This window comes from Variovorax sp. KBW07, from assembly GCF_003852515.1.
Taxonomy (GTDB): Bacteria; Pseudomonadota; Gammaproteobacteria; order Burkholderiales; family Burkholderiaceae_C; genus Variovorax.
In genome coordinates this window covers 1-56,841 of record NZ_QAJK01000164.1, presented here as the reverse complement: position 1 = coordinate 56,841, position 56,841 = coordinate 1, and the positions used below count along the sequence as shown (strand labels likewise).

The window sequence follows — 56,841 nt, the reverse complement described above, 5'->3', positions numbered from 1 at the left end:
GCCTCGCCCAGCCGCACCACGTCACCGATGCACACCACCGATTCGTCCCAGCCGGTGGTGGAGATGTTTTCGCCGAACGCGCCGGCGTGGCCCAGAAGATCGGTACGGCGGCTCCATGACGCCCAGCTTGCGTAGTGCTCGCGGGGGTAGTGGTGCACCGCCTTCTCGACACCGCCGTGTATGCGAAGGTCGGCCTGCGCATCGCCTTCCACGCCGGTGGGCGACAGCCACAGCGCCTGCTCCCTGGGCGACTTGCAGATGCCGCTCGGCGAGCGGCCATCGGGCAGCAAGGCCACCTGGCCCACGAGCAGCGAATCGATGGTGACGGCGCCGGGCAGCTGCGTCATTCGAGCTGGCCGAGCCAGGCCGTGAGCACGGCTGCGGCGGACGCGCGCGTTGCAGTTCCCCGTGCGGCGCTTTGGGCACGCAGCGCGGGGATGTCGACGCCAGCCTGGGCCAGTTCGCAGCTGTGGCCGATCAGCCATGGCTCGATGCGCGCAGGGTCCGCCTCGGGGTGGAACTGCAGGGCCAGCGCGTTGCGGCCATGGCTGAACGCCTGGTGCGGCGTGCCCGCCGTGCGCGCGAGCAACTCGCCGCCGGGCGGAATGTCGAAGGTGTCGCCGTGCCAGTGCAGCACCGGCACGCCGGCCAGCGGCGCAAGGCACGAGGCCTTGCCGGCGTCGCTCAGCTCGACCGGCGCCCAGCCGATTTCCTTGGCCGAAGAAGAAGGGTAGACGCGGGCGCCGAGCGCGCTGGCCATGAGCTGCGCGCCAAGGCACAACCCCAATGTCGGACGCCGCAGGGCGAGCCGCTCGCGCAGGCCGGCGAGTTCATCGTGGAGCAAGGGGTACAGGTGGGTGTCGTATGCGGCGATGGGCCCGCCGAGCACGACCACCAGCTCGGCGCCGCGCCATTCATCGACAGCCAGCGGCGCGATGCCTGCCTGGCGGTAGTCGATCTCGTAGCCGGCATGCACCAGCACCTCGGCGAACAGGCCGAGGTCTTCGAAAGCCAGGTGCTGCAGGGCAATGCATTTCTTCTTCATGGCGTCGGTCTTGGGTAGAGGAAACAAGTGTCTTCGCGCGAGATGCAAAGCCGGGATCAATCCGTCCACGGAAGATACCTTTTCGTCCAGCCGACGCCTCCTTCGGTGGATACCGTTTTGAAGCCGCTCCTGCTACCCTGCGGCGGGGGAACCGCGCGCGCGTCCAAAAAAACATGACGCCTTGAAGGCCAGCGCAACGACGGCACAGGAGACGAGGCAATGAAAAAGCAGTCCGGAGGATGGGTCGCCAGGTGCGCGGCACTGTTGGCGCTGATGGCGTGCTGCACCGCGGCCACCGCGTTCCAGCTGGCGCCGATGGGGTCCGCGTTCGAAGCTCGCCTGACCAACGAGACCAGCAGCAGCCTTGCCAACGTGGCGGGGCAGTTGGGTGTATTGCTGAAGGGGCCGGTCCACGAAGAGATCACGCAACTGGCGTTCGACCGCCCGGCCGACCAGGGCGGGCTTGCCGACGACATGTCTTGCAGCGGCGCCGACAAGCCCTTTGCCAACGCCTTCGTGATCTACGGCGTGCGCTGGAACGACTTGCCGCCTTTTCAGCTCTCGCCCGAGGAAGGCAATTGCACCTGGTTCGGAAAGTCGTGCAGGCTCGACCAGACGATCCGCTTTTCGACGCAGCCCGTGTGCTGGTACTGCCTGTTCAAGGACGCCGAGAAAAAGTCGCAGACCCGACAGATCACCGGCTGCAGGAAGGGCGAGAACACGGTGCACGGCAACGTGATGACGCGCTCGCATTTCGGCGACCTGCAGTTTTTGCATGGCATGGCCAGCGAAGAGAAAACGGCGCCGCAGGCCACGCGCGCAAGCGTGCTGGGCTGGCTGGAATTTGCGTGGAAAGTTTCGTCCAGCGAAGTGAAGCCGGGGCAGTTCCTGCGAGACATCGACATTCCCACGATCAACGAACACTTCGGTTGCACCCAATGGCGCGTGTCGGACCTGTACCTTCTGGGGCGGCAGGACGACAAGAGCGGGCTGCTTCGCAATCTGCGGGACATCGCGTTCGGCTCGGTGCTGCACACGGTGCAAGACTCGTTCGCGGCCGGCCACGCCTCGCGCGAAGCGCGGGCCACCGGCGAGATGTGCGCGGACACCGGCATCGAGCGTCCGCCCCGGGTGCTCGAGTTCCACACCTATGGCGCGCAAGACGGCGCGCTTCACGACGACGGGGACAGCCGCTCCGCAATGACGGGCGGGAGCTCGGCGGACCGTTGGCCGCTGGCGGTGGAAGCCACGCGCAACCTGGTGTCGTACAGGGGAAGCAAGTGGAGCGAAGTCTCGCCCTACATGCAATGCCTGTTCGAGCTGTCGCCGGATGCGAGCCGGTCGTCACCCGGCGAGAAGTTCAGGCGGGTGACCGGAGCTAACTGACGGCCGGTTTCTCGCGGGCCAGCACCTGCCCGGCACGCGCACCAGTCGACGCACCCGCGCGCCAGGTCGGCACGCCGTTGACGATCACCGTCTCAATGCCTTCGGCCGCCTGTTCGGGCTCGGCGTAGGTGGCGGCATCGCGCACGGTGGCGGCGTCGAAGGCGACGATGTCCGCATGCTGCCCCACGGCCAGCGTGCCGCGCCCGTGCAGGCCGAAGTTGCGCGCCGTGAGGCCGGTCATCTTCCAGACGGCGGTCTCCAGCGGAAACAGGCCGACGTCGCGGCTGTAGTGGCCCAGCACGCGCGGGAAGGTGCCCCACAGGCGCGGGTGCGGGCTGGGGCCGGTGGGCAGGCCGTCGGAGCCGATCATGGTGTCGTCGAAAGCCATCACGCGCTGCACGTCGTGCTCGTCCATCAGGAAGGTGATGGCGCTGCCGGGCTGCAGGCGGCGCGCGGCCTCTTCGCGCGGCACGCCCCAGTCGCGCGCGATGTCGTCCAGGTCGCGGCCCGCGCATTCGGGGTGCGGGGTGCTGGAGGCAATCAGCACGCGGCCGTCGAGCATGCCGCGGTCGGTGCGGATCATGGTGGAGCCGGCGTCGTAGGGGTAGCAGTCGAGCGCGACGCACTGGTGGCGCATGGCTTCGCGGATGCGTGGCAGGGTCTGGGCGGTGCGGCCGAAATTGGCCCGGCCCTGCACCTTGTGGTGCGAGATGACGACCGGCACGCCAAGCGCTCGGCCGATGGCGAAGGTTTCTTCGAGCGCCTCCATGACCTGGCCCGATTCGTCGCGCATGTGCGTCGCGAAGCGCGCCCCGTGCGCGGCCAGGTCGCGGCCCACGGCAATGATCTCTTCGGTGGGCGCATGCGCGGCGGGCGGATAGAAGGTGCCTGCCGACAGGCCCAGGGCACCGGCCTCCAGCGCCTCTTGCAGCAGTTCGCGCATGACGGCGATCTCGTCCTTGCCTGCGCCGCGTTGCAGGTCGTCCATGGCCCACACGCGCAGGTTGGTGTGGCCTACGAAGGCGGCGGCATTCACTGCCGGCGGAGCGTCGCGCAGTGCCTGAAGGTAGTCGCCGAAGCGTGCAAAACGCGAACGGTCGGCGTCGTCCATCAGGCCCATGGGCATCGGCAATGCGACGCCCGCGCGCAGCGGCGCGGCGCTCATGCCGCAGTTGCCGGTGACGACCGTGGTCACGCCCTGCGACACCTTGAAGCGCATGTCGGGCTGCAGCAGCAGTGCCTGGTCGTCGTGCGTGTGGGCGTCGATGAAGCCCGGCGCGACGATGCGCCCCGTGGCGTCGATCTCTTGCGCCGCGTGCGCATGCGACAGGTCGCCGATGGCGGCGATGCGGCCGCCCCGCACGCCGACGTCGGCGCGAAAGCGCGGTGCGCGCGTGCCGTCGATCACGGTGCCGCCGCGCAGCAGCAGGTCGAAGGGGAGGGTGGCGCCGGTCTCTGTCGCTTGGATGTCGGTTGCGCTTTTGTCGGTATCGGTCATGGGGTCAGCGTTGTTTCTTGCGACGCACCACGGCCAGCATCAGCAGGCCCGAGAGTACGTAGAGGGTCAGTACGAAATAGATGGCCGGCACCGGGCTGCCGGCGCGGGCGTTGATGAAGCCGATGACCGGCGGGCTCATCGCGCCGCCAAGGATCGCCAGGCTGTTGATGAAAGCGATGCCGGTGGCCGCGACGGGCTTGGAGAGGTACTCGGTCACGACGGTGATGAACAGCGGCGTGGCCGCCGCGAGGCCGACCACCGCAATGCACAACCCCAGCATCGACAGCGCCAGCTGGCTCTGCGCCTGCACGGTGATCCACAGGCCGAAGGCGGCAAGAAAGCTCGAGGCTGCATAGTGCCAGCGCCGCTCGCCGCGCCGGTCGGAGCTGCGGCCGATGAGGATCATTCCGACCACGCCCAGCACCTGCGGCACGGCGGCATAGAGGCCGATCTGCACCAGGTCGGTCACGCCCCAGCCCTTGATGAGCGTGGGCATCCAGAACACCAGCGCGTAGTTGGCCCCGATGAGCAGGAAGTCGACCAGCGCCAGCGCATACACGCGCGGGTCTTTCAGCAGCGCCCGCATGTTGCCGTGGCCGCCCTGGGCCACGCTGGGGTCGGCGGCCAGTTGCTGGCGCAGCAGCGCCTTTTCATCGGCCGAGAGCCAATGGGCTTTCTCGGGGCTGTCCTGCAGCCAGAGCCACGCGACCATGCCCAGCACCGAGGCCGGCAGCCCCTGCACCAAGAACAGCCACTGCCAGCCTGCCCAGCCCTGCATGCCGTCGAAGTGCTTCATGATGAAGCCCGACATCGGCCCGGCGATGACACCCGCGGCAACGGCCGCCGCCATGAAGATCGCCACCACCTGCCCGCGCCGCGCCGGCGGATACCACTGCGTCAGGTAATACACCACGCCCGGCAGGAAGCCGGCCTCGAACACGCCGAGCAGAAAGCGCAGCGTGTAGAACTGCAGGGGCGTTTGCACGAACATCATGCCGGCGGCCACCAGCCCCCAGCAGAACATGATGCGCAGCAGCGTGGCGCGCGCGCCGATGCGCTTGAGCAGCAGGCTGCTGGGCACTTCGAACAGGAAGTAGCCGATGAAGAAGATGCCGGCGCCCAGGCCGTACACCTCGTCGCCGAAGGGCAGCGTCTGCTTCATCTGCAACTGCGCGTAGCCCAGGTTCACGCGGTCGATGTAGGCCACCATGTAGCAGATCATCAGCAGGGGCAGCATGCGCCAGTCGAGGCGGCGGAACAGGCGCCGTGCCGCGTCGGGGTCGGCCGCTTCCGAAAGCGGCAGGGGCAGGGTCTGGAGCGAGGCGGGTGGGTTCATGCGAGGTGGCGGTGGTGAACGGCCGTGAGGAGCCGCGTGCGGCCGTGTCCGGCGGGATGGGTGCGGGAATTGTCAAAGCGGCATGCCCCCTCCGCAATTTCGCGACCGTCGAAATGTGGCGCGAAGCGACGCCAGCATCGCGCCAGGTCGCGCCACCCGGCCCTGCTACGCTCCGGCGCCATGAACGAGTATTTCCCCGGCAACCTCAAGCTGCTGTGCAGCCACTACCGCTCGATCGCCGATGTCTGCCGACGGCTCGAGATCAACCGTGCGCAGTTCAACAAGTACCTGGGCGGGCAGTCGGTACCGACGGCGCACAACCTCAAGCGCATCTGCGACTTCTTCGGTGTCGACGAGCTGGAAATTGCCCAGCCCGCGCAAGCCTTCGCGCAGTTGATCGGCGTGCGCCGGAGCGGCGGCGCCCCGGCGCAGGCGGCACCGCCACCGCTTGCGCACTTCGAGCACCTGCGCGCGCAGTCTTCGGCGTCGCGGCTGGCGCGCCACGTCGGCTACTACTTCGAGTACTACCACTCGATGTCTTCACCGGGCCACATCCTTCGCTCGCTGGTGCACCTGCGCGAAGACGCCGGCTACTTCAGCTACGAGCGCACCGAGCGGCTGCAACTGTCGGATGCGCCGGCCGAGCACGTGCGCTGCCGCTACATCGGCACCGCGTTCGACCTGCAGGGCAAGCTGTTCCTGGTGGACTACGAGTCGCTCACCTCCAACGAGATTTCGCAGACCGTGCTCACGCCCAGCTTCAAGAACCGCGTGACGCGGCTCAACGGGCTCAAGCTCGGCGTGTCTTCGAACGACCAGCGCGCGGCCTGCTGCAGCCGCGTGGTGTGGGACTACCTGGGCACCGAGATCCGACGCGTGAGCTGCTACCGCCAGCTGGGCCTGTTCGCGCCGGACGATCCGGGCATCGGCGCGGACATCCGCGAGCAGCTGCAGGCGGTGAGGCTGGAGCAGGGGCTGTTCCAGCTGCGCTGAAGCAGGCAAGGACAAGCGCGGGCCAGGCCGCGCGCGCATCAGGTCGCGGCAACGGCGTGAGCAAGTCGCGCCGCAAGCGCGCGGGTCGCGAAATTGCCTCGGAGTGGGGCCGGCTTCGAGAATTCCGGCCATGACTCATTCCTGCGCCACGGGCGACGCTGCGGCGGGCCCCACCGACATTTCGCTCGCCGACTACCGGGCCCGCCCGACCATCGGCATCCTCACCGGCTCGGGCCCCGAAGCCGGCATCGACCTGTGGACCAAGCTGCTGCAAGAAAACCGCCGGCGCCTCGGCACGGCCTTTCGCGGCGACATCGATGCGCCCGCCGTCCACGTGGTGTCCGACCCCGAGCTGGGCCTGTCGATGGAACTCGAACGCACCGAGGCCCAGGTGTGGGCCGCGCTCAAGGCCGACGCGCAGGCGCTGGACGGCCGCGCGGCGGTGTACGCCATCGCCTGCAACACGCTCAATCTCTTTGCCGACCGCCTGCATGCGCTGGGGCTGCGCGCGCAGTTGCTGTCTTTCACCGATGTCGTGGGCGACCACCTGGCGCGCAGCGGTGCGCCGCGCGTGTGCCTGCTGGGCGCGCGGCCGGTGGCCGAACTGGGCGAGTGGTCGCCGTACCGCACGCTGCGCGAGCGTTTCGACTTCGAGCCGCTGGGCGACGCGGCCACCGAAGAACTGCACCAGCTCATCTACGACATCAAGTGGCGCGGTGCCGCGCACCCGGGCTTGCGCGAGCGCTTTGCCGCGCTGGTGGCGGGCATCGAATCGCCCTGCGTGCTGCTGGCCTGCACGGAGCTGCCGCTGGTGGCCGACCTGCCGGGCGATGGGCGCCTGGTCGACGTGACCCAGCTCGTGGCCGAGGCCCTGCTCGACCGCACGGGCGTGCGCGCCGCTTCGTCGCCATGAACGCCGCGCCGCACATCGGCGTGCTCTATACCGGCGGCACCATCGGCATGCAGCCGCGCGGGGGAACGCTGGCGCCCTCGGCCGGCATCGTCGGCAGCCTGCAAGCCACGCTGCAGGCCATGCATGGCGAAGAAGGCCCCCGGTGGCGCATCGCCACGCTGGCGCAACCCATCGACAGCGCGGACGCCACCACAGCCACATGGCATGCGATGGCCGACGCGATTTTGGCGCTCGCCGATGCGGGCTGCGACGGCGTGCTGGTGCTGCACGGCACCGACACCATGGCCTACAGCGCCGCGGCGATGGCCTTCCTTCTGCACGGGCTTGCTGTGCCGGTGGTGTTCACGGGCAGCATGCTGCCGGCGGTGGAAACCGGCAGCGACGCCTGGCCGAACGTGCGCGGCGCCGTCGCCGCCTTGCGCGCGCCAGGTGCCGCGGGCGTGCACCTGCATTTCGCGGGGCGCACGCTGAGCGCGGTGCGCTGCAGCAAGCGGCGCAGCGATGGCTTCGACGCTTTTGCAGAGCGCGCCGGGCCCGCCGCCAGCCGCTCTTTGGACAGCGTTGCCGCGCCTTGGAACCCGCGTCATGCCTGGACGCCGCGGCGCGTCGCGTTGCTCACGCTGCACCCGGGCTTTGCGCCTGAACTGCTCGACGCGCTGCGGCTGGCGGGCGTTGCCGGCTGCGTGCTGTCTTGCTACGGCAGCGGCACCGCGCCCACCGGCGATGCCGCCTTCGTGGCCGCGCTGGGCCGTGCGCACGCGGCCGGCATGGTGCTGCTCGCAGTCAGCCAGTGCCCGGAAGGCCAGGCAAGGCTCGGCACCTACGAGGCCGGCCAGCGGCTGCGCGATGCCGGCGTGATCGACGGGGGCGGCATGACGGCCGAGGCGGCGCTGGGCAAGCTCCATGCGCTGCTGGCAGCGGGGCTGCCGGCACGGGAGTGCGCGCACTGGTTGCAACGGAACCTCTGCGGCGAACTGTAGAATCCGCCTGCGTTGCACCGGGAACGGCCACTGCGTGGCCGGAGCCAGCCTTACATCGGCGCCAGCTGCGCCTTCTTCATCATCGTTTCGGTCAGCGCGATCTCCTGCACGAAGCCCCTGGCGTATTCCGCCGGGCTCGACGGGCTGACACTGCCGCCCGAGGCTTCGATCACCGCGCGCACCGCGGGCTTCTTCATGGCCTGCTCGAACGCCGCCTGGATCTTCGCGACGATGGCATCGGGCGTGCGTGCCGGCACCGAGACGCCTCCCCACGAAGTGAGCGACACGCCCGGCACGCCGGCCTCGGCCAGTGTCGGCAGTTCGGGCAGGGCCACATTGCGCTGGTTGCCGGCCACGGCCAGTGCCTTCAGCCTGCCGGCCTGCACGTGTGGAAAGGCCACGCTGAAGATCGGCATGGCAAAGCCCACCTGCTTGCCGAGCACCGCATTCACCATTTCCGTCGCGCCCTTGTAGGGCACGTGCGTCGCCTGCACGCCGGCCGCGCTGAGGAACAGCTCGACCCCCAGGTGCGATGGCGTTCCCACGCCGCCCGAGGCGTAGTCCAGCTTGCCGGGGTTGGCGCGTGCGCGCGCCAACAGCTCGCGCACGGTGTCGATGCCCGAAGAGGGATGAACGATCAGCAGAATGTCCGACGTCGTGAGCCGCGTGATGTGGTGGAAGTCTTTCACCGCGTCGTAGCCCGGGTTGGCGTACATGCGCATGTTGGCCGCCATCGGCGAGGCCGAGTAGATCCAGGTGTAGCCATCGGCGGGCGCATGCGCGACCAGCCGGGCGCCGATGTTGCCGGCGGCGCCGGCGCGGTTCTCGATCACCACGGGCTGGCCGAGCAGCGGGCTCACGGCCTCCGCCAGCGTGCGCGCCGTGATGTCGGGACCGGTGCCCGCAAGGTAGGGCAGCACCCATTTGATGGGGCGGCTGGGCCAGTCGCTGTCGGCGGCCAGCGCGGGCCATGCGGCGGGCCACAGCGAGGCGGCCAGCGCCTGGCACAGCCGGCGCCGCGAGGCGGTGAAGTCGGGGTTCATGGTTCTTGTCTCGGGTCTTGTTGTAGATGAATGTGTGTGGGCGTCAGGGCGTCAGGGCGTCAGGGCGTCAGGACATCAAGGCGCCGGATCCCCCAGCAGTTCGCGCGCGATGGTGTTGCGCTGGATCTCGCTGGTGCCGGTGAGCACGCGGTACATGCGCAGCATGCGGAACAAAAACTCCACGCGGCGGCCCTGCACGATGCCTTCGCCGCCATGGATCTGCACTGCCGAATCGGCGATGCGAAAAGCCGACTCGGAGCAGAACAGCTTGGCCATCGAGGCCTCGGCGCGCGCCTCGCCGCCGGCATCGATCTGGCGCGCGGTGGCAATCATCAGGCCGCGCGCGGCGGCCAGTTCGGTCGCCATGTTGGCCAGCATGTGCTGGATGGCCTGGAACTGCGCGATGGCGCGGCCGAACTGGCGGCGACCCTTGGCGTAGTCGATGGCATCGTTCAGCGCCACGCGCGCCAGGCCCACCATGGCCGGGCAGTGCAGCAGCCGGTTCACCGTGATGCGCCCGAGCGCCAGCGCCAGGCCGCGCCCCGGCTCGCCGATCATGTTGCGCGCGGGAACGCGGCAGCCTTCGAGCACGATGTCGCCCGTGTGCGACTGGCCCGCCATGGTCTTGTAGCCCGATTCCACCCGCGCACCGGGCTGGTTCAGGTCGACGAAGAAGGCCGAGATTTCGCGCTGGGCGGGGTCTTCGGCGGTCGAGGCCATGACGAGCGCGAAGTCCGCGAACGGCGAGCCCGAAATGAAGCGCTTGCGCCCGGTGAGCACGTAGTCATCGCCTTGGCGCTCGGCGCGCGTTTGCACAGCGCCGGCGTCGGAGCCGGCCTCGGCCTCGGTCAATGCAAAGCAGATTGCCTTGTCGGCGTTCGCCACGGGCACGATGAACTGTTCGAGCTGCCACGGCGTGGCCTGCCGCGCCAGCGCGCCCACCCGGGGCGGGCCGCTCAGTTCGCCGAACACGTGCGGCGCGAGCGGCGAGCCGCTGGCGTAGATGGCTTCCTTGATCAGCACATGGTCGAGCACGGACAGGCCCAGCCCGCCCATCGCCTTGGGCAGCGTGATGCCGTAGAAGCCGAGTTCGTTCGAGCGCCGCCAGATGCGCCGCAAGGTTTCGCGGTCGGGGCTGCGCTCGTGGCCGATGCCGTGCTCGGCAACGATGGCGGCCAGCTCGCCGTGAATGAAATGCTGGATGCGCCCGATCAGTTCCCCGGCCTGCGCCGAGCCTTCGAAGTGCGCGCCGGTGCTGTGGGTGTTCTTGGTGCCATGGGCAACTGCGTCGTTCATGCGTGTTCCTCAGTTGACGCGCCGTGCGCGGTCGGCCCAGTAGGGCGCCTGGATGGTCTTGCGGGCGACCTTGCCGTTGGCGTTCTTGGGCAGCGCGCTCACGAACTCGATCCTTCGCGGCAGCTTGAATCCGCCGAGCCGGCTGGCGCAGAAGGCGTCGATTGCCGCGCTGTCGATGGCCTCGCCGGGCTTGAGCACGATGTGCGCGGCCACGGCCTCGCCCCACTTGTCGTCGGGCACCGCGAACACGCAGGCGTCGGCCACGGCGGCATGCTGGTAGAGCACCGCTTCCACCTCCGACGGATAGACGTTGAAGCCGCCGGTGATCACCATGTCTTTCTTGCGGTCGACGATGTAGATGAAGCCGTCGTCGTCGGCGCGTGCGAGGTCGCCCGTGTGGTAGCTGCCGTTCTTCAGCACCTCGGCCGTGAGGTCTGGCGCGCGCCAGTAGCCCGCGAAGACGTCGGGGCCGCTGACCACGATCTCGCCGATCTCGCCCACGGCAACGGGTTGCCCTTCGTCGTCGACGATCTCCACGCGCGACTCCAGGAAGGGGCGACCGCAAGACGCCAGCCGCTCGGGCCGGGCGGCACGCGCGTGCAGGTGGTCTTCCACCGTGAGCCCGCAGACGCCGGAGGTGGTTTCGCCGGCGCCGTAGCCCTGCGAGAGCACCGGCCCGAAGACATCCATCGCCTGCAGGATGCGCGCGGGCGCCATCGGGGCCGCGCCGTAGCCGAGCCGCCTCAGGTCGGGCAGGGGCAGGTACTGGCCCTGGAGTTGCGCGAGCAGCATGTTGATCATGGTCGGCACCATGAAGGTGTGGGCCACGCGGTCGGCACGCATCTCGGCCAGAAAGCGGTCGGGCTCGAAGCGGTCGAACAGGCGGATGGTGGCGCCGCTGCACAGCGCCGGCACCAGCTGCATGCCCGAGGCGTGCGTGATGGGGCCGACAAGGCCCAGCAGTTCGCCGGGCCGCATGCCGTCGGAGCGCATGAGGAACTTGCGCAACTGCGCCAGCCGGTTGCCGAAGGTCTGCATCGCCGCCTTCAGCACGCCGCTCGATCCCGAGGTGTAGTGCAGCACGGCCAGCTCGTCAGACTGCACGCGGGCCGCTTCGAGCGTGTCGCTGGCGGCGGCCAGCGCGGCTTCGTAGCTGTGCGCGCCGCCTTCTGGCTGGTCGACCAGCAGCAGCCGGGGCGGCGCCGTCTGCAGCAGCGGCAGGAAGGCTTCGGCGCGGTCCGCCGTCGTCACGATCAGCTCGGCCTCGCTGTTGGCGATCACGCCCGCCACCTCGACCGGCGACAGCCGCGCGTTGATGGGCGCCTTGACCAGCGCCGCCTTGTAGCAGGCGAGTTCGAGCTCGACCACCTCGATGCAGTTCGGCAGGCAGACGCCCACCCGCGCGCCGCGCGCCAGCCCGTGGGCGGACAGCAAGGCATTCGCGAGACGGTTGGAGCGGCGCTCGAGCTCTTCGTAGGTGATCGAACGCGTCGGGCTCTTGATGGCGATCTGCCGTGCGTAGGCGCGGGATGCGCGAGAGACGAGGGCGCCGACGTTGGCGACCTCGAAGGATGGGGAATTCAAAAGGCTATCTCCTGTGCGCCACTTACACGTGCGAATGTGCGAATGTGCGAGTGGACTGGCGCCACTATCGCGGCGCGAGGGCCGAAGGAGGAAATACCGTTTGCTGATGCGCAGCCATCACAATTTCTGATGGCCTGCTGCAATAGCGGTGCTGCCGGTGATGCCCGTGCCGGTGGGCGCGATGTTTCAGGACAGCTCGGCGTCCCAGAGGCCTTCGCTGACCATGCGGCCGATTTCTTCGCGCAGCACGTCGATCACCGCCTGCACCACCGGGTCGGGCGGGCGATTTCCGAGCGTGGCCAGCGTGTAGCTGCGAAGCAGCTGCGGCTGCGTCACGCGCGCGCAGATCCAGCGTTCGTCCGCCAGCGCCGAATCGTCGAGCGCACAGGCCGGCGTGAAGGTAAAGCCCGCGCCCGCCTGGTAGAGCGAGCGGATCACGCGGGCCGAGTCGTGCTCGTAGGCCACGTTCAGTTCCACGCCCAGGTCCGATGCGGCCTGCTCGACCGCCTGCCGGATGCTGAAGCGCCGCGATTGCAGCACCAGCGGCAATTGCGCCGCGCGCGCGAAGGTTATTTCGTCGCGGCCGCGGCGCTGTCCGGCCTTGGGCGCAGCGCGCCGTCGCTTCTTCTTCAGCAAAGGCGCCGCGATGCCGTTCACGTCGAAGCCGCAAAGAAAGATCGACTCGCGCACCAGCGGTTCGCACACCAGGCCTTCGAGCGAAGGCGTGTCGACCATGATGCCCACGTCGGCCCGGCGGTCGAGCATGGTCTTCTTCACCATCAGGCTCAGGTCGTCCAGCACGAAGACGCGCACGAAGGGGTGGCGCTGCTTGAGTTGCTTCAGCACCGAGCCGAGCAGCAGCGACGAAAGCAGCGAAGGAATGGCCAGGGTGACCGAGCCTTCCAGCCCCTGGGCGGGGCGCTGGAAGCGCTCGCGCAGCGCCGCGGCATCGGACAGCAGCCGCCGGGCATCCTGGTAGAGCTGCATGCCGGCCGGCGTCGGCGTGACGCCGGCGTGCGAGCGCTCGAACAGCTGGGCGCCGAGTTCGTTCTCGAGTTTCTTGATCTGCGCCGTGAGCGCCGGCTGGGCCACGTAGAGCAGGGTGGCGGCCCGCGAGAGGCTGCCGGCCTCGAGCACGGTGATGAAGTAGCGAAGTGCGCGAAGGTCCACAGGCCGAACTATGTCATAGCGGCAGCCACGGAAAAACCCGGGGCGTCAGTGAACGAAGCCGCCCTTCACGAAACGCACGGGCTCGGCGTCCATGCGGGCGATGAGCGCGCCCAGCCCGTCTTGCTGCGGCAGCGGCTGTTGGACGGAACGGGGCGGCTGGTCGGTGCGGCACAACAGGTCGTCGTCGTTCCATGCGTCCTTGCCCGGCTCGCCGCGTGCCCGCAGCCAGCCGTTGCGGTCGACGAGGAATTGCGTGCCCGCCAGTTGCGTGGTGGCGGCCACGAGCGAGAAGGCGGCCCATGCGTTGGGCGAGTCGGCCACGCAGTTGGCGCTTGTTGGCGCGCTGGTCGCAGTCGCAGTGGGTGAAGGTCTCAGAAGCACCGTCACCAGCCGCGGGTCTTCCAGCGGCGGGGCCGTGTCGGCTGCGGCGCCTTCAGCCACGATGCGCACGCGCTGTCCGCGCCAGCTGCTGAGCATGCGCACGGGCCTGCCTTCGCAGCGCACCGCGATGTCGGGCGGGCCGATGGGTTGTGCCCACAGGCCCGCCGCGCGCAGGCTCTCGCCGGCGCCCTGGGCCTTCATGAAATCGATGAGCGCCCAGGCATCGTCGTCGGACAGCAGCTTGCCGAAGCCCGGCATCGTGGCCGCGCCGTGCCGGTCGCGGGTGCCGTTCATCACGTGCCAGAGCAGGTCGCCATCGGCGCGCCGCCAGAGCAGCGGCCCGCTGAGGTTGGGCGGCCATACCGGTTGCGTGGCCGCGAGCGGGCCTTGTCCGCGCCCATCGGTGCCGTGGCAGGCCAGGCAATGCGTCGCGTACAACGCCCGGCCCTGCGCGATGGCGTCGGCGGTGAAGCCGACGGGGCGTTGCTGAAAGCTCGTGGGGTAGGCGGGCACCAGCACCACGTTGGCTTCGGGCCAGGGGGCGAGCACGACCAGCAGCGTGGCGAGCGCGATTCCCCAAATGCGCCAGGTACGCCGGCGGCGCCAGAGCAACGCGACCACGAACACCACCAGCGCGGCCGTGATGACGACCAGGGTCAGGCCCAGCCGGCGCGCCTGGCCCAGGTCGATCAGCAGGTTTTCGCCTGAGAGCTTGCGTGCCCACGGCCAGGCCGGCTGGCCGTGCGCCTGTTGCACAAGGCCGAGCGCGTCCAGCACGCGCAGCAGCTGCAGTTGGGCACCCTGGAGCAGGCCGATCAGCAGGTTGAGCCAATCGGCCTCGGGCGTGCTGTTCATGTCACCAGGTGGCGTCCAGCCCCAGGTGTCGCAATGCTTCATGGCGAAGCTCCGCGAGCCGTGCGTGTCCGCGGTGCCGCGGGTACGGCAGGTCGACCACGATCTCCGCCGCGATGCGTGCCGGCCGGTCGCTCAGCACGATCACGCGGTTGGCTAGGAACAGCGCCTCTTCCACGTCGTGCGTGACCAGCAGCGCCGAGAAGCCCGCGCGCTGCCACAGGTTGACCAGCTCGCTCTGCATCGCGATGCGCGTGAGCGAATCGAGCTTGCCGAGCGGTTCGTCGAGCACCAGCAACTGCGGGTCGTTGACCAGCGCGCGCGCCAATGCCACGCGCTGCGCCATGCCGCCCGAGAGCTGGTGCGGAAAGGCCTTCGCGAAGTCGCTCAGGCCCACCAGCTTGAGCGCCTCGTCGACACGGCCGCGCTGCGCCTTGAGCATGCCGCGCGCCTGCAGGCCCAGCGCCACGTTGTCCCACACGCTGCGCCAGGGGTAGAGCGTCGGGTCCTGGAACACGACGATGCGCGATGGGTCGGGCCGCGTGATCGGCACATCGTCTTGAGTGATGCGGCCGGCCGTGGCGGGTTCGAGCCCGGCCACCAGCCGCAGCAGTGTCGACTTGCCGCAGCCGCTCGGGCCCAGCAACGCGACGAACTCACCGGGCTTCACCGTGAGGTCGATGTCGTCGAGCACCTGCAGCGGACCTGCCGGCACGTCGAACCAGTGGCTCACGCCGCGGATGTCGATGTGCGCGCCGGTGGCCCGCGAAGTGGCAGACGGCGATGGCGATGGCGATGGCGATGGCGATGGCGATGGCGATGGCGCGGGGGAGAGCACGGTGTCTACCATTTGACGGTTCCCTTCTGCCACGACAGCACGCGGTCGCGCACCTTGAAAAGCAGCGTGATCAGCCCGGAGCACAGCACCGCCATGACGAACAGCGCCGCATACATGTTTGCGTACGAGGCCCAGCCCTGCGCCCACTGCAGGTACCAGCCGAGCCCGGCCTTCACGCCCATCATCTCGGCCGTGATCAGCACCGAGAACGAGGCTCCGAGGCCCATGAACAGGCCCACGAACACCTGCGGCAGCGCAGCGGGAATCGCCACGCGCAGCACCAGGAAGCGCTCCGAAGCCCCGAGCGTGCGCGCCACGTCGTAGTAGCTCTTGTTGACCGATGCCACGCCCGACCAGGTGAGCACCGCCACCGGGAAGAAGGTGGCCAGGGCCACCAGGAACACGGCCGCAACGTAGCTGGAGGGCGCGAAGAAGAAGGCCAGCGGCAGCAGCGCCGAGGCCGGCACCGGCCCCAGGAAGCGCAGCAGCGGATGCACCCAGTAGCCCGCGATGCGCGACCAGCCGATGGACACGCCCGTGACAAAGCCGACCAGCGCGCCGATCACGAAGCCGTTGGCCAGCAAGCGCAGCGAGTACGCGGTCGACAAGCCCAGCCGGCGCCAGTCTTCATACGCCACGTCGATCAGGCTCTGCGGCGGCGCGAAGAAGGGGGAGGGCAGCACCGCGAGCTTGGCGGTGCCAATTTCCCACAGCGCGAGTACCACGGCACCGGCCACCAGCCATTGGCCCGCCGGACGCAGCGCGCCGCCGATGCGGCCGGCGCGCGGGCCCAGCAACACGACGGCCAGCAGCAGCGCCGACACCACCAGCGTGGCAATGCCGAACTCCTGCGTGAAGGCCCAGTCGCTGAAGCCGATCTCCTTGTTGGGCCAGAGCAGCGTGAGAAGGCCCAGCGCTAGCCAGGCCGCCGCGGCAAGAAGGCCGGTGCGCCAGAAGCCCGTGGCGGGTGCTTCGCGCAGAGAGGCCGGGACGGCGCTTGCGCTTGGGCTCGCACTTGCCTGCGGCGTGGGCGCACGGGGCGCGCGTTGCGCGGTGGGTGCGCCCTGGCGGCCCAGCGGCGAATCGAGGAGCTGGTCGGCGGTGGTCATGCGAGCACGTCCAGCGACACGTGGTTGGCGAACTTCACCACGTCGGTGCTCTTCTTCAGGATGCCGGCGTTGCGGAAGTCGCTGGCAAAGGCCTCGACCTCATTGCGCAGGGCCTTGCCGGCCGGGTGGTGCTTGTAGCTGAGCTCGGCCAACAGCTTCTGCAGGTCTTCCACCGCCACCTTGGGGGCGTACTTCGAATAGATCTTCGCGGCCTCGTTCGGGTTTTCCGAAACGTAGTCGGAGGCCTGTGCCAGCGCGCGCACCACCGCCGCCGCGCGGGCCTTGTCGTTGCGCGCAAACTCGCCGCGCGCGCCGACGATGCAGCACAGGCGTTCGGCGTACTCGCCCTTGGCGCTGTTCGCGATCTCCGTGAAGACGCCGGGGTTGCGCTTCTCGATCAAGAACACGTTCGGGTCGCCGTCGGCAATGGCCTGGATCTCGCCTTTCTTCACCGCGATGTCGAGCAGGTCGGCCGGGTACACGCGCCACTCCACTTCCTTCTCGATGTCGATGCCTTTCTTGGCCAGGTGAATCGCATAGAACTGCTTGGCGGGGCTGTTCAGGTCCGACACGCCGATGGTCTTGCCCTTGAGGCTTCCCAGCTCGGCGGTCACGCCGGCCGCCTTGGCGCCGACCAGCCGCAGGCAGCCGCCGTGGATGCTGCCCACCACCTTGACGTCGAAGCCGGCTTCGAGCGGCTTCACCCAGCGGTGGATCAACCCGACGCCCACGTCGGCCTTGCCCGTGGCGAGCGCCTCGAGCATCTGGTCGGAAGAGCCGGCCCAGTTGAGCAGTTCGACGTCGAGCCCGTTCTTCTCGAAGATGCCGCGCTCCAGCGCCACGGGCACGGGTGCCAGGCAGAAGCCGGCCTGGCTCCATGCAAACGTGAGCTTGCGCGGTTGCGACCACGCATTGGCTGCCAGCAAGCTGGCCGAGCCGACCAGCGCGGCTGCGGCGCCGGCCTGCAGCACGCTGCGGCGCGATGCCGGAAATGGGTCGAGGGGAACAGTCATCGGGCTTCTCCGCCGAAAGATAAAGACGGTGAGTGTTGGCGCGCGGTGGGGTGGCTGCCAAAGAATGAATCCGGCTATGGATATGCGGTGAAGGGCTTTGCTGTTCCACTGGCGTTCGCGGAAAAAAGATGTCCTTTTTGATGGACATTCTTTGAGTATGGTCACAAAATGTGGCGTATGAAGGACAAAATCCGCCTGCCTGTCGAGCTGGGTCTGGCCATCCAACGCGCACGAAAAGAAGGCCGCCTGAAGGCGACGGACATTGCCGCGCGCTCGGGCCGCGCGCGCAACGTGCTCTATCGCCTGGAACGGGGGGAGGACATCACCCTTGCTTCGCTTTTCGACATCCTGCGCGCCATGGATCTCACGATCCGCCTGGAGAGCCTCGGCATGCCGACGCTGGAGGAGGTCACGGAGCGCTTCGGACAGGATGACGACGATGCTTCCTGAAAAAATCAGGCAGCTCGATGTCGAGATCGCCGGCGCGCCGGCCGGACAACTGCTCAAGCACTCGGTCTACGAGTTCCGGTATCTCGACGCCCGTGTGGAGCAGCCTTCGGTCGCGTTGCTGATGCCACCGGTCCGGCCGACCTACCAGGACGGCGACCTCTTCGCCGTGATGGACCAGAACCTGCCCGAGGGCGACCTGTACCTGCGTCTGCGAGAGATGTTCCCCAAGCAGCAACTCACGCCGATGCACCTGCTCGCGGTGGCGGGTTCCAACGGCATCGGGCGCCTGGGTTTTCGGCTGCCGGGGGCGCAGCCGGTTGCGGCGCCCCGGATCATCGAGCGCAAGACCTTGCTCGGCACCCGCTACACGCCCGAGGTGTTCGACGAACTGGTGCGCGCCTACCTGAGCACCGGCGCCGGCATTGCCGGCATGCAGCCCAAGATCATGGTGCCGGACCGGGTCAGCATTCCGGTGCCCACGATCATCGTGAAGGCCGCAGCGCCGTCCTATCCGGATCTGTCGGCCAACGAGTTCATGTGCCTGACGGCCGCCGGCCATGCAGGCATCGAGACGCCCACATTCGACCTCTCGGACGACGGGCATCTGCTGCTGGTCGACCGGTTCGATATCGGGGCGGACGGGGCGCGCATCGGATTCGAGGACATGGCGGCGCTGATGAGTCTTCGGGTGCGGGACATCCAGTCCGATCGTAAGTACCAGGGGAGCTATCAGCGCATCGCCGAGCTGATGCAGTACCTGCAGATGCCCAGCGATAACCTCGAGCGCTTCTTCGAGCAGGTGGCGTTCAGCATCATGCTGCGCAATGGCGACGGCCACCTCAAGAACTACGGTGTGCTCTACACCTCGGCCGCCGATTGCCGCCTTGCGCCGATGTTCGACGTGGTGACAACTGCGCTCTACCGGTACACACGCTATGAAGGCGGCCCCGAGCTCGAGGACCGCACCATGGCGCTCAAGCTCTTCGCCGGCAAGGGCCACACGAAGGCCTACCCGACGACCGAGGAGTTGCTGCTGTTCGGCAGCAAGGTCTGCGGGGTCGCAAAGCCGAAGCTCGTTCTCGCGCGAATCGCAGAAGGGATGCGCAAGACGCTGCGAAAGGCGGCGCGTGACCCACGCATCCCGAAAGACCTGCTTGAAAAGATGCGAGACATCTGGACCGACGGGATGACCCACGCCAAGGCGAGGTAGCTCCCCGACACCGTGCGCCTTGGCCAGCATGCCGCTGGGGCGCCAAAGAAAACTCCTTGTGCCTTGCCAGCGCGGCGTCGAGTTGCGCGATCGCTTCCTTTGACGGTTGAAGAGATGGCACGCCCCTTCCCCGGGCTCCATCCAAACAAGTTCAAAAATAAATAGTTGACACTTAAACTATTCGAGCTTAAATTTACGTCGCCGCGAAAGTTTTGTGTGCGGCTTTCAGTGGCATCACCTTCTACGCACTCGTTCAACCAGCGTGCCAAGGCGCGCATCAGGAGTCGCAAATGTCCGTGTCCAAGATCGCAAAACTCTTCGCCGTCACTCTCAGCGCCGCCGCCGTCGTCACGGCCGGTGCCGCCTCCGCCGCTGCGCCGGCAAAGCCCAGCGTCGTGCTCGTGCACGGCGGCTTCGTCGATGGGTCCGGCTGGGAAGGCGTCCACAAGATCCTCACGAAGCAGGGGTACGAGGTTTCCATCGTGCAGAACCCGACCATTTCGCTGGCCGACGACGTTGCCGTCACCAAGCGCGTGATTGCGGCGCAGAAGGGGCCGGTGGTTCTGGTCGGCCACTCCTACGGCGGTGTCGTCGTTTCCGAGGCGGGCAACGACGAGAAGGTGGCGGGCCTGGTCTACATCGCCGCCTTCGCTCCCGACAAGGGCGAGTCGGTCGATTCGCTGATCAAGAACCCGCCGCCCGGCGCGCCGGTGCCCCCGATCCTTGCGCCGGTCGACGGCTTCCTGATGCTCGACAAGCCCAAGTTCGCCGCCTCTTTCGCTGCCGACGTGAAGCCCGAAACGGCCGCCTTCATGGCCAATTCGCAAGTGCCGTGGGGCGTCGCCGCGCTGGGCGGCGCGGTGAGCGAGCCCGCGTGGAAGTCGAAGCCCAGCTGGTACCTCGTGGCCAAGGACGACAAGATGATTCCGCCGCCGGCGCAGCGCAACATGTCCAAGCGCGCGGGGGCGGTGGTCACTGAAGTGCCGGGCAGCCACGCGGTGTATGTGTCGAACCCCAGGGCCGTTGCGGCGCTGATCAGGCAGGCGGCCGACAAGGTGGCGGTTGCCGCGGCGGCCAGGTAATGCGCACCGGTCGGCGGGGCCGATGCATCGGCCCCGCTGCCACCGGGCATGTAAGCGAGTGAAGAAGAAGAACGCAATCAGAAGCTGTGAGAGATGCCGAACTGCACCCCGCGCGCCGGACGGCCCGGTGTGCTGGCCGGCGCCGAGTCGCTCACGACGTAGGCCGCGTTGCCGCGATTGCGAATCAGCGAGTAGGTGCCGTACAGCGCGGTGCGCTTGCTGAGGTAGTGCACGTAGCCGATGGCGTACTGGGTTGCATCGTCGTCGTCCAGGCCCGGCCCCGAACGGTTGGAGCGCGCCACCGAGGCCTTGATCACGCCGGGACCGACCGGCACGCTCACCCCCAGCATCGTGTTGACCTGCTTGTCGCCCTCGGCCTTCTGCCGGTAGTAGTTGGCGTAGAGCTTGGCGAGTCCGAAGTCGTAGGTGCCGCCGATGCTCGCCACGCGGTAGTCGTTGGGGCCGACCGGGGTGACTCCGTAGGCAACCGCCACATCGGCCGTGCCGTTGGTCCAGCCCAGGCGTCCGCCGCGGTAGCGGGCGCCGTCGTCGCCTTCGGGCAGCGCGTACATCGCCTGTCCATAGAAACCGCCCAGGCCCTTGGGCAGGAAGTAGCCCACGGAGTTGTTGGCGCGTGTCAGCGTGCGTGCACCGACCAGGCCGAAGGGCCAGCCCTCGATGATGTTGGCCGAGCCGCCGACACCCACGGTGCCGAAGGGCGAGAACTGCGAGATGTTCCAGAAGGTAGGCGTGTAGTCGCGACCGAGCCGCAGTTCGCCGAAGCTGTTGTGCGAGATGCTCATGGTGGAGCGGCGATGAAAACCGACGCCCTGTATCTCGCCGGTGTCGGGCAGCAGTGCCATCTCGAGCCAGAAGCTCGCGGCCAGCCCGCCACCCAGGTCTTCCGTGCCCCGAAAGCCGAGGCGGCTGGGAAAGATGTTGCCACCCTGGTCCATCGACTTGACCGAGCGCCCATCGCTCCTGGTGTAGGTGATGTTCATGTCCAGCGTGCCGAACAGTTGCACGCTCGATTGCGCCGTGGCGCTCGCGCTGGCGGCGAAGCAGAGCGCGCCGGTCACGGCGTGCGACAGCCGGCGGCGAAATGGCAGAGTGTGTTTTTTCATGCGTGTCTCCTCGTTGTAAAAAATGGCATGCGGCGGCGCACGGCACCTGTGTTGCAGGTGCCGCGTCGTGGCGCGAAAAACGGAAAGCGGAAAGCGGGGGAAGAAATGAAACGGGGCGCGGCGCGTAGCCGGGCCCGGGGCACCGTCAGTCGATGCGGATGTTCTTGGCCTTGATCAGGCGGCCCATGGCCTGGGCTTCGCGGTCGACGGCGGCCGCGGCTTCGGCGGGCGTGCTGCCGATGGGGTCGAGGCCCGCTTCATTGATGAGCCTGACCATCTCGGGCGAGTGCGTGATGGCGACGATTTCTTTGTTCAAGCGCGCCACCACCGCCGGCGGCGTCTTGGCGGGCACCCAGAAGCCCAGCCAGGTGAACACCTCGACGCCCGGGTAGGTTTCAGACAGCGTGGGCACGTCGGGCATGGCCGGGCTGCGCTTGCTGCCGGTATAGGCCAGGGCCTTGAGCCGCCCCGACTTGATGTTGGCCAGCGCCGAGACCGGTGGCTCGAAGCCCAGTTGCACCTGGCCGCCGAGCAGGTCCGGCGCCGCGCTCTGCTTGTAGGGCACGTGCAGCAGTTCGATGCCCGCGGCTTCCTGGAACAGCTCGAAGCCCAGGTGCGAGGTGGTGCCGGAGCCGTACGAGGCAAACGAGATCTTGCCCGGCTCGCGCTTGGCCAGCGCCACCAGCTCGGGAATGTTCTTCGCCGACACGGCGCTGTTGGCCACGATGAACGAGCCGCCCTTGAGCGCCTGTGTCACGGGCACCAGGTCGTGCTTCGCATCGTAGGGCATCTTCGAGAGCAGGAACGGCGTCATGGTGAACGGGTTGCTGGTCGAGAACAAAATCGTGTAGCCGTCGGGCGTCGCCTTGGCCACCGCATCGGTGCCGATGGAGGCCAGCGCGCCGGGCCGGTTCTCGACCACCACCGGCGTCTGCAGCGCGCGGCCGAGCCGGTCCGCATAGGCGCGCGCGAAGATGTCGGAGCCGACACCCACGGGCGTGGGCGTGATGATCTTGATGGGCCGCGACGGCCAGGGCGCGCCCTGGCCCCAGGCCGATGCAATGGGTGCGAGTGCGCTCGACGAGGCCAGCACGGCGAGCAGCGAGTGAATGAGCTTCTTCATGGTTTGTCTGTCTCCAGGATCTTGTAGTTGCAACCGCACGCAGGGCTCAGGGCAAAGGCGGCAAAGGCGGCAAGGGTGGATACGGCGTGCCGTCCAGTCCCGGCACCGTGACCCGTGCCGGGTCGTTGCCATTCGCCTGCAGCTGCTCGACGGCGTAGTCGGTCACGCAGCCCGAGAGCAGTTGGCGCGGGTCTTCGAGCACCACGCGCAGCCGCGTGTTCAGCGCGCGCCAGTCGTTCGGTCCGGCAATGGCCGGCATTTCGCCGACCGCGCGGGTGTTGGCATCGAGCACGGGGCGCACGGTCGACGAGGGCTCGTAGCGCGGATAGCCGTCGTACATCAGCGAACCCAGTTCGCTGACGGCGCGCGTGTGAGCCCACAGCTGGCGCATCGGCGTCTCGAAGGCACGCACGGCGGCAACGTCTGCGCCGGGCTGGAACTCGCCGCCGACGTGCGGCGCAATGAAGAGCCGGTCGAGCGAGAGGGTGTGGCGCGAGGCGCCGAGGATCATGGCGCACACCGAGTTGGTGGTCCAGGTCACGCCCGCGGTCGGCCGGCCCTGCCGGCCCACGACCAGCGCCATGGCGCGCGACCAGTCGATGGCATGGCGGTCGAGCCAGCCGATCACGCGGTGGCTGATGTCCATGCCGACCAGGAAGAAGGTCGCGATCATCACTGCATTCATCGGCACGGTGGCGCCGACGGCGGAGCCCGTGCCTTCGAGGTAGTGCGTGCGCATGTCCTCGGCGGTGAAGAGCGCGGGTTGCGCCAGCACGCGCTGCAGGTAGCGCTCGGTCAGCACGCACGAGTAGTCGACCAGCTCGGCGATCTTCTGTTCGCGGCCGCTGTAGGCCGGCACGGCGATGGTGTCGCGCCACAGGGCGACCGAGTTGGCGCCGCGCGCAATGCGCGTGGCGGCCAGCAGGCGCTCGGCCTCCTTGCGCCACAGCGGGCCTTCGGGATCGACCATGCGCATCTTGAGAATCGACGCCACGGCGGGCCCGTGGTGCGAGATGCCGGCAAGCTCCTTGAAGCCGCGCGTGGACAGCCGGAAGCCTTCGACCTCGGGGTCGCGGCCGTTGCCGGGGAACAGCACCACGTCGGCGCTGGTGGCCACGATGAGCGGGTCGCCGGCCGTTGCAGCGCCGGTCAGCGCGGCCAGGTTCGCGCCGATGCCTTGCGGTCCGCCCGTGTAGGTCTCGAAGAGCCGCAGCAGCTCGGGACTCTGGTGCGGGTTGAATGGCGCGTTCATGCGGGCTCCTTGTCTTCTGCTGCTGTTGCCGCAGCTGTCGCAGCTTCCAGGTCGAGCCGATAGACGCGGCTCGGCGTGCGAAACCGCACCTCGCCGCTGAGGCTGTTCGTGACCACCATGTAGCGCTGGCCTTCCGCCTCGAAGCAGGTTGCGTCGGTGCCGCCCGAGGTCGGAAATTCAGCCACGGGCACCATGAGCCCCTCGTGCATGCGCAAGATCGTCGATTGCAGCCGCGGGATCGGCGCCTCGCGCGTGCCATGCAGGAAGTTGATCTGCACCAGCCGTCCGCCGTCCGGCGTCGGTATCCAGTCGAACTCGCGGCCGCCGGGACCGCTGAGCACCTGGTACGGCTCGAAGCGGCCGTTGGTCCAGCGGTGCAGCACGGTTTCTTCGTGCAGGCAGGCGAATGCAAGCCAGGTGGCGCCCGCCGTCTCGAAGCAGCGGAAGGCGCGTCCGCTCTTGCCGTCGAACGCCTGGAACGGCTCGAAGGTTTCGCCGTTCCAGCGCAGCAGTTGCGAAGGCACCGCATGGTCGGCATAGGCCAGCAGCTTGTGTCCTTCGACCTCGAAGAAGGCCCAGTTGTAGCCCCAGCCCGAACGCACGGTCTGGTGCTTGGCGAAGCGCTCGCCGTCCCATTCGAAGATGCACGATTCGTCGCCCGGCGCCAGCGGTGTGTCGCCATGGGTCACGCCTTGCGCAAGCGCCAGGAAATGCCGTGGCCCGATCTCGAAATGAACCCACTGCTTGGCCGCCGAGGTCGGCACGCGCTGGAAGACCTCGAAGCGGCCGTCCACCAACTCGAAGATGGTCGAGTGCGTGTCCAGCGAATACGGGCCCGAGCCGGTGCGCAGGCTGGCGGTGGCAAGGAAGGCGCGCGTGCCGATGCGGAAGAACTCGGCGTCTTCGCCACCCGGCACCGGAAGGCGCGTGTGTTCGACGAAGCGGCCGCCTTCCCAGCGGTAGACCAGCGCTTCCACGTCGCTGTTGCCCAGCGTCATCTGCGCGGGCTGGCCGGCAATGTCCTGGGCCAGTTGCGGCACCACGAGGTAGCGCGTGCCCTCGTGTTCGAAGACCTCCGCGGCGCGCGCGCCCGAGGTGTCGAGCTCCTGGAGGCAATGCACGAGGGCGCCGCTTTCGATGTCGGGGCTGGTGTTGGTATTGGTCATGGTTCAGAAGCCGAACAGGCGCGTGGGGTTGTCGGCCAGCACCTTGCGGCGCGCGGCGGCATCGGGAATCCAGTCGCCCAGCAGGTTCAGCAGTTCGCCGGTGTCGCGTCCGCCTTCGGGAATGTGCGGCCAGTCGCTGCCCCAGATGACGCGCTCGGGCACCGCATCGACGATGGCCTGCGCGAGCGGCCGCAGCCGCGCGTAGTTGCCGTCCTTCGCGAGCCGGTACGGGCCCGAGAGCTTGAACCAGCCCCGGCCATCGGCAACGGCGCGCAGCAGGCGGTCGAAGTCGGCGCGGGTCAGGCCGTCGCTTTCCAGCATGTAGCCCATGTGGTCGATCACGAAATCGGTCTCCAGGTCGGGCAGCACCGGAATCAGGTCGCGCACCACCCAGCCGGGTGTGTAGAACTGGACGTGCCAGCCGAGCGGCCGGATGCGCCGGATGCTGCGCTCGATGTAGCCGCGCAGCTCGGCCACGGGGAGCTTTGCGCGCAGGAAAAGGTCCAGGCGCAGCGCCCGCACGCGGCGCGCATGCATGGCGCGCAAGGCTTCTTCGGGCACGTCGTCGTCGACCATGGCCACGCCGCGCGCGCGGTCGCCGGCGGCGTCGAGCGCATCGAGCATGCAGCGGTTGTCGGTGCCGTAGAAGCTGGGCTGGACGATCGCGAAGCGCTCGATGCCGAGCACGCCGAGCGCGCCTTGAAGCTGCTCGAGGTTGCCGTCGGGCAGCGTGTAGTGCGGCTGGTCGACGCGCGGGTAGCGCCCGGCGGGCCCGAAGACGTGCACGTGCGCATCGCAGGCCCCGGCGGGAACCTCGAAGGCCGCGCGGGTCAGGGTCTGCGCGTCGCGCATGGGCTTGGAGGTCAGTATCTCGTGGGTCATGGTCGAACGGTGGCGAGAGAAGAAAGAGAAGAGGGCGAGCAAGACGGAACGACGGACGCATGCGCCGTCAGCGCGCCGCGCACCCGCTCCTGCATCGCGGCGAGCAATACGTCGGTGTCGATCCCGGTCATGAGGAAGGGCGCCGCGCCGCGCGCCAGCAGCTCGGTGTTCAGCGCCGCATCGGCAATGCCGCCGATCGACAGCGGCTTGCCGGCACGCGCGCAGGCCGCGAGCGCGCTGTCAAGCGCCTGCCGCACCAGCGGATGGCGGTAGTCGCCGGGCACGCCCAGCTCGGCGCTCAGGTCGTTGCAGCCGATGCTCACCAGGTCGACGCCGGGCACCCGCGCAATCGCCTCGGCGTTCTCGATGCCCAGCGGGCTTTCGATCAGCACGTTGACGACCACGGTGTCGTTGGCCAGGCGGTAGGTCTCGGCGGCGGCAAGGCGCCGGTAGCCGAACTGCGGCAGCGCGGCAATGGCCGAGCGATGGCCGTGCGGCGGAAAGCGGCAGGCCGAAGCCAGGTCGGCGGCCTGCGCGGCGGTTTCGACGCGCGGAAAGATGAGGCCCGAGGCACCCGCGTCGAGCAGCCGGCCGATGGCGCCGTATTCGCGCTCCGGCACGCGCACCAGCGCCATCAGGCCGAGGTCGTGCGCGGCGGCGCAAATGGCGCCCGCCGCGTCGAGCGGAATGGTGCTGTGCTCCAGGTCGATCCAGATGGCGTGGTTGCCGGCGGCCTTGGCCAGCCGGGCCACATCGGGCGTGCGCGCCATGCGGATGCCGAAGGCCGTCAGCGGCTCGCCACGGGCCAGCCCCTGCATGAGCGGGTGGCCCTGGAAGGGGGGCGATGCAGGGTGCTCCTGCGGCTTGTCTCTGCTTGTCATGCAGGCATCGTAGGCAAGCTGGCTTATATTTGGAAATACTGTTTATTGTGTGTTTTCCATACTCGGTAGATATCATGGAATTGCGCCATCTCCGCTACTTCGTCGCGGTTGCCGAAGAGCTCAACTTCACCCGTGCCGCACAGCGGCTGCACATGGCGCAGCCACCGCTGAGCGTGCAGATCCAGGCGCTCGAAGAAGAGCTCAAGGTGCGGCTGCTCGAGCGCGACAAGCGTCGCGTTTTCCTCACGCAGGCGGGCCGCCACTTCCTGGAACGGGCGCGCGGCATCCTGCAAGCGGTGGAGTCGGCCAAGGGCGAGGCGCAGAGCGCGGCCTCGGGCGAGGTCGGGAGCATCGCGCTGGGCTACACGGCGTCTTCGATGCTGTCGCCGGCGCTGCCCGCCGCCATTCTTCGCTTCCGGCGCCTGAACACGCGGGTGGTGCTCACGCTGAAGGAAATGACTTCGCTGGACCAGCTCGATGCCGTGCACGGTCGCGGGCTCGACGTCGCGGTACTGCGCCGGCCGAATGTGGAGATTCCCACCGGCCTGATCGTGGAAGAGTGGTACCAGTCGCCACTGACGGCCATCGTGCCGCGCGATCACCCGCTCAGCGGCAAGCCGCTGCGCATTGCCGACCTGCGCGACGAACCCCTGGTGATGTACCCGCGCAATGCGGGCATCGGCCTGTACTGGAAAGTGCAGGACCTGTGCGCCAAGGCCGGCTTCCGGCCACGCATGGTGCAGGAGGCGCGCGAGGCATCGACCATCGCGGGGCTGGTGGCGGCGGGTGTCGGCATTGCGCTGGTCCCGAGCGACACGCGCTGCATCCAGCTGGACGGGGTCGTCTACCAGACGGTGCTCGACAAGGAGGCGGTGTCGAGCCTGTACCTGGCGCACCGGCAGTCGGACCCGAACCCCTATGTCGGATTGATCTTGAAGGAGCTTCGCGCGGCGCTGAAGCGCAAGCCGGCGCGACGCGCGAAGCGGCAAGACGCGTAGTTCAAAAAAGGGGGCCGTCATTGGACTTTAGTCCAATGCGCCGCGCAAAAGCGATGCGTAGGATCGCGCGGCCGTGCACCCGCCGCGGCACCGCCGTGCCTCGTCAGGCCACAAGAAAAAAGCAGGAGAAAACCCCATGAACCGCGTCTATCGCCTTGTCTTCAACCGGGCGCGGGGCATGCTGCAAGCGGTCCCGGAAATCGCGCAGGCGTCTGGCGGCAGCGTGTCCGGCACGGCGCGGGGCGCCAGGCGCCGCCTTGTGGCGCGCCGTGGGCGCATCGCGGCGATGAGGGCGGCCGTTCTGGCGCTGGCCATCACGATGCCCGCGGGCGCCGTCCTCGCACAGACGCGGCCCTCGGGGGGATCGATCTTCACCGGCAACGGCAGCATCAACATGCCGTCCGCCGGTGTTTTGTCCGTGGTCCAGACTTCACCGTTCCTGGGCATGAGTTGGGGAAGCTTCGATGTAGGTGCGGGCGGACAGGTGAGCTTCGATCAGCCGCTCGCCTCGTCGACCGCCCTCAATGAGATCGCCAGCGGGTTGCTCACCGGCATCGACGGGAGCATCAGGTCGAACGGGAGGGTTTTCATCACCAATCCCGACGGCATCGTCGCACGCTCGGGCGCAACGCTCGCGACGGGGTCGCTGTTGCTGACGTCGCTGGGCATCACGCGTGTCGGCATCAGCGACAACTATCGGCTGGAGAGCGGCAATGCGCCACTGGCAATCATCTTCAACAGCGGAGAAATCACGGCGGCCTCCGGCGGCTCGGTGGCTCTTGTCGGTCGCGCCGTGCGGAACGGCAACCGCATCGTCGCGGCCGGGGGGCGCATCGAGCTGACCGCGGCCAGCCGTGCGGAACTCGTTGCCGACAGCCTGGGACGGGCGGTGGTCACGATTGCAGCCAATGGCGCGCTCCAGGGCAGCCAGGACGCCACCTTGCCCGCCGTCGAGAACACCGGAACACTGCAAGCCGACGACGGCATGATCGTGCTGCAGGCGCAAGCCGCACCGGGGGTGTTCGCTCGACTGGTCGGCAACAGCGGCACGGTCCAGGCCCGATCGACCAGTGCAAACACCATCGGCAGCGTGACGCTGAGCGCAAGCGGTGGCGCTGTCGTCACGAGCGCAACGAGCGTGATCGACGTGAGCGGAGTCCGGGGAGGGCAAGTCGCCCTGTACTCCAACACCGGGGTGTCGGTCGGCGGATCGATCAATGCAACGGGCACCACATCGGGCGGAGCCATCAGCATGGAAGGCGGCCCGATCGACTTCGCAAGCGGGCACAGGGTCGACGCGGGTTCCGGCGTGATCAGGCTCTCATCGAGCGGCGCGATCACGCAGGCCGTGGGAACGGGAGCGATTCTGGGCGGCACCCTGAGGGGAAATTCCGGGGGGAAGACGAGCCTCGATGGCAACAACGCGATTGGCGACCTCAACGGTTTTTCGGCCGCGGGTTTCAGCCTGACCAACGCGCGGGCGCTCTCTGTCTCCGGCTCGCTCGATGGCCAGGCCAGCGTGGCCCTGACGGTGAACGGCGGCCTGACGCTCGGCGGCGACGTCAGTGGCCGCGACATGGTTCTCGATGCGATGGGCGCCATCGTGCAGGTCAGCGGGACCCTCACGGCCGACAAGCTCCGGGGCAATTCGGCGGGGAATGCGACGCTGGGCAATCCCAACAACCAGATCGCCGAGGTGGCCTATTTCTACAGCGCGGGCGCGCTGAGCCTGAACACCGGCCGCGCATTGACCATCAGCGGCGATGTCTTGGCGCGCACGTTCACTCTCGATGCCGCCAACGGCACCGTCGTCACGGGCTCGGTCGAGACCCGCGACACAAGCGGCAGCGGCACGACGGTCCGCGCGGGCACCTTGCAGATCGGCGACGGGGGGAGCCAGGGATCGATCTCGGGCGACGTCAAGCTCGACACGCAGCTCATCTTCAAGCGCAACGATGCCGTGTCCTTCGCGGGGAGCGTCAGCGGCGCGGGGTCGCTGACCCAGTCGGGCAGCGGCACGCTCACTTTGACGGGCGCCAGCACCTACAGCGGTGGTACCACGGTGGCCGCCGGCACGCTGCGCGTGAACAACACCACGGGCAGCGCCACCGGCAGCGGCACGGTTCAGGTCGACAGCGGTGCCGCTCTGGGCGGCGGCGGCACCATTGCCGGTGCCGTGCAGGTCGCCGACGGCGGCATGCTGTCGCCCGGCAACAGCCCCGGCACCCTGACGCTGGGCGCGCTGAGCCTGGGCAGCGGCGCCATCCTCAACTACGAACTCGGGCAGGCCGGGGCGCCCGGTGGCGCGCTCAACGACCTCATCGACGTCAAGGGCAACCTCGTACTGGGCGGCAAGCTCAATGTGGCCGAGTCCGCCGGCGGCAACTTCGGCCCCGGCCTGTACCGCCTCATCAAGTACGCCGGCTTGCTGACTGGCAACGGCCTTGCCTTCGGAACACTGCCGACCAGTGCAACGGCGGCGGACCTGCATGTGCAGACCTCCGTGACCGGAGAGATCAACCTGATCAACAGCAAAGGCGCCAGCCTCGACTTCTGGGACGGCAGCGACCCGGGCAAGTACAACGATGGCGCGGCCGGCGGCGGCTCCGGCACCTGGCGCCTCGGCAGCCCCCACGACGGCTGGGCCGATGCCGAAGGCAAGCTCAACGCCAGCTGGAAGCAGGACGGGTTCGCCATGTTCGGCGGCAAGGCCGGCACCGTCACGGTGGACAACGGCGGCGGCAACGTCAGCATCGGCGGCGCGCAGTTCTTTGCCGACGGCTATGTGGTCGGTGGCAACGCACTCACCCTCGGGCTCGCGAACACCGTCGTCAAGGTCGGCGACGGCACGGCCTCCGGCGCCGGCATGAAGGCCACCATCGACGCCGTGCTGACCGGCACCGGCGGGCTGGTGAAAGACGACATGGGCACGCTGGTCCTGAAAGGGGCCAACAACTATACCGGCGGAACGCAGGTCAAGGCGGGCGTGCTGCAAGGCAACACCACCAGCCTGCGGGGCAACATCGTCAACGATGCCGTGGTCACCTTCGACCAGCCGGTGGACGGCAGCTTTGCCGGCATGATGAGCGGCACCGGCAGCCTTCGCAAGATCGGTGGCGGCGAGCTGCTGATAACCACAGCCAACAGCTACGGCGGCGGCACGCTGATCGACGAAGGGACGGTGAACACCGCCGTCACCGGTGCGCTTGGCAGCGGCAACGTGCGGGTGGCCGGCGGCGCGGGCCTGGTCTTCAGCGGCAATGCCGATCCGGGCAGCCTGACGATCACCACGGCCCCGCGCGGCAACGGCGCCCGTGGCGGGTTCGTGGCGTTCGCCGGCAGCGGCTCCGCGGCGCGGACCGCCTTCGTCAACGACGCGGACGGCACGCTGGACATCACCGGCGTCACCGCTGGCGGCATGGCCATCGGCTCGCTCGCGGGCGGTGGCCGCGTGCTGCTTGGCGGCAAGGTGTTGACGACCGGCACCCTCGATACCAGCACCGAAGTTTCGGGCGTGATCTCTGGCGCCGGTGGTTCGCTGGTCAAGGTCGGCACGGGTGCGTTGACGCTCTCGGGCGCCAACACCTACACGGGCGGCACCGCGCTGCGGCAGGGGCGCTTGAATGTCGGCCACAGCCAGGCACTGGGCACCGGCACGCTGACGATGGACGACGACACCACGCTGGGCTTCAGCGCCAATGGCGTGACGATCGCCAACGCAATCAAGCTGACCGGCAACAACGACCCGATCATCGACACGGGCGCCTTCGACGGCGCGCTGAACGGCGGCATCAGCGGCGGCGGCTTCATCACCAAGCAGGGCACGGGCACGCTGACGCTGTCGGGTTCCAACACGTACACCGGCGCCACCAACGTGGCGCAAGGCACGCTGAAGGCGGGTGCGGTGAACACATTGAGCGCAGTCTCGGCACACAGCGTGGCAGCCGGTGCGACGCTCGACCTCGCAGGCTTCAACCAGAGCGTCGCATCGCTGGCCAACAGCGGCACGGTTTCTCTCGTGAGCGGCACGCCGGGCAGCACGCTGACCGTCAACGGCCCTTATGTCGGCAACAACGGCGTGCTGAAGCTGGGCGCTGCATTGAACGGCAGCGGCCCATCGGACCGACTGGTGCTCGACGGCGCGACGGCGGTTGCCAGCGGCAAGACTACGGTGCAGATCACCAACATCGGTGGCCTGGGTGCGTTGACCAGCGGCAACGGCATCGAGGTGATCACCGCGCAGAACGGCGCGACCACGACGGCGCAGACCACCAAGGACGCGTTCTCGCTGGCCGGCGGCCATGTCGATGCGGGGGCCTACGAATACCGCCTGAACGCCGGCGAAGCCAGCGGTGCCGGTGAGAACTGGTATCTGCGCTCCACCGCCCATTCAGGGTCTTCGGCAGTCGTCGCCTACCGGCGTGAAGCGGCGCTCTACGCGGCACTGCCGAACCAGCTGCGCCAGGGCAACCTTGCGATGCTGGGCGACGTGCGCAAGCGCGTGGGCGATGACGATGTGAAGGGCACGGCCACCGCACCCACGGGTTCGGATCGCCGCGCTTGGGCGCGTGTGCTCTCCACCGACATCGACATCCAGCAGGGCGGCGCCGTCTCGCCCACGAGCAAGGGTCGTTTGACCGGCTTCCAGGCCGGCACCGACCTGCTCGCCACGTCGAACTGGCGCGCAGGCATCTACGTCGGCCAGCTCGATGGCGATGCGCGCGTGAACGGTTTTGCCAGCGGCATCCGCAACCTGGGCGTGGGCCGCAACGACCTGCGCAGCCAGTACGTCGGCGTGTACGGCACCTACACCAGCGACAGCGGCTTTTACGCCGATGCGGTGGTGCAGTCGGGCCGCCATCGCTACACGGTCGAGCCGAGCTTCGGCGCCGGCGTGGGCGGCAAGGGCAACAGCTTGCTGGGCTCCATCGAAGTGGGCCAATCGTTCGCGATCGGAAACAGCGGCTGGAGCGTGGAGCCGCAACTGCAGTTGATTCACCAGCACCTGGACCTGGGCAACTCGCTGATCTCCGGCGCCGTGGTGCAGCCGCAAGCGGACAACGGCTGGATCGTGCGTGCGGGCGTTCGGGTGAAGGGGCAGATGGACACTGGCGTGGGCACGCTGCAGCCTTACGGCCGCTTCAACGTCTACAAGACCTCGAGCGGCATGGACGTCGCGCGCTTCACGACCGGCACAACCACTACCGACATCGGCGCGCCCACCGGTGGCACGAGCACCGAACTGGCGGGCGGCTTCACGCTGGCACTGAGCCAGACGACCAGCCTCTATGGCGAAGTCGGCAAGCTGTGGTCTTCAGGTGGTGATGCCAAGGTCAAGAGCGGAATCAACGGCTCGCTGGGCGTTCGCGTGAAGTGGTGAGCGGCTGAGCGAACCCGCCTTTAGCGCGCGCGCACGCGCTTCTCCGTCAGGTGGCCGGCCCCTGCAACGCAGCCAGGCAGAACTGCACGACGATCTCGCTCAACTGGCTCGACGTGGGGCGCTGTGTGGCCGATATGGGCAGCTTGCGGCCCTGCACGGCCAATGTCGCCAGGCCATGGGTTGCGGCCCAGACGGCGAAGGCCAGCTCTTCTTCGCTGAGCGTTCCGACCCGGGCACCGGGAAGAATCAACGCCACCGCGTTCCTGAGCAACTGAAAAGACGCACCGCTCGCCTGCATCAGCTCGGGGTATTGTTCGCGCCGCTCGATCTGCGGGCTGAACATCAGGTGAAAGCGGGCAGGGTGCGCCTGCGCAAATTCGACGTACCCCAGGATCACGGCCCGCAACCGCGTGGGGCCGTCATCGGCGTCCACTGAGTCCAGCCGCGTCATGCGCAACGACACCATGTCGCGGAAGGCCTGCGCGGCGATGGCCGCGAGCAGCCCGTTGCGGTCCTTGAAATGGTGGGCGGGCGCGCCCTGCGAAACGCCGGCGAGCCTGGCGGCGGCGCGCATGCTCATGCCTTCGACACCCTCCGTGTCGAGCAGGTGGGTGCCCCATGCAATGAGCGACGCGCGAAGGTCGCCGTGGTGCCACTGGCCTTCGGGCTTGGTGCTCCCCTCGGCGGGGGGCTTGGGCGCAGCCCTCGACGGGCGTTTTGCTGCAGCCGGTTTTGTCATAGGTCGAGCGATCTGCGTGTGTCCCGGAACACCGGGCAACTTCAAAACCGCTCATTTTGCCGCCTGGCAGGAAGTGCTTGTCGAGCAAGCTCCCTGCGTGCGTCAGGCTGCCGCGCGCCAGTTCCCGTGAAAGCCCGCGGGCACGCGGTGCGACAGGTGGGCCAGCGCGACGGGGCCCGATGCGATGCCGGTGGCGTCGAACACGGCCAGGTCGCTGCGGTTGTCCGCGCCGCGCCAGATGACCGACAGCAACCAGCCGTCGCCTTCTCCGGCATCGGCGTGCCGAGGCACGAAGATGGGCTCGCCGCAGTGGTCGCCCTGCGGCGGCAGCCATCGCGCGATGCGTCCGCTGGACAGGTCGATGTGGGCCAGGCCGCCGCTGGTGTCGCGCCCCTTGGTGGCTTCGGTAACGGCTGCCGCGCAGTAGTAGCCGTGCCGGTAGGGCTGCATGGCAAAGCGCTCGTCCAGGCGCGGGAACTCGCCGGGCAGGTCGTCCAGCGGTTGCTCGCGATAGCTTCCCGACGTACCGGCCAGGTCGAAGGTCCAGCGCACCAGCCGGGCCGTGGGCGGTTGGTCCGATGGCGGGCGGCCGTCGGGCAGCGGGAACAGCGGCGCCACTTCGTACTTCATCATGTCGCAGACGATCTTTCCGTCGGCGGTGTCGAAGCCGTTCATGGGATGGAACACGTAGCTGGGATCGCCGGTGAACCAGCGCACGTCGGCCGCCGAGCCGTCTCGCGGAACGATGCCGATGTGCGTGCCCTTGTCGGGCTCCCACGCATACCCGGGCCGGCCGCTTTGCACGCGCTCCATCGATCCCGTCAGCGGGAAGATCGGAAACAGCACGTGCGTGCGCGTGACCACGAAGTCGTGAACCATGCTGGGGAAGGGCGCGACGATGTGCACCGAGCGTTGCAGTGTGCCCGCGCGATCGACCACGTGCAGCATCAGGTCAGGCGTGAAGGGTCCGCGCGCGGCATAGCCGAAGAAGAGCATTTCGCCTGTGACCGGGTCCATCTTCGGGTGCGCGGTCATGGGGCCCGAGAGCTTGCCCGCGAAGTCGTGGTAGCCGCGCGGTTCCAGCGTCACCGGGTCGACCTCGAAGGGGGCGTGAACCTCTTCGAGCGCCAGCAGGCGGTCGCCGTGCCAAACCACGTTGGTGTTGGCCACCGTGGAGTTCAGCTCCAATATCCGCGGGTCGCTCAGGTGCCGGCTGCCCAGCGCGCCGGTCATTCCCTCGCCGTGTTCGTTTTCCATGGCCCATTTCGGCGTGCGCACCCAGCGGTTGCGGTAGGCCACGCGCCCGTTGTCGATATGGAACGCGTGCAGCATGCCGTCGCCCGAGAACCAGTGGTAGCGCCCCCGGGGCGCGAACTGCGGATTGGGTCCGTTGCGGTAGAGCGTGCCGCGCAGGCCCGGTGGCATCTCGCCGGTGATCGGCAGGTTGGGTGCATCGGCCTCCGTGTGAAGCGGAGCGTAGTAGCCGCGCAGAAAGGGATCGTCGCTCGGGAATGCCTTGGCCATGGGGTGTCTCCGTTTTTTGGGGGTGAGGCGATGCGGTGCGATGGGATAGAGGCGCTATGCCGGCTCGGCGACGCGACCACGCGCGGCGGCGGCGGTGCGCTCCAGCAGGGCATTGCGCGCCGCGTGGTATTCGCTTGCGAAGCGGTCGACCAGGTCGGCGGCATGCGGAATGTCGTCCAGCACGCCGATGCCTTGCCCGCAGCCCCATATTTCTTTCCAGGCCTTGGGCTTCTGTCCGTCCGAGCCGAAGTTCATCTTCGACGGATCGCTGGTGGGCAGGTTCTCGGGGTCGAGTCCGGCGGCCGCGAGCGAAGGCTTCAGGTAGTTGCCGTGCACGCCGGTAATGAGGTTGGTGTGAACCACGTCGCGCGCCGCGCACTGCGTGATCATCTGCTTGTAGCCCTCCACGGCGTTGGCTTCCTTGGTGGCGATGAAGGCCGAGCCGATGTACGCCATGTCCGCGCCCATGGCCAGCGCCGACAGGATCGACCGGCCGGACGCGATGGAGCCCGACAGAAGCAGCGGGCCGTCGAACCACTGGCGGATTTCCTGCACCAGCGCAAAGGGCGACTGGGTGCCGGCATGGCCGCCCGCGCCGGCCGCCACCGCGATCAGCCCGTCGGCGCCTTTCTCGATGGCCTTGCGCGCGAACGCGTTGTCGATCACGTCATGCAGCACGATGCCGCCGTAGCTGTGCACGGCCTCGTTGATCTCGGGCCGCGCGCCGAGCGAGGTAATGACGATCGGCACCTTGTAGCGCACGCACACCTCCATGTCGTGATCGAGCCGGTCGTTCGAGCGGTGCACGATCTGGTTGACGGCGAACGGGGCCGAGGGCCGCTCCGGGTGGCGAACGTCGTGTTCGTGCAGTTCGCTGGTGATGCGGTCCAGCCAGTCCGCGAGCGAGGAGGCCGGCCGCGCGTTCAAGGCCGGAAACGACCCCACGATGCCGGCCTTGCATTGCGCAATGACCAGCTCGGGGTTGGAGATGATGAACAGCGGCGAGGCGACGACCGGAAGACGCAGGCGCTGCGACAGGATGGGAGGAAGGCTCATGGTGGGAACTCCTTGGAAACTGCAAACTGCAAAACTGGAATGGGAAAAAAGAAATGGCGTGCCGCCTCAGATGGCGCGCGCCGTGGCCTGCCAGTGCGGCTCGCGCAGCAGGCGCTTGAAAATCTTGCCGGTGTCCTCGCGGGGCAGCGCGGCGTGGAACTCGACGACGCGCGGCACCTTGTAGTTGGCGATGCGCTCGCGCAGGAACGACTGCACCTGGCCCGCCTCGATGTGGTGGCCGGGCCGGGGTTGAACGGCCGCTGCCAGGCCTTCGCCGAACTCGGCATCGGGAATGCCGAAGACGGCGCAGTCCGCAACGCCCGGCATGGTCTGCAGCACCGATTCGATCTCGGCGGGATAGATGTTCACGCCGCCCGAGATCACCATGTCTGACTTGCGGTCGCAGATGTACAGGAAACCTTCCTCGTCGAGGTAGCCCATGTCGCCCAGCGTGATGAGGCCGTCGCGCTCGATGGCCGTGCGCGCCTCGGGCCGGTTGATGTAGGTGAAGTCGGGCGCGGCGTGCTGGCGCACGTAGATCAGGCCGGTCTCGCGCGCGGGCAGCGCCTGGCCTTGCTCGTCGAGGATGCACACCCGGGCATGCGGGAGTGGCCGGCCGGCGGAGCCGCGGTGCGTCAGCCAGGCATGGGAGTCGATGAAAGTGGTGTAGCCCGCTTCGCTCGATCCGTAGGCCTCGGTGATGAGGGGGCCGAACCAGTCGATCATCGATTGCTTGAGCGCGGGCGGGCAGGGCGACCCTGTGGACGCGACCTGCCGCAGCGACGAAAGATCGTGCCGCGCGCGCTCGGCCGGCGCCAGCGCCAGCAGGCGTTGGTACATGGTCGGCACCAGGTAGGCGTGCGTGACGCGATGCCGGGCAATGAGCGCGAGCGCGTGTTCGGCATCGAAGCGTGGCTCCAGCACCAGCGTGGCACCGAGCTTGCAGGCATGCGCCAGGTAGGTCATGGCCGCGCTGTGGTAGATCGGCGCCGAGAGATACGCCACCACGTCGGTGCCGGTGCCGTAGACGATGTCGGTCACTTGCTGCAGGTCGCGCTCCATGCCCGCGCGCCGGTCTTCGGGTGCGGCAATGCGGCGCACGCCCTTGGGCTTGCCGGTGGTGCCGGAGGTGTAGGCAATGGCACCGTGCGTCATGCCCGAGCGCGCAGGCATGGGCGCAAGGCCCGCGCCGAAACCGGTCCAGTTCACGGCGGGATGCGTGGTGCTGCCGGAAGCGTGCGAAGGCGACGGCACCGCAATGACCTGCACGTCGGCGGGAATGCCTTCGCTGACCTGCGCAAGCAGGTCTTCGTGCACGAAGAGGGCGCGGGCGCCGCTGTCGACCAGCACGTGTTGGGCCTCCATGGCCTTGAAGTGCCAGTTGACCGATGCGAGGTACAGGCCCGCCTGCCGGCAGGCGAGCACCACCGCCACGTACTCCGGCCCGTTGCGCAGCATGGCCGCGACGGTGCTGCCCTCGTTGCATCCGAGCGCATGCAGGCCCGCGAGCGTCCGGTCGATTTCTTCCTTCAACCAGGCGGGCGAGTACTCGCGGCCGCCGAACCAGAGTGTCGGAATCATCTTGTCTCCTGTCGTTGTGTCGTTGCCCGGCCACTTGCGGTGGCAAGCGTGCCGCAGTCAACTAGTCGGTGTCTAGTTTCACTTTAGCAGAAGCTGCTGCCAATGCACAAGTCGCGCAGGTGACTCTGTGTTTGGGCATCGACTCACGGGAAAGAACAGGCGAAAGGGGCCTCGGCCCCGCGGGGCCGATTACTCGGGCAAGGCGCTGATGCGGAATTGAAAGCGCAGTGGTTGGTCGAACCGCTCGCCGGGCAAGCCTTGCATCCGCTTCCCCGAGGCAACGATCCGCACGATGTGCGGGCCGCTTTCTTCAAGCTCGAACTTGCGCATGACGTTCGCGCCTTCGGAGTCTTCACTCGCGTACCAGAGCATTTCCATGTCGCTGGTCTCGCTGTGCCCGAAGAACAGTGCGTAAGGCAGCACGTCCGCGCTCGTGGCTTCAAGCACGTAGCTCTTGCCTTTGATCAATCCATCGACGTGGTAGTCGAAGACGTAGCGCGCGTCCTGGAAACGCATGATCGGTGAAAGCGCCTGCGCATCGTCGGGCCAGTGCATCTGCACTTCGTAGCTCTTTTCAGCAACGATGTGCCCGAGCTTGCTGTCCGGGTGGGGCAGAGCGGAAGACCCGGCATCGGCCGCTTTTTCGCCCCGGCGCACGACCTGGAGCTCGTAGCGCTCCTCGCCTTCGACAGCGCACCCGTCGATGTACAGCGAGAGGTAGTGCGGGCCGGAATGCACGGCCTTGGCCGCGAGCGAAATGTGCTCGTCGACGTGCGAGAACGTGGAGGCAATGGCGATACCGGTCTCGTCGCTGACGACGACGATGAACTTCTGGGCCAGCAGACCCGAGAAGTACCGGGCACTCACCAGCAGAACGTCGCCGCTCTCGACGCTCGGCAGCGCGAAGCCCCGCACCCGGTTGTACTGCCGGAAGCCGGTGGTCGCCAGGCCCTTCGTGCATGTCGAGCCGTCACCGAAACCACGGCGAGGCGCTTCGGGTTGCTCCGGTTCCTGCGGCGTGCAGTCGGGCTTGTCTTCGCAGTCCACCTTGGGAGGCGTCGCCGGCCAGGGGGCCTTGAAAGCCGGGTGATCGTTCTCGGTGAATCGGCCCTGGTACCTGACGCCGAACTGAAGCAATTCGCGCGTCGGTTGCTGGGGCGGCGTTGCGTAGGGCGGGGGCAGGAGCGCGATCTTGCGCGGCTGTGGTTCTTCCGAGGTCGAGGCAGCGCTCGCGACGGCCACGGCGGGCTGCGGCGAATCGACCCTGTCGCCGGAGAGCCGGGAAACAGCCCGATGAATGTCGTTGAACACGGCGGACGGAATGTTCCAGATCCGCGTCTCGGGATAGAACGCCACAAGAATCACGACGACGGCCACAAGGGCGAGCAACAGTCGCCGGACTGCTTTCGATTTGAATATGGTTCGGTTCATTTCCCCTCCTTGCTTCAACGCGAATGCATTCGCTCAGTGAAGCCTTCCCTCCATCGTCGCCTGCAAGACCTGGTTGCGCGCTGCGATGTAGTTGCCCAAGGCCCCCAGGGCGCGCGAACTGATGAGCCAGCCCGAGATCTTGCCCACCCGTGTTTCGGCATGGTAGTGGAGCCGCAGCGAAGAGCTCAGCGCATGCATGTCGTAGTGCTGCACGACCGACACCACGCCCTGTATGGGCACCCGCGTTTCTCGCAGCACGCCGCGAATGCAGACGTGGTCGGCGAACACCTCGATGCGCCGGCGCCGCAGCCACAGACGCAAGAGCACCTGGAACGAGAGAATCGCAAGCGGCACGCCGACGATGGCGGCCCACGTGGCGTTGTCCCAGCCGGCCACCTGGCTCATCATCAGTTCGCGCTTGTTGATCCATCCGATGATGGGGGCGGTCAGCGCGACAGCCCAGAGTCCCCAGACCGCCAGCGAGATCACGCCGAAGGGCGCGATGTACACATGCCATGGGCTGGCATGCAGGACATCGCCGGCGCGCACTGTCAGGTCGCCTCGTGCCGGCGCCCTCATTCTTTCTTCGCGCTGCTGCCGGCGGTGCGGCAAGGGGCGGTGTCCAGGAGGCAGGTCATGAAGGAATTTTCCGCGAACGTGAAGGGCTGTTTCCGGCGAAGGTGACAGCGGTCGGCATCGAGGCAATTCCCTGAGCGTTTTTTTTTCTCCCTGGCCTCTACCAGCGCCGAACCGCTGTCGAGAGGCAGTGTCCACGGCACGGGTGAAGCCAGGGTGAAGTCTGTGAGGGAGTTTCGTGAAGCACACGCCATGCAGAAACGGTTCCACAACCCTCCAATTTCGAAGGGACAGTGCGTTGCACGGCTGCGCGTTGGCTGAGAATCTCGCCCTCGCTCCTCACATCACAAAGGAAACTTCATGACGGAAACACCCAAGGCCAAAGGACCAGCTTCGTACTTTCCTTCCATCGAAAAGAAGTACGAAAAGCCGATCGAGCATTGGATGGATGTGCTTCGGAATTCCGACACCCAGAAGCACATGGAGCTCGTGAACCAGCTCAAGGCCGAGCACCAGATGGGCCATGGGCACGCGAATGCCCTGGTGGCGGCTTTCCTGGCGAAGAAGTAGCCGGTTTTCGGCGGGGCTTCGGCTGTCTGCGGCTGGCCTCAGGTCTGCATGTATTCGGCGGGCCCCGCGTCTTGCACCTGCGGCTCGCCCATCATTTCGCGCAACGTGGCTTCGATGGTGCGCGACATCGCGTCCAGCGCCAGGTCGTTGGGCGCGGTGCCGAAGGGCTCTTCGATTTCGGCGCCCAGCGCTTCGAGCGCGAAGAAGGTGTACGCGATGAAGGCGACCACCACGGGCGTCATGGCGCCGATGGCATCGACCAGGCCGAAGGGCAGCAGCACGCAGTAGAGATAGATGGTGCGGTGGATGATGACCGAGTACGTGAACGGAATCGGCGTGCTCGCGATGCGCTCGCAACCACCCAGTGCCTCGGTCAGGCGCCCCAGCGGAACTTCCATGGCCTGGGCCAGCATCGGGTCGAGCTGGCCTTGCCGGCGCCGGTCGCGCAGCCACTCTCCCACCATCAACAGCAGCACGGCCGGCTTGAAGCGCGCCGCTTGCAGGCGGGCGCAGTCTTGCGGTGGCAGAAGGCGCGCGAGATCGGCGGTGGGGTCGCTGCCGCGAAGCTGGTGGCGCAGCGCGTGCACGAACGCGATGAGGCGGGCGGCCGGCACGGCGGCTGCGGCGGCCTGGGCGGTGTCGTCGGGCGCATCCGTCAGCGTCAAGGCCTGTCGCACGAACGAGCGTGTCTCGTTGAGCAGCGCGCCCCACAGCGTGCGGGCTTCCCAGTAGCGCGAATAGCTCGTGCTGTTGCGAAACCCCAGGAAGATGGCCAGCGTCAGCCCGATGAGCGAGAAGGGCACGAAGTTGAGCGGCACCTTCCAGTGGAACAACTGCCCGTGCAGCACGGTCACCAGAACCGCGAAGGCAGTGGTCCACAACAACTGCGGCGCGATGTCCGGCAGAACCGAGCCGCGCCACACGAAGAGCATGCGCAGCCAATGGGGGCGGGGTCGAACGATCATCGGGCGTTCATTATCCCCGCCGGGCCGGCTCAGCTGCAGGCGTAGCTGGCCGCCGCGTTCACGTCGCCGCTTCCGTTGTACTTCGGGTACTTGGGGTACTGGCACACAGGCATGCTGCGGGCCGTGCCGCCGGCCGTGAACGTGTAGGTCATCTGCGTGGGCGCATCGCCTTTCTCGACCCATCCCATGATGGCCGACGCCCAATCGACTTCCTGCAGGCTGCCGCCGCCACCGTGTCCGGCGCCCGGCACGATGAAGAAGCGCGTGGCGCTGTTCGGGTCGGCAAGGCCGGCCGACTTCGCCAGGCCGGTCATGGTGGTCCAGTTGCGGAAGTGGTCGTTGGGCGACAGCAGCGCGTCGCTGCCGGCATGCCACGAGATCAGCTTGCGGCCCGACGCCACATAGCTGGCAATGGCCGCCTTGTCGTGGTCCGCGCCGATGCGCGCCAGGCCGGCGCCGAGCATGTAGTAGTCGGTGTCGAGCTGGAAGAGCGCCTGCTTGCCGGGCGTGAGCCAGGCGGGGTCGCCGCTCGCGAGCAGGGCGAAGCCGCCGCCCAGGCCACCCCAGCCCAGGCCGAGGCCGTTGCCCCACGAGTAGCCCGAGAGCACGGTGCTGCCGTTCTGCAGCTTGAGTTCCGACAGAAAGGACTTCAGCGTGCCCACCTGCGCGGTGCCCAGGCAGATGGCCGGGTCCGTGCTCGCGCCGGGCTGGCCGCATTCCAGCACCGCCGGATCGAAAGTGCAGGCCTGTGGATTGCCGATCAGGTTGTCGGTGGCGCCGTCGAGCGCATCGCATGCCGACAGCGCCGCCGCGTATGCGGCACTGGTTTGAGGGGGGCTCAACGCCGCGGGCGTGCCGGTCAGCGATGCCGCGCGCAGCCAGGCGCCGGTCTGTCCCGCCATGTCCATGGTCTCGCACCCCGAGACGATGCCGTCGAACTCCTGCGGCCAGCGCTGGGCGGCGATGTAGGCGTTGCGGCCCCCGTTGGAGCACCCGTTGAAATAGCTGTGGCTGGGCGCCGTGCCGAAGAAGGCCTTGGTGACGGCCTTGCCGAAACGCAGCGTCGTGCCCAGCGCGGCATAGGCGTAGTCGGTGGCCGACTGGCGGCCTTCGTCGGTGCCGTTGCCCCACACGACCGGTGCGGCCTGCGCGGGAACGCTGGCCCGGTTGCCACCGTTCGACGCGGCGTATACGGCGCCCTTGAGCGCGAGCACGGGGCTGACCGCGGTGACCGCGCCGCCCGCATCGGTCGTCACCACCGAGGTGATGCGCCCGTCGAATCCGCCGCCTCCTTGCTGCCAGTAGCGGCCGGTCCAGTTGTCCGGCACGTCGATCTCGATGTCGAGGAAGGGCGCGCGCGTGCCGAGCACCTGGCAGAAGCCCGAGGTGTAGATCGGCGCCTTGGGCTCGAAGCGCGCGGTGGCCGTGATGGTCACGCCTTCGACGACCTGTCCCTTCAGCGTGTTGCAGGTGCTCTTGAGCTGCTCGGCCGTGGGCCCGGAAGGCGGCGCGACGGGGGCGGGCGCAGGGGCCGGTGCGGGTGCGGGAATGGGAAGAAATCCGTTGCCCCCGCCACCGCCTCCGCAGCCCTGCAGGGCCAGGCCCACGGCCAGCAGCACCAGGCTTTTTGGCAGCAGGGCTTGGGGTTCTTTTTTCTCGTCGCGCATGGTTGTCTCCAATGTTTGAGTTGTGCGTCGGACGGCCGGCGATTTCCGCCGGTCCGCCTCGTCATCCGGTTGCTTTTGAATACCAACCGACCGGTCGGTCCGAAAGCAGGGCGAGCCTAACGCAGGCAGGCGAAGGCGGGCAAGCGCCGGCGGATCGGGACTAACCCCTAAGATCGGCGACCGCGCCGCGTTGCGCGGGCCTCATCATCCCGACCCATGACCGTTGAATCCCTTTCTTCCCGCCAGGGCGACCAGCGCAGCCTGATCGCCAGGAGCGCCGCCGAGCTGTTCGCCCGCAGGGGCTACGCGGCGACGTCGATGAACGAGATTGCCGAGGCCAGCCACCTGTCCAAGCCCGGCCTGTACCACCACTTCAAGGACAAGGCCCAGGTGCTGTTCCACATCGCGGACGGCCATGTCTCGCGGCTGGTCGACATCGTGACGGGCGTCGAGGCACTGGACCTCGCGCCCGAAGAGCGCCTGCCAGAGCTCATCGAGGCGTTCATGGCCGAGTACGCGCAGGCGCAGAACGAGCACCGCGTGCTCACCGAGGACGTGCGCTTCCTGGACCCCGAGGCGCAGGCCCAGGTGCTCGGCAAGGAGCGCACGGTGGTGCAGGTGTTCGCCGACGCCATTGCCGCGACGCGGCCCGACCTGCAGGAGGCGCAGCTTCACAAGCTGCTGACGATGTTCCTGTTCGGCATGCTGAACTGGATGTTCACCTGGTTCCGGCCCGAAGGGCGCTACACCTACGAGCAGATGGCGCCCATCGCGACCCAGCTGTTCCTGAACGGCATCTCGGGGCTGGAGGTCGCGCCGAAAAAGAAGGCGCAGAAGGTGCAGAAGGCGCGCAAGCCATGAGGCACGCGTTCGGGGCGCTTCGGCGCGGCAGCTTCGAAAGTTAACGCTGCTCTAACGAATTGGCGCTAGCCTTCGGCCTGAATCGAAGAAGGGAGCCGGTGTGCGCGTGCTGCTTGTCGAAGACGACGAAATGATCGGAAAAAGCCTGCTGCGCGGCCTCGAGCGATCGGGCTGGGCGGTGGACTGGGTCCGCGACGGCCTGCTCGCGCGCAGCGCACTGGCCGATGGCGACTACACCTGCGTGCTGCTCGACCTGGGCCTGCCGGGGCTGGATGGCGTCGAGGTGCTGCGCCATGCGCGCGGCCTGGGCAACGCCACGCCGATATTGATCCTCACGGCGCGCGACGGCCTCGGCCAGCGCGTGGAAGGGCTCGACCTGGGCGCCGACGACTACCTGCTCAAGCCCTTCGAGCTGCCCGAGCTGCTGGCACGCATGCGCGCGGTGGTGCGCCGCCGCCATGGGGCCGCCAACTCGGTCATCGGCAGTGGCAGCGTGCAGCTCGACCTCACCACGCGCGAGGTGCTCTACCACGGCACCCGCGAAACGCTCACGGCCCGCGAGTTCGCGCTGATGCACGCCATGCTGGAGCGCCCCGGCGCCATCCTCTCGCGCGAGCAGCTCGAGAACCGCATCTACGGATGGGGCGAGGAAGTCATGAGCAACGCGGTCGACGTGATCATCCACAACATGCGGCGCAAGCTCGGCGCCGACACCATCCGCAACGTGCGCGGCCTGGGCTGGCGGGTGGTGGACACATGAGCGCCGCAACCGCAGCCACCGTCACTGCCGCCACCACCGCCCCCACCGCGGCGGGCCGCCCCTGGTATTCGCCCGGCTCGCTGCGCAACCGGCTGCTGATGTGGCTGGTGCTGGTGCATCTGCTCGCGGCGGCCGGCGTGGCCTGGTTCACCTACGCCAGCTACGACAAGCTCATCATCACCTTCAAGGACGACCAGATGCAGATGCTGGCCGACGCCTACGCCAGCAACGTGGTCGCGCCCGAGCTGCGGCCGGCCGACGAGCGCAGCATCTTCGGGCGCGGCGCTTTCATCGTCCAGGTCTGGAACGGCCGGGGCGAACTGCTGGCCAGCTCGTGGCCCGCGCTGGCCGTGCCCCGCCAGCCGGCGGAAGGGCTGGGCACCGTGCGCATGGGGCCCGGCGACGACGGCGTGTGGCGCGTGTACTCGACCGCGCCGGTGGCCGACCCCGGCCGCTTCCAGGTGCAGGTGATCCAGAACGGCGGCTTCGTGCGGCGGATGGTGGCCAAGCGCGCGCTGTCTTCCACGGCGCCCATCGTGCTCCTGCTGCCGCTGTCGCTGGCGGCGCTGTGGCTGGTGGTGTGGGCCACGTCGCGCAAGCTGCGCAGCGTGGTGCTCGATGTGGCGGCGCAGGATGAGCGCAGCCTGTCGGAGCTGTCGGTGTCGCGCGTGCCCGACGAGATTGCGCCGCTGGTGGAGGCCTTCAACAGCCTGCTGGGGCGCTTGCGCCAGGCCTTCGCGGCGCAGCGCCGCTTCGTGCAGGACGCCGCCCACGAACTCCGAACGCCCATCGCCGCCATCGGCCTGCAGCTGGATAACATGCGCGCCGAAGTGCCGGCCGAAGCCGTGGCCGAGCACTACACGCACCTGAAGGGCGGCGTGACGCGCGCGCAGCACCTGATCGAGCAGCTGCTGCGCCTGTCGCGCCAGGAGAGCAGCACCGAGCCCGAGGCGCCGGTGGCGCTCGACGTGGCTTCGGTGCTGCGCGACAGCGTGGCCCAGCTCATGGTGGTGGCCGACCGCCGCCGCATCGACATCGGCTTCGAGGGGCGGGCCACCGCGACGGTGACCGCGCCGCCGGCCGAGCTGCGCAGCGTCTTCGACAACCTGATCGACAACGCGCTGCGCCACTCGCCCGAAGGCGGGGTGGTCGACGTGCGGCTGCACGAGGTGGAAGGGCGGCCGGTGGTCGACGTGATCGACAACGGGCCGGGCATTCCACCGGAGCTGATCGACCGCGCCTTCGACCGCTTCTTTCGCGTGCCGGGCAACCCGACCGAGGGCAGCGGCCTGGGCCTGGCCATTGCGCGCATGGCCGCGCTGCGCAACGGCCTGCGCATCGTGCTGGCCAACCGTCATGACGCGCAGGGCCGGCCGGCGGGGCTGCAGGCGCGCGTGTACCTGCGCGGTGCCGATGCGGGCCGCGCGGCTTAACGCTGGGTTAACTCTCGCATAAAGGTCGCATAAAGCGGCCTTCCTACAGTGACTGCAGCCGCGAAAGCGGTCGTGCCGAAAGGCACCCACCCAGTCTCTAAAAGGAGTTCACATGCGAAAGACCTTCGGCCTCCTGGCCATTCTTGCCCTGGCCGGCGCGGCCCATGCCGAAAGCTACGACGGCGTGCACCAGGGCCCCGGTGTGCTGGCGCGCCACGAGGTGGCGGCCCAGGCCGTGGCGGCAGCCCATGCCCCCGACCAGAACGTGACGCGCGGCTCGCGCGGGCCCGATCCCTTCATCTCCACCGTCTCGCGCGAAGCCATGCGCCAGGTCGCGGTGGCGGCGGCCCATGCGCCCGACCAGAACGTGAACAGCGGCTCGCGCGTCAACAGCGTCGTCGTCTCCACGATGCCGCCGGCGCGGCCTGAGGCGAGCGCCACGAGCGCCGCGAGCGCCACGACCGACAGCCGGCTCTGAAGCACGGACACCCGGGAGCCCACGATGAACTCCGAAACCCACGACGGCTACACCCGCCGCACGGTGTTGGTGACCGGCGCGGCCGGTGTCGCGGCGGCCGCGTTGCCGCTCGCGGTGAATGCCGAGCCAGTCGCGCCTGGCGCCGCCATGCAGGAGCCGAGGACCGAGGTGCGCCTGCGCATCAACGGCGAGCCGCATGCCCTTGCCATCGATCCGCGGGTCACGCTGCTCGACCTGCTGCGTGAGCAACTGCATCTCACGGGCTCCAAGAAGGGCTGCGACCACGGCCAGTGCGGCGCTTGCACGGTGCTGGTCAACGGGCGGCGCATCAACAGCTGCCTCACGCTCGCGGTGCTGCACGAGGGCGACGAGGTAACGACCATCGAAGGCCTCGGCGCGCCGAAGAAGCTGCACCCGATGCAGGCCGCCTTCGTCAGTCACGACGGCTACCAGTGCGGCTACTGCACGCCGGGCCAGATCTGCTCGGCGGTCGGCATGCTCGGCGAAATGCGCGGCGGCATGCCCAGCCATGTCACGCGGGACCTCGTGGCGCCCGTGGTCTTCAGCGACGAGGAAATGCGCGAGCGCATGAGCGGCAACATCTGCCGCTGCGCGGGCTACCCGAACATCATCGCGGCCATTCGCGAGGTGGCGGGCACGGCGGGAGCACGGACATGAGAGCCTTCACCTTCGAACGCGCCGCCACGCCCACGGCGGCCGCGCTGGCAATGCAACAGCATCCGGGCGCGCGCTTCATCGCGGGCGGCACCAACCTGCTGGACCTGATGAAGCTCGACATCGAGCGGCCCCCGCACCTGATCGACGTGAACCGCCTGGGGCTGGACCGCATCGAGGCCTTGCCCGATGGTGGCCTGAAGATCGGCGCGCTGGTGCGCAACAGCGACCTCGCGGCCGACCCGCGCGTGCGGCGCGGGCATCCGCTGCTGTCGCGCGCCTTGCTGTCGGGCGCCAGCGCGCAGCTGCGCAACAAGGCGACCACCGCCGGCAACCTGCTGCAGCGTACGCGCTGCTTCTATTTCTACGATACGACCAAGCCCTGCAACAAGCGCACGCCGGGCAGCGGCTGCGCGGCCATGGAAGGCTTCAACCGCATCCACGCGATCTTCGGCGAGAGTGGCAAGTGCATCGCGGTGCATTCGTCCGACATGGCGGTGGCACTGCGGGCGCTCGACGCGCAGGTGGAGACCGTGTCGGCCGGCGGCGCCACGCGCCGCATACCCATCGCCGAGCTGCATCGCCTGCCGGGCGACACGCCCGAGGTCGAGACGGTGCTTTCGCCGGACGAGCTGATCACCGCCGTCACCTTGCCCGCGCCGCTCGGCGGCACGCAGCTCTACCGCAAGGTGCGCGACCGCGCCTCCTATGCCTTCGCGCTGGTCTCGGTGGCGGCGGTGGTGGTGCGCGAGGGCCGCACCGTGACCGCCGCGCGCCTGGCCTTCGGCGGCCTGGCCGCCAAGCCGTGGCGCAACGAGGCGGCCGAGCGGCGGCTCATAGGCACCGACGGCGGCGTGCAGGCGCGCGAGGCCGTGGCCGATCTGCTGCTCGCCGATGCACGCGGCCATGGGCACAACGATTTCAAGATTCCGCTGCTGCGCCGCACCCTGCACGCCACGCTGGCACAGGCGATAGAAATTTCCTGAAGGGAACCGCCACCATGCAATTCACCGAAGCCGCCGCGCCGAGCGCCCTGGACCGCGAGCGCGTGCTGGGCCGTCCGCTCGACCGCATCGACGGGCCGCTCAAGGTCAGCGGACGCGCCCGCTACAGCTACGAGTACCACGACGAAGTGCCCGATGCCGCCTACGGCTGGGTCGTGCTCGCAGGCATCGCCAAGGGCCGCATTTCGCGCATCGACACCGCCGAGGCGCAGCGCGCGCCGGGTGTGCTGCTGGTCTACACCTATGCCAACGTGCCACGCATGGTGCCGAAAGGGCGCGCCAACGTGGTGTCGCAGCTGTCGGGGCCTGAAGTGCAGCAGCATGGCCAGGCCGTGGCCTTCGTGGTGGCGCAGACCTTCGAGCAGGCGCGCGCGGCCTCGTTCCTGATCCGCATCGACTACGAGCGCAGTGCGGGCCGCTTCGACCTGGCGGCCGCGCGGGCGAGTGCGCCCAAGCCGGGCGACGACCCGAGCGCCGGAAGCGAGAGCGCGGCCGACACGGCGGTGGGCGATTTTCAGGGCGCCTACGACACCGCGCCCGTCACGCTCGATGCCACCTACACCACGCCCGACCAGCATCCCGCGATGCTGGAGCCGCAGGCCACCACCGCGCGCTGGGACGGCGACCGGCTCACGCTCCATACCTCGCACCAGATGCCGAACTGGGCCGCCAGCGACGTGGCGGCCATGCTCGACCTGCCGGTGGACAAGGTGCGCGTGGTCTCGGCCTTCGTCGGCGGCGGCTTCGGCTCCAAGCTGCGCACGCATGCCGACGCGGTGCTCTCGGCCTTTGCCGCGCGCGAGCTGCGCCGGCCCGTAAAGACGGCACTGGCGCGCGAGCAGTTGCTCAACCACACGACGCGCCGCGCCGCCACCATCCAGCGCGTGCGGCTCGGCGCCACACCCGATGGCAGGCTCACCGCCATCGGCCACGAGACCTGGACCAGCAACCTGCCGGGCCGCAGCTACTACGAAGGCGCATCGCGCCAGACACGTTTGCTCTATGCCGCCCCGAACCGCATGACGGCGCACCGCGTGGCCGCGCTCGACCTGCCCGAGGCCGCTGCCATGCGCGCGCCCGCCACCGCCAGCGGGCAACTGGCCTTCGAGGTGGCGCTCGACGAGCTCGCAGAAAAGCTGCGCATCGACCCGGTGCAACTGCGCATCCTGAACGACAGCCCGCACGACCCCGAGCGCGGGCCATCGCGCCCGTACTCGGGGCGCAAGCTCATCGAATGCCTGCGCGAAGGCGCGCGGCGCTTCGGCTGGGCGAACAGAAGCCCGGAGCCGGGGAGGGTGCGCGACGGCCGCTGGATGGTCGGCATGGGCGTGGCCAGCGCCATCCACCACCACTCGGTGCGCTCGTCGAGCGCCAGGCTGAGCCTCGACGGGCAGGGCAGGTTGCTGATCGAAACCTCGATGACCGACATCGGCACCGGCACCTACACCGTGCTGGCGCAGATCGCCGCCGAGATGACCGGCATCCCGATGGACCGCATCGGCGTGCGGCTCGGCGACAACGCCATGCCCATGGGCGCCGGCTCCATCGCCTCGATCGGCGCATCGAGCGCGGGCGCCTCGGTCTTCGACGGCTGCCAGCAACTGTGCCGCCTGCTCGCGCAGCGCGCCGGCTTCGATGCGCAGGCCGCACGCTTCGAGCGCGGCCGCATCGCGCTGGGGCGCCGCTCGCATGCGCTTGGTGAGCTGGCCGGTGCTGAAGGGCTCAGCGTGCTGGGCAACGTCGAGCCCGGCGACCTGCACCGCCGCTACGCACAGGCCGCGTTCGGCGCGCACTTCTGCGAGGTGGGCGTGGACATCGACACCGGCGAGACGCGCGTGCGCCGCATGCTCGGCGTGTTCGCGGCGGGCCGCATCCTGAACATGAAGACCGCGCGCAGCCAGGCCATCGGCGGCATGGTGTTCGGCGTGGGCGCGGCGTTGCACGAAGAGGCCGTGGTCGATGCGCACCACGGCTATTTCGTGAACCACGACATGGCCGAGTACCTGGTGCCGGTGCATGCCGACATTCCCGACATCGATGCCGTGTACCTGCAGGACAGCGACGACCTTGCGAGCCCGATCAAGTCGAAGGGCATCGGCGAGCTGGGCACCTGCGGCTCGGGCGCGGCGGTGGCGAACGCCATCTACAACGCCACCGGCGTGCGTGTGCGCAATTACCCGATCACGCTCGACAAGCTGCTGCCCGGGTTACCGCTGCGTGCTTGAATGGCGGCGTTGCCATGCGCCACCACCACATCGCCATGCCCGTCACAGCCTCTGCCGCTTCTTTTGCCGCGCTGTTGCGCAGGTTCTCCGGCGCCGTCGCGGCCAGCCTGATGCTCGTGCTTGCGGGCTGCGCGACGTTGCCCGACGAAGGGCCGCGCACCGCCAGCACTTCGCTGCCTGTGCAGGGCCCGGCCACGCCGCTCGACCGGATCGCCACCGCGTCGATGGCAGGGGCCGGGCCCGGGGCCAGCGGCTTCCGGCTGATGCTCGGCCTGGCGAGCATGGACACGCGCCTGGCATTGCTGCGCCAGGCCCGGCGCTCGCTCGACCTGCAGTACTACCACCTGCACGACGACGCGACCGGCCGGCTGGTGCTGCGCGAACTGCGCAATGCGGCCTTGCGCGGCGTTCGCGTGCGGCTGCTGGTGGACGACCTCTACACGCAAGACATCGGGCCGCTGCTCGAAGGCCTGGGCGCCTACCCGAACGTGGAGGTGCGCATCTTCAATCCCTTTCCCACGCGCGGCGGCACGGCCATGCGCTTCGGCCTGGCCCTGTTCGATTTCGACCGCGTCAATCGCCGCATGCACAACAAGCTGTTCGTGGCCGATGGCGTGCTGGCCGTGGCCGGCGGGCGCAACCTGGGCGACATCTATTTCATGCGCGATGCCGACGCCAACTTCTTCGACTACGACGTGCTGGTGGCCGGCGCGGTGCTGCCGCAGATGGCGAGCCTCTTCGACGAATACTGGAACGCGCCGCAGGTGCGCACCGCGGCCTCGGTGCTGTCCCGCTCGGCCGATGCCCATACCGATACGGATGCCTTGCGCCGTGCTTTCAACGCGCGCGTGGATGGCGCCGATACGCCCGAGCCGGTGCCGTTTCGCACCGTCGATCCCACGGGCCGCGTCACCCTTGGCGACGAACTGGCGGCGGGCCGCGTGAAGCTCGCCTTCGGCACGGCGCAGGCCTTTGCCGATTCGCCGGCCAAGGCCTGGGGCCAGGCCGAGACGCGGCGCCTGCCCAGCGGCGCGCTCATCGACACCAGCAGGCGCCTGCTGGGCGAGGCGGCACAGCAGGCGCAGCTTGAAATCATCACTTCGTCGCCGTATTTCGTGCCCGGCCCCGCGGCACTCGAAGGCATGCGACGCAATGCGGTGCGCGGCATTCGCCAGACGCTCATCACCAACTCGCTGGCCGCCACCGACGAGCCCGTGGTCCACACCGGCTACCGCCGCTACCGGGCGCAACTGCTGCGGGGCGGCATGCAGATCCACGAGATCCACCCGAATGCTGGCCGGGCACTGTTCGTCGGCAGCATCGGCGCCGGCGCGCAGGTGCGGCTGCACACCAAGGCGCTGGTGATCGACCGCAAGACGCTGTTCCTGGGCTCGGTCAACATGGACCCGCGTTCGGACGCGCTGAACACCGAGTTCGGCCTGCGCATCGATTGCCCCGCGCTGGCCGAGGAGGCGCGCGCCTTCTTCGGCGAACTCATGCAACACGCGGCCTTCCAGGTCCGGCTGCAGCCGGGCAGCGACAGCGCGCTGCAATGGTGGCGCACCGACGGCGACGAGCCGGCCGTGGCGACCAGCGAAGAGCCGGGCGCGGACCTGGCGACCCGCGTCAAGCTGTACCTGCAATCGCTGGTGATTCCCGAGTCGATGCTGTAGGCAGCCGGCGCGCCGCGAACGACACCGGCGCAACGCTGCGGTACCCGGCCGGTGCGGATGCGGTCGCGCTTGCTTCGTGTGCCACGACGGTTTCAGCGATGTGCGTTGCCCCCGTCGGGTGAGTCCCGCCAAGTCTTTGCACCTTTTTTACGCGCCGCGAGATAGCCTCCCCGTTCATGAACCGAACCTTGTTCCATCCTGCGGCAATGCTCTGGTCCCGCTTCGGGGAATGGGTGCGCGCGCTCCGGCAGCCGCAGGACATGAGCCTGGAATGGAGTTGCTGCGGCACGCCCATGAGCGACGCCGCCGAGGCATACTTGGGCCGCATCGACTCGCACGAGTTGTCGGTTCACACATGCACCCATTGCGGCACGTTCTGGCTGGGCAGTTGCTCCCTGGCAACCCACGTGATGCGCTTCGAGCCCCTGGCTCTGGCGGAGGCGGAAGCCTTTCTTGCGGCAACGCCGGGCATCGAACGGCGCACGATGATGCGGGCATGGCTGGAGCGGCGCATGCACCGCACGGATCAACGCACGACATCCCCGGGGGCCGCCCCACATGAAAAGCACGGCCCCGCAACTCACCGTCGTTGAAGAGCGTCGCGCATTCGGCTGGGTCGACGCCCTGGTCATGCTGGTCTTGCTGGGGCTGCTGTGGAGTGCCTTGCACTTCGGCAAGGGCATGCTGGTGCATTTCGATCCGGCCGCGGTGCCGCAGGTCGACAACTCGCCAAGCCTGATTCCGTACTACGCGGGCCGCACGCTGATGCGCATGTGGATCGCCTTCGGCTTCTCGCTTTTCGTTGCCATTTCGGTGGGCTACCTCGCGGCAAAGAACCGGACCGCGCGTGCCTTCATTCTTCCGGCGCTCGACGTGCTGCAGTCGGTGCCGGTGCTGGGGTTCCTCTCGGCCACGGTGGCGGGGTTCATGGCGCTGTTTCCGGGCAGCCTGCTGGGCGTGGAGTGCGCGGCCATCTTCGCCATCTTCACCGGGCAGGTGTGGAACATGGCCTTCGGTTTCTATCACTCGATGGTCACGGTTCCCACCGACATGCAGGAGGCCGCGTCGACCTACGGCCTGACCCGCTGGCAGCGCTTCCGAACGGTCGAGCTGCCGGCGTCGGCCCACAGCCTGATCTGGAATTCGATGATGTCCTTCGGCGGCGGCTGGTTCTTCGTGGCGCAGAGCGAAGCCATCAGCGTGATGAACAAGGACATCAAGCTGCCTGGCCTGGGCTCGTACATGGTGCAGGCGATCTCGAACGGCGACAAGACGGCCGCGCTGTGGGCGGTGGTGGCCATGATCGTGCTGATCCTGGCCAGCGACCAGCTGGTGTGGCGCCCGCTGCTGGCATGGGCCGACAAATTCAAGATCGAGCTGACGGGCTCGACCACCCCGGCGACCTCGTGGGTCTACAACCTGCTGCGCGGCGCCTACCTGTTCACCTGGATCAGCGAGCGGCTCTGGCGCCCGCTGCTGGACAAGGTGTTCCAGGCGAGGGCGCCGATGGCGCGCGTGCGCGTGCGGCTGAAGCCGTCTTGGAAAAAGCTGCTCTGGCGGGTGGTGGGCATCGTGCTTTCCATCTGGATCGGCATCGAGCTGCTGAGGGCCGTGGCGGCGGCCACTGCGGCGCTGCACGGTGCGCTGACCCTGGCCGACCTCGGGCACATCGTGTGGCTCGGCTTCCTGACGGCCCTGCGAGTGGCGGCCATGACGGTGCTGGCCACGCTGGTCTGGACGCCCATCGGCGTGTGGATCGGGTTCCAGCCGCGCGTGGCACGGTTCGCCCAGCCGCTGGCGCAGATCGGTGCCTCGTTTCCCGTGAACATGACGTTTCCCATCGTCGTCGGTTTTTTCGTGGCCAGCCACATCAGCCTGAACTGGGGCAGCATCCTGCTCATTGCGATGGGCACGCAGTGGTACATCCTGTTCAACGTGATCGCCGGTGCGATGGCGATTCCGAACGACCTGAAAGAAGCAGGGCGCGTCTGCGGCCTGCGCGGCTGGAACCTGTGGCGCACCCTGATCCTGCCGGCGATCTTTCCGTTCTGGGTCACGGGGGCCTGCACGGCTGCCGGAGGCGCATGGAACGCGAGTATCGTCGCCGAGCTTGCCACGTGGGGCAGCACCAACCTGCAGGCAGAGGGCCTGGGCGCATACATCGCCACGGTCACCCGGACGGGCGACACGCCGCTGATCATCGCGAGCATCGGCGTGATGTCGATCTTCGTCGTGCTGATGAACAAGCTCATCTGGCGCCGGCTGTATGCCTTTGCCGAGCGCCGATTCAGACTGGACTGAACATGAACACTCCCACGACCTCGCCAACATCGACGTCGATGCCAACGCCCCCGTTGCAGGCGCCGGCCGTGCCGGTGGCCGAGCTCTGCGCGGTCACCAAGACCTTCATGACCGCGGGCAACCACGAGCTCAAGGTGCTCGACAACATCGACCTGGCGGTAAGCGAAGGCGAATTTCTTGCGCTGCTGGGGCAGTCCGGCTCGGGCAAGTCGACCATCCTGCGGTGCCTCACGGGGCTGATCGTGCCGAGCTCGGGCAGGGCGCTGGCCAACGGCAAGTCGCTCGACGGCGTGAATCCCGATGCCTCGGTGGTGTTCCAGACCTTCGCGCTCTACCCGTGGCTCACCGTCGAGCAGAACGTGGCCGTAGGCCTGATGTCCAGAAAAATCGGCCGCGCGGAGCGCGATGCGGCCGTCGACAGGGCCATCGAGCTGATCGGCCTGGGCAACTACCACTCGGCCTTTCCGCGCGAACTGTCGGGTGGCATGAGGCAGCGGGTGGGCATTGCGCGCGCGCTGGTTTCGCGGCCCAGGCTGCTGTGCCTGGACGAGGCCTTCAGCGCGCTGGACGTGCTCACGGCGGAAAACCTGCGGCAGGAACTGATCAACCTGTGGCGCGACCCCGATGGCGACCTCAGCTCGGTCTTCATGGTCACGCACAACATCGAAGAGGCCGTGGAGATGGCCACGCGCATCGTGGTCGTGTTTCCGCGCCCGGGCCGCATCGGCCTTGTGCTCGAAAACAAGCTGCCTTATCCGCGGGACACGCGGGACCCCGAGTTCCAGCGGCTGGTGAGCGTGATTCACGAGTGCATCACCACCATGACGCTGCCCGACCTGCCGCCCGAGACGCCCGTGAAGGGCCAGCCGGTTTCGCGTGCCCGCACCCGCATGGAGTCGATTCCGCTGGTGCCGGTGGGGCAGATCCTGGGGCTGATGAGCATCCTGAGCGACTCGCCGGACCTGTCGAACATCTACGACATTTCCGATGAGATCGGCAAGGAGTTCGGCGAGACGATCGCCATTCTCAAGGCGGCCGAAATTCTCGACCTGATCGACACGCCCCGGCAGGAAGTGCGCTTCACCGAACTGGGACGGAAGTTCGTTGCCGCCGACCGGCTCGGAAAGCGCGCGATCTTCGAGGAGCAGGTGTTCAAGCTGCGGCTGTTCCACATCATCATCGCGCTGCTCAAGGAATACGAAGAGGTCGAGGCCGAACGCGTGATCAAGGACATAGGCAGCGCCTTGCCGTACGACAACCCCGAGAAGATCTTCGAGACGATGATCGCCTGGGGGCGCTACGCAGGCCTGATGGACTACAACGCGAAGACCGGCATGGTGTTCGTGCCGGAAGACGGGGACTCGGTGGCCGACGTCCACATGTAGAGCGGGCAGGCAGGGCAGGGCGCGTGCCAGTGCCCCGGCCCTGGCGTCGCGGTCGAAGGACCAACCTTCGACCGCGAAAGCCGGCCAATTCTCAATGGCTGCCGGCGCTCGAGACCCGTACCGCTTCGATCCCGGCCGTGCGTGTGTCATAGCGCACGACAACCGACCTGACGGCCTGCACGGAAACGCCCAGGCGCTTCCTGGCAATGACAAGCGCGTAGGCCGTGATGGTGTCGGCGCTCAGGTGGGCCCCGGGTTCCGGCACATGCACGGTCAGCAGCCCGTTGGCGTGGCGCGTCGTGCGCAGCGAGAGCATCTCGCCGCCACTCATTGCGACCGACGCCAGCGCGGTCGCGAGGTCCGTCTGCCGGCCTTGCACTTCAGAGGGGCGCGATGCACCCACCAGCGTCAAGGACACGGTGTCGCCCTGGTCCGTTACCGCATAGTGACCTTCCGGCTGCAGCACGGTCTGTCCGATGCGCAGGCTGTAGACAGACATCGAGTTCGTCAGCGGCAATGCCAGGGCATCGTCGTTCGTCGCCAGGCTGAGGTGCCCGCCGCCGGTCAGGACATGATTGGAAAGGCTCAGGGCGGGCGGTGCGTCATTCTGTCCGGGCACTTCCGTTTGCGAATGCCCTGCAGTGCCGCTGCTGAGGTGGAACTGTAGCGTCGCAGGCACCAGGTTGCCGGCGGCATCCGGGGGCACGACATCGATGCTCCGCGCGGTGACGATGCGCGTTCCGTTGGTGGCCGCCGGTCCGTTGGCACCCACCGGTTCGTTCGTGTCGCGCGCAGTGTGCGCAACCGGGACGGTGGGCGCAGGCGTGACCTGTGCAACCGGTACAACTGGTACGGCGGGCGGCGGCGTCATTTGTGCAATAGGGACAACGGGCGGCGGCGTTATCTGTTCGATCAGAGCAGCCGGCGGCAACGTCACCTGTGCAATCGGGGG

47 protein-coding genes and 1 pseudogene (1 of these 48 only partly in view) are annotated in these 56,841 nt (G+C 68.2%); 21 read left to right on the top strand and 27 right to left on the bottom strand.

Translation table 11 applies throughout. The features are described 5' to 3' along the window. Positions 1 to 347: the 5' end (the start) of an MOSC domain-containing protein gene (locus tag DBV14_RS29100; RefSeq protein ID WP_124464720.1), read on the bottom strand. 358 nt of this gene lie to the left of the window's left edge; 347 of the gene's 705 nt are visible here — the first part of the coding sequence; the start codon lies at positions 345 to 347; its stop codon lies beyond the left edge, outside the window. Further along, a complete protein-coding gene (locus DBV14_RS29095; protein ID WP_124464718.1) occupies positions 344 to 1,045 on the bottom strand; it encodes a glutamine amidotransferase in 702 nt (233 codons plus the stop codon). Before DBV14_RS29095 ends, DBV14_RS29100 begins: the two co-directional genes overlap by 4 nt. Positions 1,046 to 1,264: 219 nt before the next feature. On the opposite strand from DBV14_RS29095, the gene DBV14_RS29090 reads away from it, so the two are divergent. After that, positions 1,265 to 2,431 (top strand): hypothetical protein, encoded by a 1,167-nt coding sequence (locus DBV14_RS29090; protein ID WP_124464716.1) that lies wholly within the window; start codon positions 1,265 to 1,267, stop codon positions 2,429 to 2,431. Here DBV14_RS29090 and DBV14_RS29085 read toward each other — a convergent pair. Continuing rightward, positions 2,424 to 3,929 carry an amidohydrolase family protein gene (locus tag DBV14_RS29085; RefSeq protein ID WP_124464714.1) on the bottom strand — a complete coding sequence of 502 codons (1,506 nt, stop codon included), beginning with the start codon at positions 3,927 to 3,929 and terminating at the stop codon, positions 2,424 to 2,426. The two genes, DBV14_RS29090 and DBV14_RS29085, sit on opposite strands and share 8 nt — an antisense overlap. Positions 3,930 to 3,933: 4 nt before the next feature. Continuing rightward, positions 3,934 to 5,265 (bottom strand): MFS transporter, encoded by a 1,332-nt coding sequence (locus DBV14_RS29080; protein WP_124464712.1) that lies wholly within the window; start codon positions 5,263 to 5,265, stop codon positions 3,934 to 3,936. A gap of 24 nt (positions 5,266 to 5,289) precedes the next feature. Between DBV14_RS29080 and DBV14_RS29075 the strand changes: the two genes are divergently transcribed. From DBV14_RS29075 to DBV14_RS29065, 3 genes are all read left to right on the top strand, one after another. Continuing rightward, a complete protein-coding gene (locus DBV14_RS29075) occupies positions 5,290 to 6,258 on the top strand; it encodes a helix-turn-helix transcriptional regulator (protein ID WP_369008195.1) in 969 nt (322 codons plus the stop codon). A gap of 130 nt (positions 6,259 to 6,388) precedes the next feature. Beyond that, complete coding sequence (locus DBV14_RS29070) at positions 6,389 to 7,171, top strand: aspartate/glutamate racemase family protein (RefSeq protein ID WP_124464708.1); 783 nt, start codon at positions 6,389 to 6,391, stop codon at positions 7,169 to 7,171. Then, complete coding sequence (locus DBV14_RS29065; protein ID WP_124464706.1) at positions 7,168 to 8,151, top strand: asparaginase; 984 nt, start codon at positions 7,168 to 7,170, stop codon at positions 8,149 to 8,151. Before DBV14_RS29070 ends, DBV14_RS29065 begins: the two co-directional genes overlap by 4 nt. A 50-nt stretch (positions 8,152 to 8,201) precedes the next feature. Here DBV14_RS29065 and DBV14_RS29060 read toward each other — a convergent pair whose 3' ends face one another. The 8 genes from DBV14_RS29060 to DBV14_RS29025 form a co-directional block, all read right to left on the bottom strand. After that, the gene (locus DBV14_RS29060) at positions 8,202 to 9,194 is read right to left on the bottom strand and encodes a tripartite tricarboxylate transporter substrate binding protein (RefSeq protein ID WP_124464704.1); all 993 of its coding nucleotides are present in this window, start codon (positions 9,192 to 9,194) and stop codon (positions 8,202 to 8,204) included. A gap of 75 nt (positions 9,195 to 9,269) precedes the next feature. After that, the gene (locus DBV14_RS29055; protein ID WP_124464703.1) at positions 9,270 to 10,490 is read right to left on the bottom strand and encodes an acyl-CoA dehydrogenase family protein; all 1,221 of its coding nucleotides are present in this window, start codon (positions 10,488 to 10,490) and stop codon (positions 9,270 to 9,272) included. A gap of 9 nt (positions 10,491 to 10,499) precedes the next feature. After that, positions 10,500 to 12,074, bottom strand: a complete 1,575-nt coding sequence (locus tag DBV14_RS29050) for an AMP-binding protein (RefSeq protein WP_124464702.1) — start codon at positions 12,072 to 12,074, stop codon at positions 10,500 to 10,502. 186 nt (positions 12,075 to 12,260) lie between these two features. Further along, positions 12,261 to 13,244: a LysR family transcriptional regulator gene (locus DBV14_RS29045; RefSeq protein WP_124464701.1), complete on the bottom strand. Its 984-nt coding sequence runs from the start codon at positions 13,242 to 13,244 to the stop codon at positions 12,261 to 12,263. Between the two features lie 45 nt (positions 13,245 to 13,289). Further along, positions 13,290 to 14,480 (bottom strand): cytochrome c, encoded by a 1,191-nt coding sequence (locus tag DBV14_RS29040; protein WP_124464731.1) that lies wholly within the window; start codon positions 14,478 to 14,480, stop codon positions 13,290 to 13,292. Position 14,481: 1 nt separating this feature from the next. Further along, on the bottom strand, positions 14,482 to 15,327 hold the full coding sequence (locus DBV14_RS29035) for an ABC transporter ATP-binding protein (protein WP_260397268.1): 846 nt from the start codon (positions 15,325 to 15,327) through the stop codon (positions 14,482 to 14,484). After that, positions 15,321 to 16,424, bottom strand: a complete 1,104-nt coding sequence (locus DBV14_RS29030; RefSeq protein WP_124464699.1) for an ABC transporter permease — start codon at positions 16,422 to 16,424, stop codon at positions 15,321 to 15,323. Before DBV14_RS29030 ends, DBV14_RS29035 begins: the two co-directional genes overlap by 7 nt. After that, the gene (locus tag DBV14_RS29025) at positions 16,421 to 17,437 is read right to left on the bottom strand and encodes an ABC transporter substrate-binding protein (RefSeq protein ID WP_124464697.1); all 1,017 of its coding nucleotides are present in this window, start codon (positions 17,435 to 17,437) and stop codon (positions 16,421 to 16,423) included. The genes DBV14_RS29030 and DBV14_RS29025 overlap by 4 nt, the downstream gene beginning before the upstream one ends. A 177-nt stretch (positions 17,438 to 17,614) precedes the next feature. Here DBV14_RS29025 and DBV14_RS29020 point away from each other — a divergent pair, with 177 nt between their 5' ends. The 3 genes from DBV14_RS29020 (at position 17,615) to DBV14_RS29010 (ending at position 20,179) form a co-directional block, all read left to right on the top strand. After that, positions 17,615 to 17,887 (top strand): helix-turn-helix transcriptional regulator, encoded by a 273-nt coding sequence (locus tag DBV14_RS29020; RefSeq protein WP_260397267.1) that lies wholly within the window; start codon positions 17,615 to 17,617, stop codon positions 17,885 to 17,887. After that, on the top strand, positions 17,868 to 19,097 hold the full coding sequence (locus DBV14_RS29015; RefSeq protein ID WP_260397266.1) for a type II toxin-antitoxin system HipA family toxin: 1,230 nt from the start codon (positions 17,868 to 17,870) through the stop codon (positions 19,095 to 19,097). Before DBV14_RS29020 ends, DBV14_RS29015 begins: the two co-directional genes overlap by 20 nt. A 290-nt stretch (positions 19,098 to 19,387) precedes the next feature. Continuing rightward, positions 19,388 to 20,179, top strand: a complete 792-nt coding sequence (locus DBV14_RS29010) for an alpha/beta fold hydrolase (RefSeq protein WP_124464693.1) — start codon at positions 19,388 to 19,390, stop codon at positions 20,177 to 20,179. Positions 20,180 to 20,256: 77 nt separating this feature from the next. Here DBV14_RS29010 and DBV14_RS29005 read toward each other — a convergent pair whose 3' ends face one another. The 6 genes from DBV14_RS29005 to DBV14_RS28980 all read right to left on the bottom strand — a co-directional run bounded on the left by DBV14_RS29005 (position 20,257) and on the right by DBV14_RS28980 (position 26,607). Next, positions 20,257 to 21,303: a porin gene (locus tag DBV14_RS29005; protein WP_124464691.1), complete on the bottom strand. Its 1,047-nt coding sequence runs from the start codon at positions 21,301 to 21,303 to the stop codon at positions 20,257 to 20,259. A 145-nt stretch (positions 21,304 to 21,448) separates the two neighbouring features. Next, positions 21,449 to 22,426, bottom strand: a complete 978-nt coding sequence (locus DBV14_RS29000) for a tripartite tricarboxylate transporter substrate binding protein (RefSeq protein WP_185546157.1) — start codon at positions 22,424 to 22,426, stop codon at positions 21,449 to 21,451. A gap of 46 nt (positions 22,427 to 22,472) precedes the next feature. After that, a complete protein-coding gene (locus tag DBV14_RS28995; protein WP_124464687.1) occupies positions 22,473 to 23,678 on the bottom strand; it encodes a DUF5624 domain-containing protein in 1,206 nt (401 codons plus the stop codon). Further along, positions 23,675 to 24,844 carry a hypothetical protein gene (locus DBV14_RS28990; protein ID WP_124464685.1) on the bottom strand — a complete coding sequence of 390 codons (1,170 nt, stop codon included), beginning with the start codon at positions 24,842 to 24,844 and terminating at the stop codon, positions 23,675 to 23,677. The genes DBV14_RS28995 and DBV14_RS28990 overlap by 4 nt, the downstream gene beginning before the upstream one ends. 3 nt (positions 24,845 to 24,847) lie before the next feature. Next, the gene (locus DBV14_RS28985) at positions 24,848 to 25,726 is read right to left on the bottom strand and encodes an amidohydrolase (RefSeq protein ID WP_124464683.1); all 879 of its coding nucleotides are present in this window, start codon (positions 25,724 to 25,726) and stop codon (positions 24,848 to 24,850) included. Then, positions 25,723 to 26,607, bottom strand: a complete 885-nt coding sequence (locus DBV14_RS28980) for an HpcH/HpaI aldolase/citrate lyase family protein (RefSeq protein WP_124464680.1) — start codon at positions 26,605 to 26,607, stop codon at positions 25,723 to 25,725. Before DBV14_RS28980 ends, DBV14_RS28985 begins: the two co-directional genes overlap by 4 nt. Positions 26,608 to 26,681: 74 nt before the next feature. On the opposite strand from DBV14_RS28980, the gene DBV14_RS28975 reads away from it, so the two are divergent. Both DBV14_RS28975 and DBV14_RS28970 read left to right on the top strand, forming a co-directional pair. After that, on the top strand, positions 26,682 to 27,605 hold the full coding sequence (locus tag DBV14_RS28975) for a LysR substrate-binding domain-containing protein (protein ID WP_185546156.1): 924 nt from the start codon (positions 26,682 to 26,684) through the stop codon (positions 27,603 to 27,605). 136 nt (positions 27,606 to 27,741) lie between these two features. Then, complete coding sequence (locus tag DBV14_RS28970) at positions 27,742 to 32,985, top strand: autotransporter outer membrane beta-barrel domain-containing protein (protein WP_124464676.1); 5,244 nt, start codon at positions 27,742 to 27,744, stop codon at positions 32,983 to 32,985. Between the two features lie 46 nt (positions 32,986 to 33,031). Here DBV14_RS28970 and DBV14_RS28965 read toward each other — a convergent pair whose 3' ends face one another. The 6 genes from DBV14_RS28965 to DBV14_RS28940 form a co-directional block, all read right to left on the bottom strand. Further along, the gene (locus DBV14_RS28965; protein WP_124464674.1) at positions 33,032 to 33,724 is read right to left on the bottom strand and encodes a TetR/AcrR family transcriptional regulator; all 693 of its coding nucleotides are present in this window, start codon (positions 33,722 to 33,724) and stop codon (positions 33,032 to 33,034) included. Between the two features lie 102 nt (positions 33,725 to 33,826). After that, entirely contained in the window at positions 33,827 to 35,248 is a 1,422-nt protein-coding gene (locus DBV14_RS28960; protein WP_124464671.1) for a carotenoid oxygenase family protein, read from the bottom strand. A gap of 54 nt (positions 35,249 to 35,302) precedes the next feature. Then, the gene (locus DBV14_RS28955) at positions 35,303 to 36,304 is read right to left on the bottom strand and encodes a nitronate monooxygenase family protein (RefSeq protein WP_124464669.1); all 1,002 of its coding nucleotides are present in this window, start codon (positions 36,302 to 36,304) and stop codon (positions 35,303 to 35,305) included. Positions 36,305 to 36,370: 66 nt separating this feature from the next. Beyond that, positions 36,371 to 37,885 carry an AMP-binding protein gene (locus DBV14_RS28950; RefSeq protein ID WP_124464667.1) on the bottom strand — a complete coding sequence of 505 codons (1,515 nt, stop codon included), beginning with the start codon at positions 37,883 to 37,885 and terminating at the stop codon, positions 36,371 to 36,373. A gap of 189 nt (positions 37,886 to 38,074) precedes the next feature. Next, positions 38,075 to 39,262, bottom strand: coding sequence for a hypothetical protein (locus tag DBV14_RS28945; protein ID WP_124464665.1), 1,188 nt, complete (start codon positions 39,260 to 39,262; stop codon positions 38,075 to 38,077). 87 nt (positions 39,263 to 39,349) lie between these two features. Further along, the gene (locus tag DBV14_RS28940; protein ID WP_124464663.1) at positions 39,350 to 39,895 is read right to left on the bottom strand and encodes a hypothetical protein; all 546 of its coding nucleotides are present in this window, start codon (positions 39,893 to 39,895) and stop codon (positions 39,350 to 39,352) included. Between the two features lie 357 nt (positions 39,896 to 40,252). Here DBV14_RS28940 and DBV14_RS28935 point away from each other — a divergent pair, with 357 nt between their 5' ends. Then, the gene (locus DBV14_RS28935) at positions 40,253 to 40,462 is read left to right on the top strand and encodes a DUF4287 domain-containing protein (RefSeq protein WP_124464661.1); all 210 of its coding nucleotides are present in this window, start codon (positions 40,253 to 40,255) and stop codon (positions 40,460 to 40,462) included. A 38-nt stretch (positions 40,463 to 40,500) separates the two neighbouring features. Here DBV14_RS28935 and DBV14_RS28930 read toward each other — a convergent pair whose 3' ends face one another. After that, complete coding sequence (locus DBV14_RS28930; protein ID WP_124464659.1) at positions 40,501 to 41,427, bottom strand: bestrophin family protein; 927 nt, start codon at positions 41,425 to 41,427, stop codon at positions 40,501 to 40,503. A gap of 29 nt (positions 41,428 to 41,456) precedes the next feature. Beyond that, positions 41,457 to 43,094 (bottom strand): tannase/feruloyl esterase family alpha/beta hydrolase, encoded by a 1,638-nt coding sequence (locus DBV14_RS28925; protein ID WP_124464657.1) that lies wholly within the window; start codon positions 43,092 to 43,094, stop codon positions 41,457 to 41,459. 216 nt (positions 43,095 to 43,310) lie between these two features. Here DBV14_RS28925 and DBV14_RS28920 point away from each other — a divergent pair, with 216 nt between their 5' ends. From DBV14_RS28920 to DBV14_RS28870, 11 genes are all read left to right on the top strand, one after another. Next, positions 43,311 to 43,955, top strand: a complete 645-nt coding sequence (locus DBV14_RS28920; RefSeq protein WP_124464654.1) for a TetR/AcrR family transcriptional regulator — start codon at positions 43,311 to 43,313, stop codon at positions 43,953 to 43,955. Between the two features lie 100 nt (positions 43,956 to 44,055). Further along, the gene (locus tag DBV14_RS28915; protein WP_124464652.1) at positions 44,056 to 44,715 is read left to right on the top strand and encodes a response regulator transcription factor; all 660 of its coding nucleotides are present in this window, start codon (positions 44,056 to 44,058) and stop codon (positions 44,713 to 44,715) included. Continuing rightward, complete coding sequence (locus DBV14_RS28910) at positions 44,712 to 46,148, top strand: HAMP domain-containing sensor histidine kinase (RefSeq protein WP_124464650.1); 1,437 nt, start codon at positions 44,712 to 44,714, stop codon at positions 46,146 to 46,148. Before DBV14_RS28915 ends, DBV14_RS28910 begins: the two co-directional genes overlap by 4 nt. A 112-nt stretch (positions 46,149 to 46,260) precedes the next feature. Then, positions 46,261 to 46,626, top strand: a complete 366-nt coding sequence (locus DBV14_RS28905) for a DUF4148 domain-containing protein (protein ID WP_260397265.1) — start codon at positions 46,261 to 46,263, stop codon at positions 46,624 to 46,626. 24 nt (positions 46,627 to 46,650) lie between these two features. Next, on the top strand, positions 46,651 to 47,304 hold the full coding sequence (gene paoA / locus DBV14_RS28900; protein ID WP_124464648.1) for an aldehyde dehydrogenase iron-sulfur subunit PaoA: 654 nt from the start codon (positions 46,651 to 46,653) through the stop codon (positions 47,302 to 47,304). Next, entirely contained in the window at positions 47,301 to 48,287 is a 987-nt protein-coding gene (locus DBV14_RS28895; protein WP_124464646.1) for a xanthine dehydrogenase family protein subunit M, read from the top strand. The genes paoA and DBV14_RS28895 overlap by 4 nt, the downstream gene beginning before the upstream one ends. 14 nt (positions 48,288 to 48,301) lie before the next feature. Next, on the top strand, positions 48,302 to 50,530 hold the full coding sequence (locus DBV14_RS28890) for a xanthine dehydrogenase family protein molybdopterin-binding subunit (protein WP_124464644.1): 2,229 nt from the start codon (positions 48,302 to 48,304) through the stop codon (positions 50,528 to 50,530). Between the two features lie 35 nt (positions 50,531 to 50,565). After that, the gene (locus tag DBV14_RS28885) at positions 50,566 to 52,203 is read left to right on the top strand and encodes a phospholipase D family protein (protein ID WP_185546155.1); all 1,638 of its coding nucleotides are present in this window, start codon (positions 50,566 to 50,568) and stop codon (positions 52,201 to 52,203) included. 176 nt (positions 52,204 to 52,379) lie between these two features. After that, positions 52,380 to 52,796: a hypothetical protein gene (locus DBV14_RS28880; protein WP_124464641.1), complete on the top strand. Its 417-nt coding sequence runs from the start codon at positions 52,380 to 52,382 to the stop codon at positions 52,794 to 52,796. Then, positions 52,762 to 54,504 carry an ABC transporter permease subunit gene (locus tag DBV14_RS28875; protein WP_124464640.1) on the top strand — a complete coding sequence of 581 codons (1,743 nt, stop codon included), beginning with the start codon at positions 52,762 to 52,764 and terminating at the stop codon, positions 54,502 to 54,504. The genes DBV14_RS28880 and DBV14_RS28875 overlap by 35 nt, the downstream gene beginning before the upstream one ends. A gap of 2 nt (positions 54,505 to 54,506) precedes the next feature. Beyond that, positions 54,507 to 55,889 (top strand): nitrate/sulfonate/bicarbonate ABC transporter ATP-binding protein, encoded by a 1,383-nt coding sequence (locus DBV14_RS28870; protein WP_260397264.1) that lies wholly within the window; start codon positions 54,507 to 54,509, stop codon positions 55,887 to 55,889. Between the two features lie 91 nt (positions 55,890 to 55,980). Here the strand turns inward: DBV14_RS28870 and DBV14_RS28865 are convergent. Next, positions 55,981 to 56,841 (bottom strand): annotated as a pseudogene (locus tag DBV14_RS28865) (hypothetical protein); the annotation flags it as partial.

Excerpts from the sequence above, each read along its gene's own strand:
- DBV14_RS28995 (WP_124464687.1), bottom strand. The coding sequence starts at position 23,678 with ATGAACGCGCCATTCAACCCGCACCAGAGTCCCGAGCTGCTGCGGCTC.
- DBV14_RS29035 (WP_260397268.1), bottom strand. The coding sequence starts at position 15,327 with ATGGTAGACACCGTGCTCTCCCCCGCGCCATCGCCATCGCCATCGCCA.
- DBV14_RS28955 (WP_124464669.1), bottom strand. The coding sequence starts at position 36,304 with ATGAGCCTTCCTCCCATCCTGTCGCAGCGCCTGCGTCTTCCGGTCGTC.
- DBV14_RS28885 (WP_185546155.1), top strand. The coding sequence starts at position 50,566 with ATGCCCGTCACAGCCTCTGCCGCTTCTTTTGCCGCGCTGTTGCGCAGG.
- DBV14_RS28890 (WP_124464644.1), top strand. The coding sequence starts at position 48,302 with ATGCAATTCACCGAAGCCGCCGCGCCGAGCGCCCTGGACCGCGAGCGC.
- DBV14_RS28950 (WP_124464667.1), bottom strand. The coding sequence starts at position 37,885 with ATGATTCCGACACTCTGGTTCGGCGGCCGCGAGTACTCGCCCGCCTGG.
- DBV14_RS28990 (WP_124464685.1), bottom strand. The coding sequence starts at position 24,844 with ATGACCAATACCAACACCAGCCCCGACATCGAAAGCGGCGCCCTCGTG.
- DBV14_RS28960 (WP_124464671.1), bottom strand. The coding sequence starts at position 35,248 with ATGGCCAAGGCATTCCCGAGCGACGATCCCTTTCTGCGCGGCTACTAC.
- DBV14_RS29040 (WP_124464731.1), bottom strand. The coding sequence starts at position 14,480 with ATGAACAGCACGCCCGAGGCCGATTGGCTCAACCTGCTGATCGGCCTG.
- DBV14_RS29055 (WP_124464703.1), bottom strand. The coding sequence starts at position 10,490 with ATGAACGACGCAGTTGCCCATGGCACCAAGAACACCCACAGCACCGGC.
- DBV14_RS29010 (WP_124464693.1), top strand. The coding sequence starts at position 19,388 with ATGTCCGTGTCCAAGATCGCAAAACTCTTCGCCGTCACTCTCAGCGCC.
- DBV14_RS29060 (WP_124464704.1), bottom strand. The coding sequence starts at position 9,194 with ATGAACCCCGACTTCACCGCCTCGCGGCGCCGGCTGTGCCAGGCGCTG.
- DBV14_RS28935 (WP_124464661.1), top strand. The coding sequence starts at position 40,253 with ATGACGGAAACACCCAAGGCCAAAGGACCAGCTTCGTACTTTCCTTCC.
- DBV14_RS29085 (WP_124464714.1), bottom strand. The coding sequence starts at position 3,929 with ATGACCGATACCGACAAAAGCGCAACCGACATCCAAGCGACAGAGACC.
- DBV14_RS28920 (WP_124464654.1), top strand. The coding sequence starts at position 43,311 with ATGACCGTTGAATCCCTTTCTTCCCGCCAGGGCGACCAGCGCAGCCTG.
- DBV14_RS28930 (WP_124464659.1), bottom strand. The coding sequence starts at position 41,427 with ATGATCGTTCGACCCCGCCCCCATTGGCTGCGCATGCTCTTCGTGTGG.
- DBV14_RS29090 (WP_124464716.1), top strand. The coding sequence starts at position 1,265 with ATGAAAAAGCAGTCCGGAGGATGGGTCGCCAGGTGCGCGGCACTGTTG.
- DBV14_RS29000 (WP_185546157.1), bottom strand. The coding sequence starts at position 22,426 with ATGAAGAAGCTCATTCACTCGCTGCTCGCCGTGCTGGCCTCGTCGAGC.
- DBV14_RS29095 (WP_124464718.1), bottom strand. The coding sequence starts at position 1,045 with ATGAAGAAGAAATGCATTGCCCTGCAGCACCTGGCTTTCGAAGACCTC.
- DBV14_RS28895 (WP_124464646.1), top strand. The coding sequence starts at position 47,301 with ATGAGAGCCTTCACCTTCGAACGCGCCGCCACGCCCACGGCGGCCGCG.
- DBV14_RS28970 (WP_124464676.1), top strand. The coding sequence starts at position 27,742 with ATGAACCGCGTCTATCGCCTTGTCTTCAACCGGGCGCGGGGCATGCTG.
- DBV14_RS29005 (WP_124464691.1), bottom strand. The coding sequence starts at position 21,303 with ATGAAAAAACACACTCTGCCATTTCGCCGCCGGCTGTCGCACGCCGTG.
- DBV14_RS29065 (WP_124464706.1), top strand. The coding sequence starts at position 7,168 with ATGAACGCCGCGCCGCACATCGGCGTGCTCTATACCGGCGGCACCATC.
- DBV14_RS28940 (WP_124464663.1), bottom strand. The coding sequence starts at position 39,895 with ATGAGGGCGCCGGCACGAGGCGACCTGACAGTGCGCGCCGGCGATGTC.
- DBV14_RS29025 (WP_124464697.1), bottom strand. The coding sequence starts at position 17,437 with ATGACTGTTCCCCTCGACCCATTTCCGGCATCGCGCCGCAGCGTGCTG.
- DBV14_RS28985 (WP_124464683.1), bottom strand. The coding sequence starts at position 25,726 with ATGACCCACGAGATACTGACCTCCAAGCCCATGCGCGACGCGCAGACC.
- DBV14_RS28975 (WP_185546156.1), top strand. The coding sequence starts at position 26,682 with ATGGAATTGCGCCATCTCCGCTACTTCGTCGCGGTTGCCGAAGAGCTC.
- DBV14_RS28925 (WP_124464657.1), bottom strand. The coding sequence starts at position 43,094 with ATGCGCGACGAGAAAAAAGAACCCCAAGCCCTGCTGCCAAAAAGCCTG.
- DBV14_RS29020 (WP_260397267.1), top strand. The coding sequence starts at position 17,615 with ATGAAGGACAAAATCCGCCTGCCTGTCGAGCTGGGTCTGGCCATCCAA.
- DBV14_RS28870 (WP_260397264.1), top strand. The coding sequence starts at position 54,507 with ATGAACACTCCCACGACCTCGCCAACATCGACGTCGATGCCAACGCCC.
- DBV14_RS28905 (WP_260397265.1), top strand. The coding sequence starts at position 46,261 with ATGCGAAAGACCTTCGGCCTCCTGGCCATTCTTGCCCTGGCCGGCGCG.
- DBV14_RS29015 (WP_260397266.1), top strand. The coding sequence starts at position 17,868 with ATGACGACGATGCTTCCTGAAAAAATCAGGCAGCTCGATGTCGAGATC.
- DBV14_RS28910 (WP_124464650.1), top strand. The coding sequence starts at position 44,712 with ATGAGCGCCGCAACCGCAGCCACCGTCACTGCCGCCACCACCGCCCCC.
- DBV14_RS28965 (WP_124464674.1), bottom strand. The coding sequence starts at position 33,724 with ATGACAAAACCGGCTGCAGCAAAACGCCCGTCGAGGGCTGCGCCCAAG.
- DBV14_RS29070 (WP_124464708.1), top strand. The coding sequence starts at position 6,389 with ATGACTCATTCCTGCGCCACGGGCGACGCTGCGGCGGGCCCCACCGAC.
- paoA (WP_124464648.1), top strand. The coding sequence starts at position 46,651 with ATGAACTCCGAAACCCACGACGGCTACACCCGCCGCACGGTGTTGGTG.
- DBV14_RS28880 (WP_124464641.1), top strand. The coding sequence starts at position 52,380 with ATGAACCGAACCTTGTTCCATCCTGCGGCAATGCTCTGGTCCCGCTTC.
- DBV14_RS29080 (WP_124464712.1), bottom strand. The coding sequence starts at position 5,265 with ATGAACCCACCCGCCTCGCTCCAGACCCTGCCCCTGCCGCTTTCGGAA.
- DBV14_RS29030 (WP_124464699.1), bottom strand. The coding sequence starts at position 16,424 with ATGACCACCGCCGACCAGCTCCTCGATTCGCCGCTGGGCCGCCAGGGC.
- DBV14_RS28980 (WP_124464680.1), bottom strand. The coding sequence starts at position 26,607 with ATGACAAGCAGAGACAAGCCGCAGGAGCACCCTGCATCGCCCCCCTTC.
- DBV14_RS28875 (WP_124464640.1), top strand. The coding sequence starts at position 52,762 with ATGAAAAGCACGGCCCCGCAACTCACCGTCGTTGAAGAGCGTCGCGCA.